Origin of the sequence: Streptomyces sp. NBC_00414 (assembly GCF_036038375.1) — a bacterium.
Classification (GTDB): Bacteria; Actinomycetota; Actinomycetes; order Streptomycetales; family Streptomycetaceae; genus Streptomyces.
On the sequence record NZ_CP107935.1, the window covers coordinates 9114254 to 9171194 of the forward strand.

At 71.6% G+C, this 56941-nt stretch carries 52 protein-coding genes (2 of these 52 cut by a window edge); 18 read left to right on the forward strand and 34 right to left on the reverse strand.

The features are described from left to right. From OHS59_RS39115 to epsC, 11 genes are all read right to left on the reverse strand, one after another. Positions 1-987: the 5' portion of a hypothetical protein gene (locus OHS59_RS39115; protein WP_328498057.1), read on the reverse strand. Its footprint begins 438 nt before the window's first position; the window shows 987 of its 1425 coding nt (coding positions 1-987); the start codon lies at positions 985-987; the stop codon falls past the left edge of the window. Between the two features lie 195 nt (positions 988-1182). Then, positions 1183-1740 carry a flavin reductase family protein gene (locus OHS59_RS39120; protein WP_328498058.1) on the reverse strand — a complete coding sequence of 186 codons (558 nt, stop codon included), beginning with the start codon at positions 1738-1740 and terminating at the stop codon, positions 1183-1185. Continuing rightward, complete coding sequence (locus OHS59_RS39125; RefSeq protein WP_443061571.1) at positions 1737-3188, reverse strand: dihydroorotase; 1452 nt, start codon at positions 3186-3188, stop codon at positions 1737-1739. Before OHS59_RS39125 ends, OHS59_RS39120 begins: the two co-directional genes overlap by 4 nt. Further along, on the reverse strand, positions 3176-4363 hold the full coding sequence (locus tag OHS59_RS39130; protein ID WP_328498059.1) for an acyl-CoA dehydrogenase family protein: 1188 nt from the start codon (positions 4361-4363) through the stop codon (positions 3176-3178). The genes OHS59_RS39125 and OHS59_RS39130 overlap by 13 nt, the downstream gene beginning before the upstream one ends. Then, the gene (locus tag OHS59_RS39135) at positions 4342-5406 is read right to left on the reverse strand and encodes a PrpF domain-containing protein (protein WP_328498060.1); all 1065 of its coding nucleotides are present in this window, start codon (positions 5404-5406) and stop codon (positions 4342-4344) included. The genes OHS59_RS39130 and OHS59_RS39135 overlap by 22 nt, the downstream gene beginning before the upstream one ends. Next, positions 5403-7265, reverse strand: coding sequence for an asparagine synthase (glutamine-hydrolyzing) (gene asnB, locus OHS59_RS39140; RefSeq protein WP_328498061.1), 1863 nt, complete (start codon positions 7263-7265; stop codon positions 5403-5405). The genes OHS59_RS39135 and asnB overlap by 4 nt, the downstream gene beginning before the upstream one ends. 7 nt (positions 7266-7272) lie before the next feature. Continuing rightward, positions 7273-8103 carry a cupin domain-containing protein gene (locus OHS59_RS39145; RefSeq protein WP_328498062.1) on the reverse strand — a complete coding sequence of 277 codons (831 nt, stop codon included), beginning with the start codon at positions 8101-8103 and terminating at the stop codon, positions 7273-7275. A gap of 600 nt (positions 8104-8703) precedes the next feature. After that, on the reverse strand, positions 8704-9702 hold the full coding sequence (locus OHS59_RS39150; protein ID WP_328498063.1) for a DMT family transporter: 999 nt from the start codon (positions 9700-9702) through the stop codon (positions 8704-8706). A gap of 68 nt (positions 9703-9770) precedes the next feature. After that, positions 9771-10238 carry a cupin domain-containing protein gene (locus OHS59_RS39155; protein ID WP_328498064.1) on the reverse strand — a complete coding sequence of 156 codons (468 nt, stop codon included), beginning with the start codon at positions 10236-10238 and terminating at the stop codon, positions 9771-9773. Beyond that, a complete protein-coding gene (locus OHS59_RS39160) occupies positions 10235-11212 on the reverse strand; it encodes a PLP-dependent cysteine synthase family protein (RefSeq protein WP_328498065.1) in 978 nt (325 codons plus the stop codon). Before OHS59_RS39160 ends, OHS59_RS39155 begins: the two co-directional genes overlap by 4 nt. Before the next feature lie 137 nt (positions 11213-11349). Then, positions 11350-11931: a serine O-acetyltransferase EpsC gene (gene epsC / locus OHS59_RS39165; protein ID WP_443061673.1), complete on the reverse strand. Its 582-nt coding sequence runs from the start codon at positions 11929-11931 to the stop codon at positions 11350-11352. Between the two features lie 585 nt (positions 11932-12516). On the opposite strand from epsC, the gene OHS59_RS39170 reads away from it, so the two are divergent. Then, positions 12517-13719 (forward strand): hypothetical protein, encoded by a 1203-nt coding sequence (locus OHS59_RS39170; protein WP_328498066.1) that lies wholly within the window; start codon positions 12517-12519, stop codon positions 13717-13719. A gap of 241 nt (positions 13720-13960) precedes the next feature. Beyond that, positions 13961-14467 (forward strand): hypothetical protein, encoded by a 507-nt coding sequence (locus OHS59_RS39175; protein ID WP_328498067.1) that lies wholly within the window; start codon positions 13961-13963, stop codon positions 14465-14467. A gap of 138 nt (positions 14468-14605) precedes the next feature. On the opposite strand, the gene OHS59_RS39180 is transcribed toward OHS59_RS39175, so the two are convergent. The 6 genes from OHS59_RS39180 to OHS59_RS39205 all read right to left on the reverse strand — a co-directional run bounded on the left by OHS59_RS39180 (position 14606) and on the right by OHS59_RS39205 (position 22144). Then, positions 14606-17638 (reverse strand): AfsR/SARP family transcriptional regulator, encoded by a 3033-nt coding sequence (locus OHS59_RS39180; protein WP_328498068.1) that lies wholly within the window; start codon positions 17636-17638, stop codon positions 14606-14608. A 611-nt stretch (positions 17639-18249) separates the two neighbouring features. Further along, a complete protein-coding gene (locus tag OHS59_RS39185) occupies positions 18250-18501 on the reverse strand; it encodes a tautomerase family protein (RefSeq protein ID WP_328498069.1) in 252 nt (83 codons plus the stop codon). A 10-nt stretch (positions 18502-18511) separates the two neighbouring features. After that, on the reverse strand, positions 18512-18979 hold the full coding sequence (locus OHS59_RS39190; protein ID WP_328498070.1) for a cupin domain-containing protein: 468 nt from the start codon (positions 18977-18979) through the stop codon (positions 18512-18514). Then, a complete protein-coding gene (locus tag OHS59_RS39195; RefSeq protein WP_328498071.1) occupies positions 18976-20460 on the reverse strand; it encodes an MFS transporter in 1485 nt (494 codons plus the stop codon). The genes OHS59_RS39190 and OHS59_RS39195 overlap by 4 nt, the downstream gene beginning before the upstream one ends. After that, positions 20457-21209 carry an HAD family hydrolase gene (locus tag OHS59_RS39200; protein ID WP_328498072.1) on the reverse strand — a complete coding sequence of 251 codons (753 nt, stop codon included), beginning with the start codon at positions 21207-21209 and terminating at the stop codon, positions 20457-20459. The genes OHS59_RS39195 and OHS59_RS39200 overlap by 4 nt, the downstream gene beginning before the upstream one ends. Continuing rightward, positions 21206-22144 (reverse strand): pseudouridine-5'-phosphate glycosidase, encoded by a 939-nt coding sequence (locus OHS59_RS39205; RefSeq protein ID WP_328498073.1) that lies wholly within the window; start codon positions 22142-22144, stop codon positions 21206-21208. The genes OHS59_RS39200 and OHS59_RS39205 overlap by 4 nt, the downstream gene beginning before the upstream one ends. A 231-nt stretch (positions 22145-22375) precedes the next feature. Here OHS59_RS39205 and OHS59_RS39210 point away from each other — a divergent pair, with 231 nt between their 5' ends. Further along, the gene (locus OHS59_RS39210; RefSeq protein WP_328498074.1) at positions 22376-23914 is read left to right on the forward strand and encodes a hypothetical protein; all 1539 of its coding nucleotides are present in this window, start codon (positions 22376-22378) and stop codon (positions 23912-23914) included. On the opposite strand, the gene OHS59_RS39215 is transcribed toward OHS59_RS39210, so the two are convergent. The 4 genes from OHS59_RS39215 to OHS59_RS39230 all read right to left on the reverse strand — a co-directional run bounded on the left by OHS59_RS39215 (position 23829) and on the right by OHS59_RS39230 (position 28670). Further along, positions 23829-25082 carry an HTTM domain-containing protein gene (locus tag OHS59_RS39215; protein ID WP_328498075.1) on the reverse strand — a complete coding sequence of 418 codons (1254 nt, stop codon included), beginning with the start codon at positions 25080-25082 and terminating at the stop codon, positions 23829-23831. The genes OHS59_RS39210 and OHS59_RS39215 overlap by 86 nt on opposite strands. Beyond that, entirely contained in the window at positions 25072-25644 is a 573-nt protein-coding gene (locus tag OHS59_RS39220; RefSeq protein WP_328498076.1) for a DUF5819 family protein, read from the reverse strand. The genes OHS59_RS39215 and OHS59_RS39220 overlap by 11 nt, the downstream gene beginning before the upstream one ends. Positions 25645-25932: 288 nt before the next feature. Beyond that, positions 25933-27252 carry an ice-binding family protein gene (locus OHS59_RS39225; RefSeq protein ID WP_328498077.1) on the reverse strand — a complete coding sequence of 440 codons (1320 nt, stop codon included), beginning with the start codon at positions 27250-27252 and terminating at the stop codon, positions 25933-25935. Positions 27253-27725: 473 nt separating this feature from the next. Continuing rightward, on the reverse strand, positions 27726-28670 hold the full coding sequence (locus OHS59_RS39230) for a hypothetical protein (protein WP_328498078.1): 945 nt from the start codon (positions 28668-28670) through the stop codon (positions 27726-27728). Between the two features lie 654 nt (positions 28671-29324). Between OHS59_RS39230 and OHS59_RS39235 the strand changes: the two genes are divergently transcribed. Both OHS59_RS39235 and OHS59_RS39240 read left to right on the forward strand, forming a co-directional pair. After that, complete coding sequence (locus OHS59_RS39235; RefSeq protein ID WP_328498079.1) at positions 29325-30161, forward strand: alpha/beta fold hydrolase; 837 nt, start codon at positions 29325-29327, stop codon at positions 30159-30161. A 22-nt stretch (positions 30162-30183) separates the two neighbouring features. Further along, positions 30184-30735, forward strand: a complete 552-nt coding sequence (locus OHS59_RS39240; RefSeq protein ID WP_328499526.1) for a TetR/AcrR family transcriptional regulator — start codon at positions 30184-30186, stop codon at positions 30733-30735. Between the two features lie 63 nt (positions 30736-30798). Here the strand turns inward: OHS59_RS39240 and nhaA are convergent, their stop codons facing one another. The 5 genes from nhaA to OHS59_RS39265 all read right to left on the reverse strand — a co-directional run bounded on the left by nhaA (position 30799) and on the right by OHS59_RS39265 (position 37467). Further along, a complete protein-coding gene (gene nhaA / locus OHS59_RS39245; protein ID WP_443061572.1) occupies positions 30799-32715 on the reverse strand; it encodes a Na+/H+ antiporter NhaA in 1917 nt (638 codons plus the stop codon). Positions 32716-32859: 144 nt separating this feature from the next. Beyond that, positions 32860-34194 (reverse strand): GDSL-type esterase/lipase family protein, encoded by a 1335-nt coding sequence (locus OHS59_RS39250; protein WP_328498080.1) that lies wholly within the window; start codon positions 34192-34194, stop codon positions 32860-32862. A gap of 208 nt (positions 34195-34402) precedes the next feature. Then, positions 34403-35191 (reverse strand): SAM-dependent methyltransferase, encoded by a 789-nt coding sequence (locus OHS59_RS39255; protein WP_328498081.1) that lies wholly within the window; start codon positions 35189-35191, stop codon positions 34403-34405. A 195-nt stretch (positions 35192-35386) separates the two neighbouring features. Next, positions 35387-36559, reverse strand: a complete 1173-nt coding sequence (locus OHS59_RS39260) for a 4-hydroxybenzoate 3-monooxygenase (protein WP_328498082.1) — start codon at positions 36557-36559, stop codon at positions 35387-35389. 122 nt (positions 36560-36681) lie between these two features. After that, entirely contained in the window at positions 36682-37467 is a 786-nt protein-coding gene (locus OHS59_RS39265) for a helix-turn-helix domain-containing protein (protein WP_328498083.1), read from the reverse strand. A 54-nt stretch (positions 37468-37521) separates the two neighbouring features. Between OHS59_RS39265 and OHS59_RS39270 the strand changes: the two genes are divergently transcribed. Then, positions 37522-38436, forward strand: coding sequence for a siderophore-interacting protein (locus tag OHS59_RS39270; protein ID WP_328498084.1), 915 nt, complete (start codon positions 37522-37524; stop codon positions 38434-38436). Between the two features lie 37 nt (positions 38437-38473). Here the strand turns inward: OHS59_RS39270 and OHS59_RS39275 are convergent, their stop codons facing one another. The 3 genes from OHS59_RS39275 to OHS59_RS39285 form a co-directional block, all read right to left on the reverse strand. Beyond that, positions 38474-39163, reverse strand: coding sequence for a phosphatase PAP2 family protein (locus OHS59_RS39275; RefSeq protein WP_328498085.1), 690 nt, complete (start codon positions 39161-39163; stop codon positions 38474-38476). A gap of 100 nt (positions 39164-39263) precedes the next feature. Beyond that, positions 39264-40196 (reverse strand): M56 family metallopeptidase, encoded by a 933-nt coding sequence (locus OHS59_RS39280; RefSeq protein WP_328498086.1) that lies wholly within the window; start codon positions 40194-40196, stop codon positions 39264-39266. 90 nt (positions 40197-40286) lie between these two features. Further along, positions 40287-40826: a DUF5134 domain-containing protein gene (locus OHS59_RS39285; RefSeq protein WP_328498087.1), complete on the reverse strand. Its 540-nt coding sequence runs from the start codon at positions 40824-40826 to the stop codon at positions 40287-40289. 196 nt (positions 40827-41022) lie between these two features. Here OHS59_RS39285 and OHS59_RS39290 point away from each other — a divergent pair, with 196 nt between their 5' ends. From OHS59_RS39290 to OHS59_RS39300, 3 genes are all read left to right on the forward strand, one after another. Next, positions 41023-42723 carry an FUSC family protein gene (locus OHS59_RS39290; protein WP_328498088.1) on the forward strand — a complete coding sequence of 567 codons (1701 nt, stop codon included), beginning with the start codon at positions 41023-41025 and terminating at the stop codon, positions 42721-42723. Beyond that, positions 42720-43346, forward strand: a complete 627-nt coding sequence (locus tag OHS59_RS39295; RefSeq protein WP_328498089.1) for a MarR family winged helix-turn-helix transcriptional regulator — start codon at positions 42720-42722, stop codon at positions 43344-43346. The genes OHS59_RS39290 and OHS59_RS39295 overlap by 4 nt, the downstream gene beginning before the upstream one ends. Before the next feature lie 180 nt (positions 43347-43526). Further along, on the forward strand, positions 43527-44438 hold the full coding sequence (locus OHS59_RS39300) for an N-acetyltransferase (protein ID WP_328498090.1): 912 nt from the start codon (positions 43527-43529) through the stop codon (positions 44436-44438). Positions 44439-44499: 61 nt separating this feature from the next. On the opposite strand, the gene OHS59_RS39305 is transcribed toward OHS59_RS39300, so the two are convergent. Then, positions 44500-45546 (reverse strand): LacI family DNA-binding transcriptional regulator, encoded by a 1047-nt coding sequence (locus OHS59_RS39305; RefSeq protein WP_443061573.1) that lies wholly within the window; start codon positions 45544-45546, stop codon positions 44500-44502. A gap of 123 nt (positions 45547-45669) precedes the next feature. Here OHS59_RS39305 and OHS59_RS39310 point away from each other — a divergent pair, with 123 nt between their 5' ends. Continuing rightward, positions 45670-47094, forward strand: coding sequence for an endo-1,4-beta-xylanase (locus OHS59_RS39310; RefSeq protein WP_328498092.1), 1425 nt, complete (start codon positions 45670-45672; stop codon positions 47092-47094). A gap of 15 nt (positions 47095-47109) precedes the next feature. On the opposite strand, the gene OHS59_RS39315 is transcribed toward OHS59_RS39310, so the two are convergent. Next, positions 47110-48171: a Ppx/GppA phosphatase family protein gene (locus OHS59_RS39315; RefSeq protein ID WP_328498093.1), complete on the reverse strand. Its 1062-nt coding sequence runs from the start codon at positions 48169-48171 to the stop codon at positions 47110-47112. A 93-nt stretch (positions 48172-48264) separates the two neighbouring features. On the opposite strand from OHS59_RS39315, the gene OHS59_RS39320 reads away from it, so the two are divergent. The 3 genes from OHS59_RS39320 (at position 48265) to OHS59_RS39330 (ending at position 50086) form a co-directional block, all read left to right on the forward strand. Beyond that, positions 48265-48648: a DUF6479 family protein gene (locus OHS59_RS39320; protein WP_328498094.1), complete on the forward strand. Its 384-nt coding sequence runs from the start codon at positions 48265-48267 to the stop codon at positions 48646-48648. Positions 48649-48737: 89 nt separating this feature from the next. After that, a complete protein-coding gene (locus OHS59_RS39325) occupies positions 48738-49682 on the forward strand; it encodes an LLM class F420-dependent oxidoreductase (protein WP_328499528.1) in 945 nt (314 codons plus the stop codon). Between the two features lie 32 nt (positions 49683-49714). Beyond that, on the forward strand, positions 49715-50086 hold the full coding sequence (locus tag OHS59_RS39330) for a VOC family protein (RefSeq protein ID WP_328498095.1): 372 nt from the start codon (positions 49715-49717) through the stop codon (positions 50084-50086). A gap of 54 nt (positions 50087-50140) precedes the next feature. On the opposite strand, the gene OHS59_RS39335 is transcribed toward OHS59_RS39330, so the two are convergent. Next, positions 50141-50527 carry a VOC family protein gene (locus tag OHS59_RS39335; protein WP_328498096.1) on the reverse strand — a complete coding sequence of 129 codons (387 nt, stop codon included), beginning with the start codon at positions 50525-50527 and terminating at the stop codon, positions 50141-50143. A 71-nt stretch (positions 50528-50598) separates the two neighbouring features. Here OHS59_RS39335 and OHS59_RS39340 point away from each other — a divergent pair, with 71 nt between their 5' ends. Next, positions 50599-51138 carry a GNAT family N-acetyltransferase gene (locus OHS59_RS39340; protein WP_328498097.1) on the forward strand — a complete coding sequence of 180 codons (540 nt, stop codon included), beginning with the start codon at positions 50599-50601 and terminating at the stop codon, positions 51136-51138. Positions 51139-51171: 33 nt separating this feature from the next. On the opposite strand, the gene OHS59_RS39345 is transcribed toward OHS59_RS39340, so the two are convergent. After that, complete coding sequence (locus OHS59_RS39345; RefSeq protein WP_328498098.1) at positions 51172-51855, reverse strand: glycerophosphodiester phosphodiesterase; 684 nt, start codon at positions 51853-51855, stop codon at positions 51172-51174. A 413-nt stretch (positions 51856-52268) separates the two neighbouring features. Here OHS59_RS39345 and OHS59_RS39350 point away from each other — a divergent pair, with 413 nt between their 5' ends. From OHS59_RS39350 to OHS59_RS39365, 4 genes are all read left to right on the forward strand, one after another. Then, positions 52269-53666, forward strand: coding sequence for a DUF6421 family protein (locus tag OHS59_RS39350; RefSeq protein WP_328498099.1), 1398 nt, complete (start codon positions 52269-52271; stop codon positions 53664-53666). A 38-nt stretch (positions 53667-53704) separates the two neighbouring features. Continuing rightward, positions 53705-54469: an SDR family NAD(P)-dependent oxidoreductase gene (locus OHS59_RS39355; protein WP_328498100.1), complete on the forward strand. Its 765-nt coding sequence runs from the start codon at positions 53705-53707 to the stop codon at positions 54467-54469. 38 nt (positions 54470-54507) lie between these two features. Beyond that, positions 54508-55578: a threonine aldolase family protein gene (locus tag OHS59_RS39360; RefSeq protein WP_328499529.1), complete on the forward strand. Its 1071-nt coding sequence runs from the start codon at positions 54508-54510 to the stop codon at positions 55576-55578. Between the two features lie 87 nt (positions 55579-55665). Beyond that, the gene (locus OHS59_RS39365) at positions 55666-56238 is read left to right on the forward strand and encodes a transglutaminase family protein (RefSeq protein ID WP_328498101.1); all 573 of its coding nucleotides are present in this window, start codon (positions 55666-55668) and stop codon (positions 56236-56238) included. 123 nt (positions 56239-56361) lie between these two features. On the opposite strand, the gene OHS59_RS39370 is transcribed toward OHS59_RS39365, so the two are convergent. Continuing rightward, positions 56362-56941 carry the 3' portion of a lysophospholipid acyltransferase family protein gene (locus tag OHS59_RS39370; protein ID WP_328498102.1) on the reverse strand. Its footprint extends 149 nt past the window's final position, so 580 of the gene's 729 nt are visible here — the last part of the coding sequence; the start codon falls outside the window, past its right edge; the stop codon is at positions 56362-56364.

The following is a 56941-nucleotide window of genomic DNA, read 5'->3' on the forward strand; positions in this document are numbered from 1 at the left end:
GACGGCCGTCAGCACCCCGTCCCGCAGCGCGATCCGGTGGCTCGCGCCACGGCAGTCCACTTGGTGCGGATCGCCGGGCTCGGGCACGGGACCGCCCACCGGCGCCGACCCGAACCCCGCCAGTGCGGCGGCGACGAGCGGATGCAGCCGCTCGGCCGGGACGAGCCCCGCCCGCAGCAGTTCCAGATCCGGCAGCACCCGGGCCGCCGCCTCCGGCAGCACCGGAAGCGCGGCGATCTCCTGCGAGGGCAACACGCCCTCGCGCAGTGGCCGGTACGTCGGGACATGGCTGTCGTCGGGGGCGACGAGTTCGAGTACGGCACGGCTGCGCGCGCCGAGCCGGACGGTGAAAGCCCCACGAGGGAGCCCCTCTGCCCGCAACAACAGCTCCGCTTCGGAGGCCCAACTCCCCACGGCCCAGGACGAGTCCTCGGGCGGCGCTCCTCCTGCCCCACAGCGCGCCGTCAGTTCGGCGCTGCGCCCGGCGTCCCAGAGATGCCGGTGCAGGTCGAGCCGGAAACGCCGCTCGGGATGCGGATGGGGGTGGTGTCCGGGGACGCCGTTCCCCGGTCCCTCCCACAGCGCGAGGGACATGCGCTGTCCGCCGTCCGCCCGGGCCGGTGGCGTCCGCACCACCAGGTGCAACGGTGTGGCGCCGTAACTCCGGTAACGAGCCAGGGAGATGGTGAGTCCGGGGCGGAGCCGTCCGTCCGGGGCGATGCGGGGCATGTGCCAGCGGAGCAGATCCGGCGCCAGCCGGCGCAGATCGTCACGGAGCCGGGTGAAGACATGGGTGCCGTGGCGATGGCGCACGGCGCGCAGATCGAGATCGACGTGGATACGGGCGGCGGCGCAGGCCCCCGCCCAGTCGCCGACCGCACGTCGTGCGGTCGCCTTCTCGATCATGGACGGTGGGACGGCGTACTCACGTACGCGCCGCCACATCGACAGGTGGGCAGGAATCTCGTTCGCGAAGTGATGTGCCATCAGCACTCACCTTGCGCGAATGATTCCCCCAATCCGGAAAGGGTGAAGTTCTTCATCGCCCGCATCGTAACCATGCCGATGACGATCTGTCTGCTCTCTTTTTCTCTTCCTCGATCGACTTCGACTTGTTCGATCAACGCGCCGGATCCCGGACGGGGGCCGCCGACCACGTGGTGGTGGCGGCCCCCGTCCGGGTCATGGGCGTCGCGCGTGCGCGAAGCCGCGGCGGTGCCAGAGCAGGCCGCCCGAGTGCGTGGGCTCGCCGCCCACACCGGTCACCCGTCCCACGAGAATCGTGTGGTCGCCTCCTTCCAGGACGTCGTGGCGGACACAGCGCAGGGTCAGCGAGGCGTCCCTGATGACAGGGGCCAGATGGGAATCCGCCGCCAGCGGGACGCCGTCGAAGCGGTGCTCGGCCGGCCGCATGAAGCGTTTGACGAGGTGTTCCTCGCCCGGTCCCAGGAGGTGTACGGCGAAGTCCTCGGCGCCGGTCAGCGTCTCGTGCGTACGGGAGTTGCGGTCGAGGCAGACCAGGAACAGCGGCGGGGTCAACGACAGCGAGCTGACCGCGCTGGCTGTCAGGCCGCGCGGCCTGCCCCGGTCGTCGTAGCAGGTGACGATGGTGACGGGGGCGGCCAGGGCGGACATCGCGGCGCGGAAGGCGTCGGCCAGTTCCTGGGACGCTCCTTCCGGGGCAGGGGACTGGCGCTGAGACTGGGGCTGGGGCTGGGATTCGAGCAGTGTCGACGTCATCGGGCCACCTCCAGAGGCCGGGCCGAGCCCTGCAGCCAGCGGCCCTCGGGGCGGCCGGAGAATCCGTCCCGGATGTCCCACACGACGTGGCCGCCCTTCACCGTGGTGGTGAAGCGTCCGGTGAAGGTCCAGCCCTCGTACGCGGACCAGCCGCAGAGCGCCTGTACGTCGTGCGCGGAGAACTGCCAGCGTTCGGACGGGTTCAGCAGGGTCAGGTCCGCGTCCGCGCCGGCTTCGAGGCGGCCCTTGCCGGGCAGGTCGAAGAGCCGGGCGGGCCCCGCGCCCATGAGCCGGGCCAGGTGTGCGGCCGCCTCGTCCGGGGCGATGTCCCGGGTCCGCAGACCGGTCCAGACAGCCGTGGCAAGTTCCTGGACACCGGGGAGGCCGGGCGGCGCGTCGGCCGGCGGCCGGTTCTTCTCCTCCACGGTGTGCGGGGCGTGGTCGCTGCCGAGCGTGGCGACCTCACCGTGCAGCACGGCGTGCCACAGACGCTTCTGGTCACGGCACTCGCGGATGGCGGGGGAGAGGCGTGTACGCGGACCACGCCGGGTGGTGTCGTCATGGGTGAACGAGAGGTGATGCCCCGTCACCTCGTAGGTGAGCGGCAGACCTTCGGCCGCCGCGGCCGACAGCAGATCGGCCTCCTCGGCCGACGACACATGGAGGATGTGCGTCTTCGTGCCGAACTCGCGCACCAGCCGGACGACGTTGGCGACAGCGACTATCCCCCCGGACCGCGGCCGGTGCGGCTCGTATCCGCCGTACGAGTCCGGGGCGCCCGCACTCGCGTCGAGCAGGTCGAAGACGTGCTGGTCCTCGGCGTGCAGGACGAGCCGGACACCACCTCGGGCGGCGGCGGCGAAGGCCCGCCGCAACTGCTCGCCGTCGCGGAACACGACCGGGGCCGTGTGGTGGCCGGCCATGAACACCTTCGCCGAACTCGCTATTCGGGGGTCGAGTTCGGCCAGCAGCTCGGGATTGTCGGGGTCGGCACCCATGTGGAAGCGGTAGTCGATCCACGAAGTGCCCTGGATCACCGCGGCCTTGGCGAGCATGCTGGACTCGTCCAGGGACGGCGGGCGGGTGTTGGGCATGTCGAGCACGGTCGTCACACCGCCGACCAGGGCTGCCCGGCTGCCGTGCTCCCAGTCCTCCTTGTACTCCAGACCGGGTGTGCGGAAGTGGACGTGGGAGTCGATCAGGCCCGGCAGTACGTAACGGCCGGAGGCGTCGAGGCGCGGGCCCGGCGGCAGCGGATCGCCCGGCGCGTGCAGGGCGGCGACCCGGCCGTCACGGACGACCACCGTTCCGTCGCGGACACCGTCGGGGGTGACGAGGCGGCCCCCTTCGACGATCAGATCGGCGGGAAGGCCGGCGGACGAGAGCGTGGGCAGGTCGGCGGACGAGAGGGCGGGAAGGTCGGCGGATTCGGGATTCAGCGGTTCCACGGCAGACTCACCAGTTCCTTGCAGAGGTCGTTGGTCGGTCCCATCAGGGCGACGGCTCGTGCGTCGCGTCCGTAGCGGTTGATCTCGTTCGAGGCGACATAGCCGGCCGAGCCGAGCAGCCGCTCGACGGCGTTGATGACGCGCTCGGCGGCCGAGGAGGCGATGAGCTTGGAGTGGAGCGTGGCGATCCCGGGGTCGTCGGCGGTCCGCCGTCCGGCCCGCTCGACGATCGCCCGTGCGGCCTCGACCTCGCCCGCGATGTCCACCAGCCGGTGCCGGACGGCCTGTTGGGCCAGCAGCCCGCGCCGCTCGGCGTGCCGGTGGGCGAGATCCAGGGCGGCCTGGGCCAGGCCGACGGACACGGCCCCGAGCGTGGCGCCGCTGTCCCGGACCCCGGCGATGATCGAGGCGGCGGTGCCGATCGGGCCGAGCCGCGCGGTGTCGGGCACATGGCAGTCGTGCACGGAGACGAAACCGGTCGCCGAACCGCGCATGCCGGTCAGCCGCAGCGAGGTGTCGGGTTCGAGGCCGGGAGTGTCCGCCGGTATGAGGAAGAAGGTCTGGCCGGCGGAGCCGTAGCCGGTGTCCGGGGCGGAGTCCGCCGCGGGTTCCTCGGTCTGGGCCAGTACCAGGTAGATGTCGGCCAGACCGGCGCTGGTGGTGAAGGACTTGGCGCCGTTGAGGACCCAGCCCCCGTCGGAGGTCCGACGGGCGACGGTCGACAGGTGCTTCTTGTTCGCGCCCGCGCCCGTCTCGCTCCAGGCGGAGGCGGCGAGCCAGTCACCGCGGGCGAGTTGCGGCAGCAGGCGACGCCGTAGAGCCGGACTGCCGTGTTCGAGGATGCGCCTGCTGACCGCGTAGTGCTGGAAGAGCATGATCGAGGCGGAGGCGTTGACCTGTGCCACCTGCGCGACCGCCGAGTTGAGGCCGTGCGCGTCGGCACCCGTGCCGCCGTACTCGTAGGGCAGTGCCAGCCCGAGCAGTCCGCTCTCGCGCAGCAGGGCCAGCGCCGGCCGGTCGGGTTCGCCGCTCGCGTCGGCGTCCCGGGCGCAGGCGGCAAGGCGCTCACGCGTCGCCGCGGACAGACCGGTGGCCGGGCCGGCGGCCGGGGCGGGGAGGGGCACGTCGGCCAGTACCGGCGCGTCGGGCACGGTCAGGCTGTCAGCGGAAGCCATGACAACTCCTCGGAGGCGGAGGCGGAGGCGGATACGGGGACGGAGGCGGAGGCGGGCAGGAAGGAGCCGCGGTAGTCGACCTGTTTCTCCGCGACGGAGATCCAGGCGAGCCGGCGGTCGCCGGGACCGCCCGTGATGCGGGCCGAGGCGCGGACCGTGGCGCCCGGGGTGCGCAGGGCGAGCATGTCGTTGTCCGGCTGCTCCGAGACACCGGACAGCAGGTAGGGGATCGTGCCCTCCACGGCGGCGCCCGCGGCGAGGCAGGTGGCTCCGGTGAGTGCCACCGTGGGGTGCCAGGACGGTACGGAGATGGCGCGGACCGCGAGGGAACCCGGACCGTCGGGAAGCAGCGCGGCCACCTTGGGGAAGGCGCCGGTGGTGTCCCAGCCCTGTGCCCGGCAGACCGCGAGGCGCAGCCTCTTCATCCGGTCGAACAGCACGAGGTCGTCGGCGAAGAGGCCGTCGACCGTGTGGACACCCAGCTCGGCGGCGTGCACGAAGAGGTACGGATTGCCCATGGAGACAAGGGAGACGGGGACCGTACGCCCCTCGAAGGGGATGCCGGTGACGGGCTCACCGGTGATCAGGAGGTCGTTCACCGGGCGCGGTGGCGAGCAGAGGAAGTGGGCCGTGAAACGGGTGCCCCCGTCGTCGGTCTCCTCCGCCTCGCACACCACGTTGTCCCCGTTGTTGAGGACGTTGACCCGGACCCGGCAGCCGGCCACGAGGGGCTGGATCATGCCCACACGGGCCGCCGCCTCGACCGCCGCCAGGATGGAGTGGCCGCAGGATCCGCGCAGGTCGAAGCTGTCGAGACTGTCCGGCATCGACTGGACGAAACGGTAGTCCAGGTCGAACAGGGGATGCCGGGAGGGCTGGACGAGAGCGTTCTTCAGGACGTCCGCGGCGCCGTGGTCGGCCAGGGCCGCCCGTACTTCGGTGAGCCGGGCCAGTAGTTCGGGTTCCGAGGCGGGCATGGTGCGCGCGTCCATCACGGCGGTGGGGCAGGGGGTGCCGTGGGCGCGGGCGAGGCTGACGGTCATGCCGCCTCCTGCAGAACACGCGCCGGGGTGTGGAGGGTGAGCGGCGTGCCGGCCGCCGCGAAGAACTCCTGCCGCCAGAGCTGGTGGGACATCAGGGACCACAGGGCGAGGGAGACGGTGTCGCTGGGCCGGGTGGCCTGCTCGTGGAACAGCGCGTTGACCCGCTCGGGACGGATCCGGCCGTCGGCGCGCAGCGTCTGGGGCGACAGGACGTCCCGGGCGAGGGTCCACAGCCGCTGGCCGGGCGTGAGCATCGCGGTGATCGGGAGGGTGAAGGGCTGCTTGGGCCGTTCCAGCACACTGCGCGGGATCAGCCCCTGAGCGGCCTGGTACAGGGCCCGCTTCACGCCCAGCCCCGGTACGAGCCGCTGCTCGTCGGTGAGGGTGGAGGCGAAGCGCACGACGGACGGCTGGGTGAACGGCAGCCGTACCTCGATCGAGCTGGCCATCGACAGGTGGTCGACGCGACGCAGGTGGTAGGCGGGCAGCCGGTAACGCTGCTCGACCGCGCCGATGCGCTGCAGCCGGGTGCCGGGACTGCTGTGCAGGATCCGCCGGATGCCGGGCGGCAGGGCGGGGCCGACCGCGTTCACGGCGAAGGCGTACTCGTCGGTGTAAAGGCTCTTGCGCAGGGCCCGGGGGACGGCGGCGAGGTGGTCGAGGTAGCCGTCGATCCAGTTCGAGCCGTGGTGCGCGGCGACCGCCTGGGTCATCCGGGAGTAGCCGCTGAAGAGCTCGTCGGCCGCGTCACCGGTGAGGGCGACCTTGAAGCCGGCGTCGCGGACCGCGCGGAAGAGGGAGAACGTGGACAGCGTGATGGGGTCGGCGTTGGGCTGCCCCAAGTGCCGTACCACGTCGGTCATGAGGTCCGGGAAGGTGGCGGGATCGACCTCGACCTGGTGATGGGTGGTGCCGGCGGCGCGGGCGACCTCGGCGGCGTATCCGCGTTCGTCGCTGGGCCAGGTGCCGGTGTAGGCGATGTTGAAGGTGTGCAGGCTTCCGGTGCCGCCGCCGTCGCGCAGCGCCTGGGCGGCGAGTGCCGTGACGAGGCTGGAGTCGAGCCCGCCGGAGGTGACGGCCGCGACGGGGGCGTCCGCGATCAGGAGCCGCGACACCTCCTCGGACAGCAGGGCGCGCAGCTGGTCCCCGGCCTCTTCCAGGGTGCGGTCCTTGTCGGGGCGAAGGCCCTGCTCGTGGGCCATCGGACGCCGCTTGATCCGCAGTCCGTCCCGGTGGTTGAGGAGGGCGGTGGCGGCCGGCGGCAGCACCTGCACCCCGCGGAACATGGTGCGGTTGCCGAACGGCGTCTTGGAGGTCAGGTAGGCGTCGAGACCCGCCTCGTCCTCCTCCGCCTTCACCCCGGCGAAGCCGAGCAGCGCGGGCAGTTCGGAGGCGAAGTGGAAGCGGCCCGCGGCACGGTCCCAGTGGTAGTAGAGCGGCTTCATGCCCGAGTCGTCGGTGGCCAGCACCATACGGGGGGTCTCCCGCAGGTCCATGACCGCCACCGAGTACATGCCGTCCAGGTGCTCGGCGAACCGGTCGCCGTAGGTGACGTACAGCGCGGGCAGGATGGAGCCGTCGCACAGGTCGTCGAAGTGGAAGCCGAGGCCGCTCAGACGGGCACGCAGCTCGCGGTGGTTGTAGATCTCGCCGTTGAAGACCACGGTGACCCGGCCGAGATGGTAGGGCTGGGCGCCCCCCTCGGGGTCCATGATCGACAGGCGGTTGTTGCCCAGTGCCCAGTCGGGCCGGTGGGCGACACCCTGGGCGTCAGGGCCGCCGTGGTGCATCAGGTCGGCGACGCGGCGCAGTTCGGCCTGGTCGGAATGGACGTTGAAGGTTCCGTATATGCGGCACACGCTGCGTTCACCTGACCTGTGAGGAGTAGCCGGCGGCCGAATAGAGCGCCGGGTCGAAGGGGCTGGGCCCGCCGCACGTCACGAAGCGGCGCGCGGTGGGACCGGTGTGCGGGTTGCGGGCGCCGTGCAGCACTCCGGGTGACGCGTACAGGACGTCGCCCGCGCTCACGTCGATCCACCTGTCGCGCAGGTACATCTGGCCGACGCCCTCGAAGGCGATGAACGCCTCGTCGCTGTCGGGGTGGAGATGGACGTTGAAGGTCTCGCCCGGCTGCTGGATGCCGCAGTGCAGGCACAGACGGCTGCTGCCGTTGCCGGGCCAGAAGACGAAGTTCATGGTGGCCCGGCGTTCCGCGGCGTCGATCTGGCCGGTCCCGCCGAAGCCGCGCAGCTGGGTGGTCTCGTCCCAGAGGGAGGAGTGCAGGACCGGCTCGCTCCCGACGGGGGCACCCGCGAGGGGCGTGCGCCACACGTAGGCGGTCATCCCCCTGCCGTCGCCGTCCGCGGTCAGGGTGAGGGCGTGGCCGGTGGGCGCGTAGGCGGCGGATCCGCGCTCTACGGGGTGGACCGAGTCGCCGACGGCCGCCGTGCCGGTGCCCGAGAAGACCACGACGGTGTTCTCCTCGGCCGCACTGCTCTCGGGGGTGTACGACTCGCCGGCGGCGATCCGGACCACGTGGAGGGTGACATGAGTGGCGCCCGCGGCCGGGCTGACGGGAGTGGCGATCGTGGTGCGGGCGCCGGAGTCCGCGCCGGCGACGGGGTGGAACGCGAACTCGGCCGCGGTGATGATCCGGGCGTCGCCGAGGGCGGGTGCGGGTGCGGTGGATGGGGGCATTCCGGTGGCTGCTTCCTGTGTACGAAGGCCGGTGCGGTGGCGTGGGCCTTCTGGTGCCGTGGGGAAGATGCGCGAGATGCGGGAGTCGGGGGGAGATGGGGGAGAGGGGGCCCAGTGGCCGGAGAGGCTGCTGGGCCCCTTTTCTCTTCCTGTTGCAGGTTCGCGCGGCGGGTTCCCGGTCGTGTCCCGCGTCGCTCCCGGAGGGCGGAGCGGACGCGGGAACCGGGTGGGTGCGCGCCGGGCCGTGGGCACAGGGAGGTGCGGGTTTTCGGCTGCGGGTCCGGTGGGGGCCGGTCGCGCCGTTCCCCGCGCCCCCCAGGACGGGGCTGCGCCCCGTAAGGGCCCGGGGAACGGCGCAGTCTTTTGCCTTCAGGGGCGCGGGGAACGGCGCGGTACGCCCCCACGTACCCGGCGCCAGCTGGTGGGCACAGGGCGCTGGCGCCGGCCCTCGGGGCCGGGATACGCGGGCAGCGGGCAGCCGGGCACACGCGAACGCCGCACGGCGCGCCCCCTGATCAGGGGGCGCGCCGTGCGGCGTTCGCGTGTGCCCGGAGTTGCCTGGAGAGGCCGGCCGGTCCGGGTGGGCCCGAACGGACCGGGTCAGCAGGCCTCGCGGGCGACCACGGGCCGGGCCCGGTCGGCCCGGTCGGTCGGCTCGGTCGGGTCGGCGACGGGCGGTGCCGGAACGGCGGCAGCCGGTGCCTCGGCGGCACGGCGCGCGGGCAGCGGCAGCCTCCCCTCGGCGAGGGCGAGCGCGGCGATGACCACCGCGCCGCCCACCGGCACGTTCCAGGTGACGGACTCGCCGAGGGCCGCCGCTCCGACGATCACGGAGAACACCGGGACCAGGTAGTTGACGCCGGAAGCCGTGGTCGGGCCGGCGTCCGCGATGAGCCGGTTCATGAGGACGAAGGCGATGCCGGTGGAGGCGCCGCCGAGTACCAGGAGGGACAGCAGCGGGCCGGCCGTCAGCTCGCCGGGCAGGTTCCAGCCGATGCTGAAGGTGGTGATGAGACCGGTGATGACCATGGCGGAGGTGAGCTGCGCCGCGGTCACGGCGAGCGCCGGGATCTTGTACGGGGAGATGAAGCGGCGGAGGTAGACGAAGCTGATCGCGTAGCTGACCGCCGCCCCGACACAGGCCAGTTGGCCGCCGATGGAACCGAAACCGTGGGTGCGCCACGGCCCGACGACGACGATCAGCCCGACGAATCCGATGACGAGACCGCTCACCTTGCGGGCCGTGGGCTTCTCCGTGCGGATGGCCAGGGCGGCGAGACCCAGGGTGACCAGGGGTGTGGCGCCCTGGATGACACCGGCGATGGTGGCGGTGGTGTGCTGCTCGCCGACGGCGAAGAGGGTGAACGGCACGACGTTGCCGAACACCGAGGCGACGGCGATGTGTCCCCAGACCTTGCGCTGCGGGAAGGAGCCCTTGGTCACGGCGAGGATCAGGGTGACGACGAGGGCGCCCACGAGGAGCCGCCCGAAGGCGAGTTGGAGGGGCGCGAAGGCGTCCAGCGACACCTTGATGAAGGCGAAGCTGCACCCCCACAGGGCGGCGAGCAGCCCGAAGCGGGCCCAGTTGACGGGATGCATGATGACTCCTGAGAGTTGTCGAACGGAACGGGGGAGGGGGCGCACGGGGGACGGAGGTGTACGAGGTGTCAGGGCTCGTCGATCTCGAACTGGTCGTACTTCTCCATGAGCGCGACCATCTCGGCCCGGGACGGTGTGTTCCCGTTGGCCAGGAGCTCCGCCAGACCCGTGAAGTAGGCCTCGCGGTTCTCCGCGGGCGTGAAGATGATCAGCATCTCGGCCGGTGCGTCGCTGTCGTTGCGGAAGCCGTGCACGGCGTTCTCGGGTACGTGGAGGAAGTCGCCGGCGTGGGCCTTGTGCCAGCCGGTGCCGTCGTGGACGGTGACCTCGCCCGAGATGACGTAGAAGGACTCGGAGATGCGGGTGTGGTAGTGCGGGGCCGCTCCGGCGGCGCCCGGCAGCATGTGGTGGTGGAAGAGGCCGAGTCGGCCGTCGGTGGTCTCGGCGAGCGCGATGTACCGGGTGGTGGTCGTCTCCCCGATCCGGACCTTGACGGCGTCCCCGAACCTCTTCAGGGTCGAGACCAGCAGCGTCATGACGGGTCCTCCCACATGCTCAGGTACCGCTCACCCGTGTCGGGCAGCACGGTGACGACGGTCTTGTCGCGGTACTCGGGGCGGGCCGCCACCAGTTGCGCGGCGTGCACCGCGGCACCGGAGGAGACACCGACGAACAGGCCCTGCCCGGCCGCGAGTCGGCGGGCGGTGTGCAGCGCGTCCGTGTCGCTGACCGCGATCACCTCGTCGATCAGGGAGACGTCGGTCGTCGGGGCGATGAAACCGCCGTTCAGGCCGGGGATACGGTGCCGCCCGGCCTGTCCGCCCGACAGCAGCGGGGATCCCTGCGGCTCGACCGCGACGATCCGTACCCCGGAGTCGTACTCCCGCAGGTGACGGGCGATTCCGGTGAGGGTCCCGCCGGTGCCCACCGCGCAGACGAGGGTGTCGACGCGGCGTCCGGTCGAGGCGAGCGCGGCGGTGATCTCGGGGCCGGTGGTGGCGTAGTGGGCCTCGACGTTGTCCGCGTTCTCGTGCTGGCAGGGGAACCAGGACCCCGGGGTGAGGGCGTGGATCTCCTCGGCCTTCTCGATCGCTCCCGGGTAGCCGCGGTCGGCGGGGGTCTGGACGACCTCCGCGCCGAGCGCCGCCAGCAGCCGTACCCGCTCGGTCGTCGCGTTGTCGGGCAGCACGATGACGCAGCGGTAGCCACGGGCCGCGGCCAGGGCGGCGAGCGAGATACCGGTGTTGCCCGAGGTGGCTTCGACGATCGTGCCGCCCGGCGCCAGATCGCCGCGCGCCTCGGCCGCCCTGAGCATGTACAGGGCCGCCCGGTCCTTGCTGCTGGACATCGGGTTGGCCGCTTCCAACTTGGCCAGTATCTCGGCGCCCGGCGCCAGTCCGTCGAGCCTCAGCCGGATCAGCGGGGTGGCGCCCACCAGGTCGTCGATGCCGTCGGCGACGGCCGGCCGGACCAGGGACGGTTGGGAGGTGTGCGGTGCGAGGGTGCGCATGGTGTGATTCCTTGTCAGATCTGGGCCTGCGGGCGGAAGGACCGGGCGGGCGGAAAGACCGGAGGGAGGGGGCCGGTGGCGGAGGGCGACCGGTGGCGCAGCGGGCGGGGGGAGCGAAGACGGAGGCGGGGGAGCGGCTACCAGGAACCGGCCGAGGCGATGCTCGCGATGGTGTCCTCGGACGGGCGGCCCGGCGTGCGCCCGGAAGCGGTGGCGGCCAGCATGCGCATCCCCTCCGGCACGTCCTTGTTGACCAGGGCCTGCGCGCCGATGACCGCGTCGTCGCCGACGGTCACCGGGCCGAGCACGGTGGCGTTGGTGCCGAGAACGACGTTGCGGCCCACCACCGGATGCCGGCGGTCGCCCTCCGGCCGCTTGTTGTCGCTCCACCAGCCGACCGCGCCGAGCGTCACCTGGTGGTAGATCGTCACGTCGTCGCCGACCGTGCACGTCTCGCCGATGACGACGGCGGCTCCGTGGTCGATGAACACCCGGCGGCCCAGCACCGCTCCGGGGTGGATCTCGACGGCGGTCAGCCGACGGGCCCAGCGGGCCAGCAGACGGGCCGTCATCCGGTGTCCACCGGTGTGCAGCCGGTGTGCGATCCGGTGCGCCCACAGAGCGGTCAGCGCGGGGTGCAGCGCGGCTTCGACCCGGCCCCGGACGGAGGGGTCGCGCTCGACGACGACCCGCAGGTCCTCCCGCATCAGACGCAGCAGACCGGTACCGGTGAGGTCGGGAGGGGTGGCCGTCGGTAAGGCCCGGGTGCCGGCCGCTTCGGTCCGCCGGAAGGGCAGGACAGCGGCCGGCTCCTTGTCGGTGGGCTCCTTGCCAGTGGCGCTCATGGGGGCTCCAGTCGGTGAGGGAAGGCGGCCGTGGACGGGTCAGGGACGGTGTGTGCGGGACGGTGCGTGGGGCACGGTCCGCTCCCGGCGAAGGGGGGAGCCCGACGGCCGCCGCTGTGGTCGAGGTCCCGAGAAGACCGTGACCCATCCCGTTCCCGCTCCCTTCCCGCCCCGTTCCCCCCGGCCACCGGTGCGCGAGCGCGATGCCGCGGCCCGGCCGGGAACGTACGGGGAGGGATCCGGGAACGGCCGCAGGGACACTCCCGTCGAGCGCCGCTCCGCGCGGGGACGTGCGGGCATGACCGGAGCAGTCGGTCCGGCGCACTTACGCACGAGGAAGCATCCAGACATGTACGAACCATCAGTTGTCCGGCCGTTGGTTGGCCGGGGCACGTGGGACCCGGGCGAGCGAGACGACCGCCGGATCCCGCCCGCCGTCGAGGAGACGAGGAGCCAGCCATGAGCGCGACGGCCGACCGCTACCGAGAGCCTCACCCCCCGGACAGCGCTCCGCAGCGACTGCTGCTGCTCTGTCCCTCGACCCGCCTCGTCCGCGAGGCCGTCGCGGCGGGATTCGCCGTACGGGTGCTCGCCGACGCGTCCCTTCCCCCGCATCCCCCGGACGACGACGTTCCCGCCGGGATACCGGTGGACCTCGTCGACCTCGCGGACGAGGCCGCGCTGTCCGAGGCGATCGAGGTCTCGGTCCGTGCCCACGGGACACAGCGGCTGCTGGCCTTCGCGGGCACGGCAGCCCTGCCCGCGGTCGCCACGACCGCGGCCCGCCTGGGCGTGACCCCCAACCCGGTCGACGCGGCCCGGCTGCTGGGCGAGCCCGCGGCCATGCGGGCACTGCTCAACGGCAGCCGGCACTCGTACGTGCCCGCGGCCCGGGCCCGTACGGCCCAGGAACTGCCCGCCGCCGTCGAGGAGATCGGCGCGCCGGTCACCGTACGCACCCTGCCGCCCTCCGCCGAGATCTCCGCCCTCTGCGACGAGCCGCCCGGTGAACGTTCCTATCTTGTGGAGCAGTACCTGGAGGGCCCCGAGTACGGGGTCGTGACCCTCACGGTCGACGGCATGCACCGGGTCGTCGGGGTCGTGGCACTGCACGGCGCCTGGCATCCGAGCAGTCACCTCTTCCCGGCGCCCCTGGGGGAGCGGGACGAGGCGGAGGCCCGCGCGATCGCGACCGAGCTGCTCGACCTCGCCGGGTACGAGTTCGGCTACGCCTACACCGTGGTCGTGCTGACGGCCGACGGCCCCCGTGTGGTGCGTTCCCGGGCCGACTATCCGGACGAGCCACTGGCCTCCCTGATCGAGCTCGCCACCGGCTTCGGCGCCGAAGCGGAACTCGTACAGGCGCTGTCCGGGAAACCCGTGAACGTGCCGACGGCCGACGGGTACGCCGCCGTCGCGTCCTACCGGCTGCCGGTGGGGCGTCTGTTGTCGGTGTCCGGCCTGGAAGCGGTGTCCGAGCTGCCCGGTGTCCATCGGGTGCACTTCCCGTACGCGTCCGGGGACGACATCCCCGGCCACGGCGGCGGCGCGGAGGGCTACGTGCTGCTGAGCGCGGAGTCCACGCAGGAGGCCGCGGAGACGGTCGCGTCGGCGGGACGGCTGCTGCGCGCGGAGGTGAGCCGGCGGCCCGACCACATCTGAGGCCCGGCACGCGGCAGTCGTACGCCGCTGTCGTAGGCCGTCGCAGTACGCCGCCCGCACGGCCCGCGAGGGGTCGTGCGGGCGGTCGTCGTTGGCGTGCGCGGGCAGTACCGACGGGGTTCCCGGGTGCTTCCCCGCCGCACCCGCAGGGCCGGTAACGGAAGCGGAACGGGCCGGGAGCGCCCGGCGCGACCTTTCTTTCTGTCAGCACCGCAGATCGCGACGACAGAAGGCGGACATCATGATCCTCAAGGGCTTCGCAACCTCGGCCGGTCTCTTCGCTTCCGCGGCGGTCACCCTGGCTCTCGGAGCCGGCATCGCCGCCGGGACGGCCGCCGCGAGCCCCGCCTCGGACGAGGGCCCGAACTTCGTCTCCAGCTTCTCCCTCGCCTGGGACACCGCCTCGGACAAGGGCCCGAACGCCATCACGACCGGCATCGAGGGCGACGAGGGCCCGAACGCCGTGACGGCCGGTGTGGAGGGTGATGAGGGTCCGAACGTGGTCGCGGTCGGTGCTGACGGCGACGAGGGCCCGAACGTCGTCACGACCGGCATCGAGGGCGATGAGGGTCCCAACGCCGTGACGGCCGGTGTGGAGGGTGATGAGGGCCCCAACGTGGTCGCGGTCGGCGCTGACGGCGACGAAGGCCCGAATGCCGTCACCGCCGGTGTGGAGGGCGACGAGGGCCCCAACGCCGTCACCGCCGGTGTGAACGGTGACGAGGGCCCCAACTTCCTTGCCGTCTGAGCCGTCTGAGCCGCTTGAAGGCTCGGTCCCCGGACGTCGCGTCCGCTCCGCTCCGCCCGCTGAACCTCGCTCCACATGCCGATGCCCGCCGTGACGAACGGCGGGCATCGGCATGTGGAGCTTCACTCGGCGGGCGAGTCAGTCCGCCCGGCGGAAGCGCCCAGGGATCCCCATCGCACGGAAGGCCTCCTCGGCGGCAGCCCCCCGCTCGGCCGCCCCCTCGGCGTCACCCAGCGCCGCCAGGGCCCGGGCGATGCCGTCCAGGGCGTAGGCCTCCTCCACCCGGTGGCCCAGCCGGGCCGCGGAGGCGTGGGCCTGCCGGTGCAGCCCCAGCGCCCGCTCGTCGTCGCCGTCCCGGTGGAAGAACCGCCCCGCGGTGTTCCACACGGTGACCTCCCGTACGGGCGCGTCCTCCAGCCCCTTGGTGGCGAGGGCCTCCTCCACCCAGGGCAGCACCAGTTGCCGCCGCCCGAGCCGGCCCTCGGCCTCCGCGGAGAGGACGAGCTGCAGCGCCCGGTCGGCCGGAGCCAGCGAACCGGGGGCCCGCTCGCGGGCGGCCGCGAGCGTGCGGGCCGCAGTCTCCACGTCACCCATGGCCAACTGGACCTGCGCCAGATCGCTCAGCCCCACGAGTTCCTTCTCCGACGCCCCCAGTTTGCGGGCGAGTTCGATGGAGCGGGTCGCCGCGCTCACGGCTTCCTCGAAGCATCCGCGTTCCATGTAGACGCCGCTGACGTTCGACAGGGACTCCGACTCGGCCCGTTCGGCGCCGAGTTCACGCTTGAGGGCGATCGACTGCTCAAGGCGGGGAAGTGCCTCGTCGAAGCGGCCGGTGGTGGCCAGCAGCAGGCCCAGCACGCCGGTGTCCTTGGCCTGGCCGCGCCGGTCGCCCAGTTCCACCGCGAGTTGATGCGCCTCGACCGCCGCCGCTATGCCGTCCTCGAACCTGCCGCGCTTCCAGCAGGCGACCGCCAGGTTGGACAGACTCAGCCGCAGGAGGTCGGCCTCGTCCAGACGGCGGGCCGCGGCGAGCGCGGTGCGGCACAGCGCCAGGAAGTCGTCGAGCCGGCCCCGGAGATCGAGGTGGAAGACGACGTTCGCCGCGAGCAGGGCGACCTCGCGGTCCAGGCCCCGGCGGAAGGCCAGGGTGATCGCCGCGAGAAGACTGTCCTGTTCGCGCTCGAACCAGTCGCGGGCGGCCTCCGGCGTGCTCAGCGGGGCCAGTTCGGGCTGGAACGAGGGCGTCGGGCGGGCCATCCGCACCCTGCCGGGGAAGAGCAGGTCACAGGCGGCGTCCGAGGCGGTGAGCGAGAACTCCAGCAGTCGGCGTACCGCGCCCGCGGCCTCCTCGGAGAACTCGCCGGTGCCGCCGGTACTGCGGGTCCGCGACAGCATGAGGGCGAAGCTGCGCACCAGGTCGTGGAACGCGTAGCGGCCCGGCTCGTGCTGCTGCACGAGGTGCATGTCGAGGAGGTACTCCAGGACGTCCTCGGCGTCCCTGACGCCCAGGTCGAGCAGGGCCGCCGCCGTGTAGACGTCGAGATCGGCGCCCGGGTACTGGCCGAGCAGCCGGAAGGACTTGCGGTAGTCGGCGGCCAGTCCCTCGTACGACAGCCGCAGGGTGACCTCCACGCTGCGCTCGCCCGCGCTGAGTTCGGCGAGGCGGTGGGTGTCGTCGCGGAGCCGGTCCACGAGGTAGCGCACGGTCCAGCGGGGTCGTTTGCGTAACCGTGCCGCGGCGATGCGCAGGGCGAGCGGCAGGTGTCCGGCGAGGTCGGCCAGGTCGGCGACGGCCTCGGCCTCGGCCTCCGCCCGGCGCTCTCCGATGATGCCGACGATCAGGGCGACACTGTCCGGCGGAGCCATCGTGCCCAGGGACACGGAGTGCGCCGCGTCCAGGTCCACGAGCAGGGCGCGGCTGGTGATCAGGACGACGGTGCCGGTGGGCGAGGCGAGCAGCGGCTTCACCTGAGCCTCGTCGACTACGTTGTCGAGCAACAGGATCATCCTGTGCTTGGTCATGGTGGAGCGCCACAGGGTGATGCGGCCCTGCGGGTCGTCGGGGATGCGCTCGCCCGGGACGCCGAGCATGCGCAGGAGGGCCTCGGCCGCCGCGGCCGGGGCGAGGGGTTCCTCGCCCGGGGTGTAGCCGCGCAGGTCGAGGTGGAGCTGCGCGTCGGGATACTGCTCGGCGAGACGGTGTGCGGCGCGCACGGCGAGGGAGGTCTTGCCGCTGCCTCCCATGCCGTCGATGGCGATGATGAGGGGGCCGGAGCCGGTGGCGCCCTCGACGAAGCCGAGCAGCTTGTGCAGTTCCTCCTCGCGGCCGGTGAAGTCCCGCAGGTCGTAGGGCAGGGTGGAGCGGCTGCCGGTCACGGTCGGGGCCGCGGTCGGTGAGGGCGCGGCGGCGACGGTCAGCGAGGGTTCGTTGCGCAGGATGGCCTGGTGCAGCTCGCGCAGGGCGTCACCCGGCTGGATGCCGAGTTCCTCGTCGAGCAGGGCGCGGATGTTCCCGTACTCCTCCAGCGCCTCGGCCTGGCGGCCCGAGCGGTACAGGGCGAGCATGAGTTGACCGCGGAGGGTCTCGCGCAGCGGGTTGCCGCCGATGGCCTCGCGGATCCCGGCGACCAGTTCGGCGCCCTCCCCGGCCTCCAGTCTGAGGTCGAAGAGCTGCTCCACCGCGGTCATACGGCGTTCCTCCAGCGAAGCGGAGGCCGCGTCGACGACCGCGCCGCCGTTGCCGGACAGCACCGGCCCGCGCCACAGGGCGACGGCTTCGCGCAGCAGTGCCGTCGCCTCCGGGGCGAGGCCGGCGGAAGCGTGGTCGCGGGCCCGCCGCAGGGCGTCGGTGAACTGCAGCAGGTCCAGCTGTTCGGGTGTGACCGCCGCACGGTATCCGGGGCCGTCCGTCGCGATGAGGTCGCGTCCGCCGGGGATGCGCTGGCGCAGTTCGGCGACGGCCTTGCGTACCTGGTGTGCCGCGGTGGCGGGCGCGTCCTCGTCCCAGACGGCTTCGACGAGCCGGTGCACCGGCAGGACGCGCTGGGGTTCGAGGAGCAGCGTCACCAGGACCCGTTCGCTGACGGGACCTCCGACATGGACACGCTCGTCCCCGTCCCAACATTCCAGAGATCCGAGGATGCGAAAGCGTACGGGCGGTGTCTGGCGCATGGCGCGTGCCCTCTCCTCGGTCCGGGGTCGGCCGCCACCCTGCTGCTCACCTGCGGGAAGGCCCTGCTGGCAGGACCGAAGACCGTTGCCAGTTCCTCGATGTTCCGCAGGGAACCGCGCTGGGCGGCCGTCGTTGTCCTGTACATCCTGACTCAAGATGTGCACCGACCGTTGCGGCTTCATATGTCTCGTGTTGGCGGCGAGGGGCGCGCTGGTGGATATCGGACAAGTTTTTGTAGGGGTTTAGGCTTTGCGCAGGTCGTTGGCGCGTGGCCGGGCCGTACGCAACAGGCGGACCGCAGCCGGGTGTTGCCGGTGGGGCGTCGCTGCCGCGAAGGGCGCCCGCCCGGGGCGCGGGAACGGGACGGCGGGAAGCATCGTTTCTGCAGCGGCCGTGTCGCAGAGCGTAGTTCCCGTCCGCCTCCCGCCGGGCCGAATGGCAGGGGCGCGGCCCGGCTTTTCTGGGGCACGGGGAACCGCGCGACAGGCCCCCACTGGCCCGCGGGCGAAGTCCCCGGCCCGTCCGGCGTTCGAGAACGAGGGCGCGAACGCACACGGCCGGTGGCCGACAGCGGGAACTGTCGGCCACCGGCCGTGTGCGTCGGTTGTTGTCAAGGGCGCCTCGACAGCGCGGGTTCGGCGTCCGGCGGCACCGGCGCGGGGTCCGCCGGCTCCTCGGCCGGGGTGTCGGCCAGGACACCGCCGCGGCCCCAGTGATCCTGCTCGACATCCCGCACCAGCACGGTCACGACGTCTCTGGGGCATCCCGCGATCCGGGCCACGGTCGTGGTCAACTCGTCCACGAGATCGGCTCGTTTCTGTCGGTCGTTGCCCTTCCACCAGTCCACGGTCACCACAGGCATGGTTCTCTCCTCAGTTGTCGGGGGATTCGCTCGCCGGGAACTGGTCGAATCTGCGGGCCAGTTCCGCCATCATCTCGGGGGTCGGTTCGGGCGAGGAGTTCAGCAGTTCGCCCAGTTCGCGGAAGTACTTCTCCCGGCCGCCGTCCGGGGTGAACATCACCAGCAGGGTGGCGGGGTCGGTGCCGGGGTTGCCGAACGCGTGGGTGGTCCCGGGCGGCACCATCATGAACGTGCCGGGACCCGCGATGCGCCGCTCCCCGCCCAGCGTGAGCAGGACCTCGCCGCTCGCCACGTAGAACATCTCGGTCAGCTCGTTGTGGAAGTGCAGGGGAGCGCCCGGCGCCCGGGGCGGAAGCCGGTGTTCGGTGAGGCCGAAGCGGCCTGCCGTGTCGTCCCCGGTGACGAGGAAGGAGACCGGGGTGCCGCCGACGACGGTGGTGGGACCGGTGCCGGGATCGATCACCCGTGGCAGCGTCACCGCCCGCCCCCGGCATCCGTCCGGGCATCGGCCGTCCGGGGCGACAGCGTCCGCAGTGCCACTGCGGCGGCCACCAGGGCGAGGACGGCGGTCAGCGCGTAGGCCCGGCCGAACGCCCCGCCGGCCGGCGCGTCACCGAGTACGAGGACCAGTACGGCCAGCCCCATCGCGCCGCCCGTGTACTGAGTCGTCGTCAGCACCGCGGACGCCGTGCCCTGCTCGCTGTCCGGCACGTCCTTGGTGCCCGCGATGTACATCCCCGCGAAGGCCATGCCCTGCCCGAGCCCGCTGACGAGCAGGCCCGGCAGTACGGCGGTCCAGTAGTCCGAGCCGCCCGTACCGAGACCGAGCAGGGCCAGCCCCACCGCGCCGAGCGCGAATCCGGAGGCGAGGGTGGGGCGGATTCCCCAGGACCCGGCGAGCTGCCCGGTGACGAGGTTGCCCGCCACCACGCTCAACGCCAGCGGCAGGAAGGCGATACCGGCGCCGAGCGGACCGTAGCCCCACACGTCCTGGAGGAAGAGTGTGATCAGGAAGAACTCGGCGCCGACGCTCGCCATGTAGAGCGCCGACATCGCGCTCGCACCGGCCAGCGAGCGCACCCGCAGCAGGGCCGGCGGGATGAGCGGGGTCGCGGCCGGACGCCGGTCGTACGCCGACCAGGCCGTGCCCAGTGCGCCGGCCGCCGCCAGGCAGCCTAGGCAGGACGCGGAGGCCCAGCCGTCGACGGCGGCCTGGGTGAGCGCCGCCACCAGGAAGAGCACGGCGCCGGTGAACAGGGCGGCGCCGGGAATGTTCAGGTGTCTGACCGAGGCCTTGGTGCGCGCGCCCGCCGGGAGCACCCGCAGTGCGAGGGCGACCGTGACCAGGATGAGCGGCACGTTCACGAAGAACACCCACCGCCAGGAGAGCACCGCGGTCAGCACACCGCCGACGAGCACACCGGCCGCGAGCCCCACCGCGCCGATCGCGCCCCAGATCGCGAGCGCCCGGGAACGGACGGGACCGGCCGGGAACGCGGCACCGATCAGGGCCAGCATGGCCGGGGTCAGTGCGGCGGCGCCGATGCCCTGGGCGGCCCGGGAGGCGACCAGCAGCCACTGGTCACCGGCCAGTCCGGCCGCGAGCGAGCCGGCGCCGAACAGTGCCAGCGCGCCGAGGAAGAGCCTGCGCGGACCGGTCAGGTCGGCGGCCCGGCCTCCCACGACGAGGAAACTTGCGAAGAAGACGGCGTAGGCGGACACGACCCACTGGAGTCGCTCCGGGGCCAGGCCCAGCCCTGATCCGATGCTGGGCAGCGCCACGTAGATGATCGAGTAGTCGAGTGCCACCAGGAACTGGGCGATGGACAGGGCCAGCAGCGCGGCCACCATGCGGCCGCTGAACCGGGTGGTCGTGGGGGCGGCGGTCTCGGGGGAGGTCTTGGGAGAGGTCTCAGGGGAGGCGGGCGGGGAGGCTTGGGGGGTCTGCGCGGTGGTCATGACAGGGCTCCGGTCGGTTCCGGGCTGGTCCCGGTGAGGGCTCGGGTGGTGATTCGGGGCGTGACTCGGGTGTTGACCCGGGTGGTGCGCGGGGCGCCGTGCAGGAGGATGTCGATCACCGCGGGGAAGTCGGCGACTACATGGCCGGCGCCGGCGGCGGCGAGCGCCTCGGCGGAGTCGACGCCGTAGGACACGGCCACGGTCCGCAGACCGGCGGCACGCGCCATCGCCATGTCGGTGACGGTGTCGCCCACGTACCAGGACCGCGACGCCTGCGCGCCGAGGTCGGCCAGGGCCCGCAGCGCCATGTCGGGGTGGGGCTTGCCGCGTTCGACCATGTTGTGGCAGACGACGGTGTCGAACCTGTTGAGGATGCCGGTGGCGTCCAGGAGCGCGTGGGCACTGGCGTAGATCTTGGAGGTGGCGATCCCGAGCGGACGCCCCGCCGACCGAAGCCGGTCCAGTCCTTCGGTCACGCCCGGCAGCAGGAGCGCGGGTCCCCGGCTGAGGACGTCCGTGGTGAAGCGGCGGCGGTAGCGGGCGGCGGCCTCGGCGGTCACGGTGTCGTGTACGCACGTGCCCAACAGCCCCGCGAGAGACGCCTCCAGAGGCTTGCCGACCGTCGCGAGCACCTCCGCGTGGCCGGGACGGGCGCCGAGGTCGCGCACCACGGAGCCGATCAACTCGGCGATGGCGTTCGGGGTGTCGGCGAGGGTGCCGTCGATGTCGAAGACGAACGCGGAGGTCATGCCGCGGCCCGCCCGTCCGGTTCGGCGGTGGCCGCGTAGGCGACGGCGAGGTGTCCGGCGAGCCGGGCGGTGCTGATGAGCACCTCGCGGTTGGCGGCGGCCGAACGGCCCTCCGTGGCCCGCGAGACGGCCTTCATCAGGTACGGGGTCGCGGCGGGACCGCGTACCCCGTCGTCCTCGGCGGCGCGCAGCGCTCCCTGGATCACACCCTCCATGAGGTCGCTGTCCAGGGCGTGTTCCTCGTCGATGGGCGCGGTGATCAGGGCACCGCCCGGCAGACCGGCCGCCCAGTGCATCCGCACGGCACGCGCGATGTCGCCCGGGTCGTCGATCCGCTGGGGTACGCGCAGGCCGCTGGAACGGCAGTAGAAGGCGGGGAAGTGGTCGAAGCGGTAGCCGATCACCGGCACACCGAGCGTCTCCAGGTACTCCAGTGTCAGCCCCAGGTCCAGGATGCTCTTGGCGCCGGCACAGACGACGGCCACCTTGCTCCGCGTGAACTGCACGAGGTCGGCGGAGATGTCGAAGCTCTCGCCCGCACCGCGGTGGACACCACCGATGCCCGCCGTGGAGAAGAACGGGATGCCCGCGAGATCCGCGGCGACGAGCGACGAGGCCACGGTGGTGGCACCCAGGCCGCCACCGGCCAGTACGACCCCGACATCCCGGCTGGACACCTTGGGCACATCGGGCCCGACCGCGAAGCGCTCCATGTCGTCGGGCGACATCCCCACGGTGAACCGGCCGCCGTCCAGCCCGACGGTCGCCGGTACGGCGCCCGACTCCCGGACCGCCTTCTCGATGGCGAGCGCGGTCTCCACGTTGCCCGGATAGGGCAGCCCGTGCGCGATCACCGTCGACTCCAGGGCGACAACGGGCCGGTTCTCGGCCAGCGCGTCACCAACTTCCTCACCTGTACGCAGCAATGGGTGCACGAGGGGTCTCCTGAACAGTCGCTGGGAACGAGGGCGGTTGAGCGGACCCGGGCGGCACCGGAGCGCACCGCCGTCCGAGTCACCCGGACTGTCCCGAACCCCGTTCCCGTTCCGTTCCCACCCGAGATCGACCCGCCTCCTCCGACCCCTTGCGGCCCCTTGCGGCCCCTTGCGGCCCCTTCCGGGCTCAAGACGCCCCGCGTTGTCGGTCCCGGGCGCTTGAATGGCGGCATGAACCTCCACGACGTCGCCCTGCGGCTGCCGGGCACCGCCGAACTCCTCGACCGCTGCGGCTCATTGGCGGTGCTGCACGCGCTCCTCGAACCGGATCCCGCCCGTCGGGGCTGTACGTGCACCGTTTCGGAGAACGGATCGCAGACGGCGCGACTACGGCACCCGGACGGCAGATGGCTGCGCGTCGGCTTCTGCGAGGCAGGGGCGATGCTGCACTGGCACCAGGAGCCGGGCCAGGGGCGGCCCGGAGTGCTGGACGACGTACCCAAGACGCTGTGGCGGATCCTGGAGGACGCCTCGTGCGCCTGCTTCGACGATCCGCGGCTGATGGCCGCCGCCATCTGGCGGGAGGCGGGCGACGACAACTGGCGGGCGACCGACGACTCGGCCCCGGGGGCCGCCCCGTCCCTGCTCCGCTGTCTGACCGACCGTTCCCCGGAGCGGGCCCGCCGGTTCGCCTTCAAGCACTACGGCACGCGCGCGGGCCGGGAGGCGGTCCGCCGCCTGACGGACCTCGGGCCGGTGACCGACACACGGGCCACGTCGACGGGCACGCGAGTCGCAGCGGCCGACCCCCGGGCTGCGTCGGCCGGCACGCGGGTCCCCGGGTTCGATCCCGCGGGCCACCCCGTCGCAGGACCCTTGCGTTCGCCGGTCGGGCCCCGGCGCAGCCGCGAGTTGTTCCGCCGCCGTGACGCCTCCGGGCTGATGACCACCGCGGCCTTCCGGCACCGGGCCGACCACGACCAGCAGCACTGCACCGACCTTGCCGCCGAGGTCGACAGCGACATGGTGGCGATCGGTGGCGGCGCCACCGCCGTCAACTCACCGCACGGCGCGCTGCTCACCGCCTCCTACCCGGCGGACGACGGCTCGGCCTGGCTGGCGTCGTCCAAGGACCACAACATCCCCCAGCCGCACCGGCTGACGGCCTTCGCCATCGGAATGAAGATCGACGGAGTCAGCCGTGAACGGCTGGCCGGGGAACTGCTGACCGTCGTCCGCACCCGAAGCGCGCACGCGGCGCACCCTTTCGCGTCCGCGCGGGTCCCGGCGGGCCACACGCTGATCGGCGGGGGCTTTCGCGTCAACTGGCGTGACACCAGGGGCGGCAGGGCCGAGGGCAACCTGGCCACCGCCTCCTTCCCCCGGGCGGGCGGTGCCTGGACCGTGCGCTCCAAGGACCACGAGGTCTCCAGCCCCTGCACCGTCGACGCCTTCGCGGTGTGCCTGAAGTCCTCTTTCACGGTGGACGGCGCCGAGTACACCGTCGAGGCCTGGACGGACTTCGCCGACAGCGACAGCGGCCCGGTGCCGCATCCGTCCGCGGCCCTGTCGCTGCCCGCGAGCGGACACGTTCTGACGGGCATCGGTGCCGAGGCACTCCCCACCGAACCGGGCTCCCTGCTGTGGCAGTTGGAACCGACCGTGGACGGCACGAACCCCGGGGTCAGGTCGGGCTCGAAGGACCATGGGGTGTCGTCGCCCGACACGATGTGCGCGTGGGCGCTGGGTATCCGCCTGATACGGAGCTGACCGTGGCGGGCTGCTGCCGCGGTACGAGCGCCGTCGTGCCGCCGGTCGAAGCCTCCGCCCGCCGGATACGGGTCCGCCGGACGACGTGCCGCACGGACCGTCCAAGACGCAGGTAGAAGCGGTCCGGCAGGAACACGGCGTCCGCCACGATCATCGCGCCGGAGAAGAGCGGGAGTCCCATGAGCACCGCGATGCCCAGGTGCATGCCCAACAGCATCGTCAGTACCGGGTACTTGAGCCGGCCGAACAGGACGAAGGGGAACGCGACCTGCAACAGCACGGTCAGGTAGCAGGCGACGGCGATCAGTACGTCGTGCTCGTCCGCCAGGAGCGACAGTTCGGGCCAGGGCCTGAACAGGCCGAGGTTGAGGACGTAGTGGAGGGCGGTCCCGTTGCCCCAGGAGCCGCCCTGCACCTTGTAGAGCCCGGCGGATCCGTAGAGGAAACAGACCTGGGCCGCGATGACGAACATGCCGCAGTTGTGGAGCACTGCCGTCAACCTCGTGCGGGACGCGCCCAGTTGATACCGGAGGCGGCCCGTGTCCAGGACCGCCGGCCCGGTCCTCGCCCCGCCCGGGGAAGTTCGCGGCCGGGCCCGGCGGGCGTCCAGGGACCAGCGGCGGCCGCACGCGGTGAAGACCAGGTACAACGCCATGAGGAGGATGAGATTGTCTCCTCCGTCGGTCATGAAGATGGCTCTGGCGTGGAAGGACGCGACCACGACCGCGAAGAGCACGGACACCGCTCTGGTGCGCCAGCCCAGCATGAACAGTGCGGATGTGACGAGGGCTGCCGCGTAACAGGCCTCGAAGTACGGTCGGCTGTCGGACAGGGTGAGGATGCTCGCCCACCCTGTCTGGTCGAACAGCTGCCTGGCCAGCTCGGGGGTCCACGGTGACCCGGGGCCCCAGATCTCGTCGCGGTTCGGGAACTCCCGCGACAGGAAGACCAGGTAGAGAAATCCGTAGCCGATACGCAGCACCGCGGCGGCGTACAGGCCGACCGGCCGCTCGGTCAGGACACCGAGAAGCACACCGAGCCGCTCCGGAGCCCGGCGCGGCTCGTCCCCGTGCGCCCCTCCGGCTCCTCCGGGTCCTCCGGGACCGTCGAGCCCGACGGGTCCTTCGGGCACACGCCGGTTCGGTGCGACCGACTGCTCAGTTTCCATGGGAGTCGACCTTCCACCAGGGCAGATATCGCGTATCGGCAGGCTTTGGAGCAGCGATGGGCGAGCCGGGGCCGTCAGCCGGTGCGATCGGCACCGTGATCACCCGCAGCTGGACGGACTCGAAGGCGCCGCCGCGGTGGGCGGTGAGGCGGTCCGCCGCGATGTTGGTCAGGTAGCGCTGCATCATCAACGCCCTTTGCGAGCGCGGCCGGTCGTCGCCCCCGTGCGTCTCCAGGTACGAACTCCAGGCCCTGCGCAGCATGTTCTGGGCCGTGTGGCTCGGGAACGGCTGGTGTCTCACCGCGGAGTTGTCGACGGCGGTCAGGTCGGACCAGCCGCTCACCCGCACACTGCCGTCCGGCGCGGTGTGCATGGTCCGTGCGGCGATCTGGTGGTTGACCGACTCGGGATCCGGCGCGAAGAGCCGCCAGTTCTGTTCGAACAGTGGGAAGACCCATGCGTCGACCTGCCGGTTGTACTCCCGGGAGAGGGGGTTGGGAGGCGCCACGTGCAAAAACACCAGGAGCACGTGGATCAGCGCCGTCGCCAGGCAAAGGACCACGCCTGCTCCCGAGCCCGCCTTCAGGACACGTACGGGCCATGACGTGGGCTGTGGGGACACCCTGGGCGCTCGGCGTGCGGGAGGTCTCCCGCTCGCAGGGGGAACCGGTTCGACCGCCGTCCGGTCCGCTTCGTCCGCCTCCACCGTTTCGACGCCGCCTCGCACGGCCCCACCCGGCTCTTCCATCCCGGCTTCTCCGATTCTCCTGAGCCTCCACGGACGGCGCGTGACGGAATCGAAGACGATCCGATCCGCCGCGCGCCGTCCGCCCTCCTCGCTCACATCGAGCTAGGCGGCCTTCTCGTGGCGACCTTTGTGATCGTCGCCGTATCCGTCCTCGTGGCCGGGCTTGCCGCCGTGGCCGTCGTGGCCACCGTGATCGTCCGGCTTGCCGTGGCCGTGGCCGTGGTCGCCGGGCTTGCCGTCGTGACCGCCGTGGTGGTCATGACCGGGCTTGCCGGGCTTCTGCCCGTGATGGTCATGGCCGTTTCCACCGCTGGAGCCGCCATGGCCGCCACCCGTGGAGCCGCCATGGCCGCCACCCGTGGAGCCGCCGTGACCGCCACCCGTGGAGCCGCCGGGGGCACCGCCCGTGGAGCCGCCGGGAGCACCAGCCGTTGCGCCGCCGCTGGTGGCGCCCGCGATGAGGCCGCCGAGGACGCCGCCGGTGGTGCCACCGCTCGTCAGGACGCCGCCGAGCAGCCCGCCGGTGGTACCACCGGTTCCGCCACCGGTCGGCACACCGCCGATGACCCCGACCGTGGTGTTGCCCGTGGTGCCCGCCGTGGTGCCACCGGTCGTGGCGCCGGCGATCAGACCACCCGAGACGAGACCTCCGGTGGCTCCGCCGGTGGTCCCGCCGGTGCCCGCGGTGCAGGTGCCCCGGTTGATCACGTTGGTGTCCAGGGTCACGGCGCCGTTACGGGCCAGTGCCCGGCCGTCGATGCTCGCTCCCGTGGTGACGCTGATCGAGGTCAGGGCCAGGATGGTGCCCACAAAGGTGGAGTCGGTGCCGAGCGTGGCCGAACTGCCGACCTTCCAGTACACGTTGCACGGCGAAGCGCCGTTGACGAGGAGCACCCGGCTGGCGGACGCCGTCGTCAGACCGGAGCCGACCTGGAACACCCAGACGGCGTTCGGGTCGCCCTGGGCGTCGAGCGTGAGGGTGCCGGTGAGCCCGAGGGTGGAGGAAGCGGTGTAGACACCCGGTACCAGCGTCAGGCCACCGGCGTCCGGGGGAAGGGCGGCATCCGTGGCCTGCCCGGCAGCGTCGTTGTAGGCCGCGACCAAGTCGCTCTTCGCCTGGGCCGCCACGGCGTCCGCGGAATGCTGGGTCCCCAGGACGATTCCTGGCGGGAATCCCGTGATCGCTGTGCCGGGGTGCACTCCGAGATCCCCGGTGATCTGCGAGGGCCCGGTATTGGTGACCTCGGCACCGGCCAGAACGGCAAAGCTTCCCGCCGTACCGAGAGGAACCGGGGTGGCAATGGCATCGGCGCGTGTCGTCGTCATCGCGAGAACGGCAGCGGCGAGCACCACGGCCGTTACCGCCGCGATCCAAGCCGACATGGTGCGCCGCATTGGTGCGTCAGGAATATTCAGCGTCATCGAGGGGCCAACTCCTGTGAGGGGATGGGGCCTGCCCGGCGGTTCTCGGCCGCACGGAATCGCCTGTTTCTGTCGCTGGAATATTACGCAGATGATGAATCTGGCGACGTTCAATTCGAGCTGAATTGTTTGAATCGGCCAGAGAGATGCGAAATGCATAGGTATACTTAAAGGGCCGGATGCCGCCAATTTCCTGCGGCTGGGCCCGCCGTGAAATTCATTCCCGCCATGGTCATGCCGCTTTGAAAAAGTGTGTGGTGTGTGTAGATCCCGGATGAGTGCGGATCGGCAGGGCGCGTGAGAATTGCCGAGCCGCACTGACAGTAGGAATATCGAAAATGGGTCGATTCACTCCTACGTGCAGGCGACCGAAAGGGTAACTCGGGCGTGTGCGCGTCGATGTCGGCGTCGGCCTCGGTCCTTCGGTACTCGGCGTACTCGGCATTCGATACCGAAGCCGTCAGGAGACGCGATCACTTTCCGAACAGGCCCGAGACCGCGTCGGCCAGTCCGTCGAGGAGGCCGGACGCGGGTGTGCCGGTCGGGGAGGGTTCCGTCGAGGAGTCCGGGGGAGTGGGGTCGGCCGAACTCGGAGCAGTGGTCGGCTCCTGGATCACGTCGGGGGACGCCGCCCCGCTCGGCTGCCCGGCGACCGCTTCCGTACCGCCGGCGGGTGGTGACGCCGCGTCGCTGGCCCTGGTGGACGGGCTGGAGTCGGACGACTGGCCCGGTGCGGCGTTCGAGCCCTTCTTGCCCGTCGGTGAGCCGGTCGTCACGTCCGTGTCCGTGGGCCCGGTCCCCTTCCTGGTCGGGGCCCCCGCGGCGGTGGACGAGGGGTTGTCGGCGGCCGGTGCGCCGGATCCCTGCTGTTCCGGCCGCTGCGCCTCGTCCACGCTTCGGTTCTGGCCGGCGCCACCGAGCATGCCGGGTATCTGGAGCCAGGGTGCGGTGGAGTTGCCGCCGGTGACCGCGAGGCCCAGGGTGGCGGCCGAGCACACGCACCCGACCGCCACGAGCCAGCCCATCCGGCGCAGCCCGTTGGCCCGCCGGCCGCTGGGATCGACGAACACGGGCCCACCGCCCGCCGGCGGTACGGAAGCGGTCGCCGGGCCGAAGCCGTCCGTGGCGTGTCCGGTGGAGTCGGCGCCGCCCGGAGCGTCGTCGTCGACGGTGCCGGCTTGAGCCGTCACGGCCGTTACGGCGTCCGCGTCACGGGACTCTGCTGTGCGAGCCGTGTCACGGGACTCTGCTGTGCGAGCCGTGTCACGGGACTCTGCTGTGTGAGCCGTGTCGGCCAGGTCCGACTGTCGCGCGGCGCCCTCAAGGTCCGGCTCCCGAACATCGTGCTCGACACGGTCCATGACGTCCGTACCGTGCTTCGGGCGTATGTGCCCTTCCTCGCCCGCCTTGCCTGTCATGCAACTGCCCTTTCGCTGAAGTTCTGTTGTCCCGGCACCGCGGCCGGAGCCTCGTCCGGCAGCCGGGGGTGACGCCCTGCGACCGGGGGCCGCCCGCGCGTCGTGAGTCTGCGCAAGTGATCCGTTGCCACTGGTGTGCACGGATTGGTCCGCGGAGGAAAAGTTTTGCCGCGGTCGCACTACCGGTCGCAGTCGCAACTCACGCCCCGGAAACGGGATCTGGAACCGGAGTCCGGTACCGCGATCCGGAAGGGCGGCCCGGCGTTCGCGTCGGCCGGTCGCCTCGTGTGACGCACCGGTGGCCTCGAACAGCCGTGGTCGGAGCGGCTGGTGGCGTCGTCGGCACCCCAATTGTGCCTTGCTTCCGAAGCGGACGTGACCGCGGGGCCGACCGTCGCCGTCGGAGAGGCGACGGTTCCGTCCGTTTCGAGGCCGCGCCGTTCGAGTCGTTCCACCTCGAATCCCCGGCTTCTGCCTGGTGCCGGGCGCGGTCCGCGAGCGCCACGAGGGCCGGGACGTCTCCGGTGGCAACCGCAACTTCGGCCGGCTGCTCCACCGCGACGAGGGTTCGACGGCGCGGTCGCCGTTGACAGGATCGGCTAATGGGATTAGCTTTTGGCTAACAACATTAGCCAATACGACCTGGGAGATGCCATGACCGAGTACCTTGCCGTCGACGGCGGCACCATCGCTTACGAGGTGGCGGGGTCCGGCCCGCTGATCGTCCTCGCGCACGGCATGGGCGACAGCCGTGCCGCGTACCGTGCGCTGATCCCGTCGCTGGTGGCGGCGGGCCACCGGGTCGCCGCCGTCGATCTGCGCGGCTGCGGCGAATCCAGCGCCGTCTGGCCGGCCTGGAGCCGCACCGCGATCGCCGGCGACCTGCTCGCCCTGATCCGTCACCTGGGCGGCCCGGCCGTACTCGTCGGCCACTCGATCTCCGGCGGCGCCGCGACCATCGCCGCGGCGCAGGAGCCCTCACTGATCACCGCGGTCGTCGAGTTGGCGCCGTTCACCCGCAAGCAGTCGGTCAGCCTCGGTGACCTGCGCCTCAAGCGCTACCGGCAGGGCATGCTGCGACTGCTCGGCGCCGGTGTGTTCGGCAGCGTGGGGCAGTGGCGCTCGTACCTCGACGTGGCCTACCCCGGCGTGAAGCCGGCCCACTGGGCCGAGCGGCTCGGCCGTATCGACTCCCTGATGCGCGAGCCGGGCCGGATGAAGGCCATGCAGGGCATGGGCCGCAGCGCCCCGACCGACGCGGGCGCGCAGCTCGGCAACGTCCGCTGCCCGGTCCTGGTCGTGATGGGCACCCTCGACCCCGACTGGGCCGACCCGCACGCCGAGGGGGCGGCGATCGTCGACGACCTGCCGTCCGGCCTCGGTCGCCTTGAGATGATCGAGGGCGCCGGACACTATCCGCACGACCAGTTCCCCGACGAGGTGCTTTCGCTCATGCTCGACTTCCTGCGGTCGGACGCCGCCCGTGCCTAGGGCCGGCCTGGACCCGGCGGCCGTGGTCGCGGCCGGGGCCGCCCTCGCCGACGAGGTGGGCTTCGCCCGCCTGACGATGGGCCTGCTGGCCGGGCGGCTGGGCGTGCGCACGCCGTCCCTGTACAAACACGTGGACGGCCAGGAGGACCTCAACCGGCGCATCGCGGCCCTGGCGATGAGCGAGGCGGCCGACGCCGTCGGCGGCGCGGTCCAGGGTTACGCGGGCCGCGATGCCCTGGCGGCCGCCGCGCGCGCCTTCCGCGCCTTCGTCCTGGAGCATCCCGGCCGGTACGCCGCGACGATCGGCGTGGAACCGACCGACCGGGACGATCCGATGGCCGTCGCGGGCCGGCGGCTGCTCGGAGCGTTCACGGCGGTTCTGCGCGGCTACGAGATCCCGGAGTCCGACGTGGACCACGCCCTGCGCATGCTCCGCAGCCTCTGCCACGGGTTCGCCACGCTGCAGGCGGCCGACGGCTTCCAGTGGAGCGCCGACATCGACGAGAGCTTCGAGTGGCTGATCACCTTCGCCGACCGGGGCCTGCGCGCGGTGAACACTACGAACCCGCAGTGAACCTGCGCGCGCGTTGAACACATGAACCCGCGGTGAACCCGCGCGCACGGTGAACCCGCGACGTCAGTCCTTGCGCCCCGCTCCCGCGAGCGAGGCCCGCTGCCGTGCGGCTTTCACCGCCGCGGACAGGGCGTCGATGTCGTAGGCGCCGTGATGGCGGCGGCCGTTGACGAAGAACGTGGGGGTGCCCGACACCCCGCTGAGATCCGCGGACTCCACATCCGCGGCGACCCTCGCGGCACCCGTACCGGCTCGGAGGTCGGCGAGGAAGCGGTCGGTGTCGAGACCGATCTCCTCGGCGTAGCGGAGCAGGTCCTTCGGCAGCAGATCCCCTTGATGCCCCATCATCTGCTCGTGCATCTCCCAGTAGCGGCCCTGCCGGTCGGCGGCCTCGGCGGCCTCCGCGGCGAGCTGGGCACCCGGGTGCACGTCCGGGAGCGGCAGATGCCGCCATACGTAGCGCACGTCGCCGAAGTCGGCGAGCAGCTCGCGCACGACCGGCTCGGCCAGTCCGCAGTAGGGGCACTCGAAGTCCCCGTACTCCAGGAGGGTCACGGGAGCGTCCCGGGGGCCCCGCACATGGTCGCGGTCCATGTCGACGGGGTCGCTGAGGTCGACGATGGTCTGCCCCGTACCCAGCAGGGCGCGGGCCCGGGACGGCGCGGAGAGGGCACCGATCACCCCGGTGACGAGCCAGGAGAGCAGGAACGAGCAGAGTACGGCGCCGAGGATGCCGACCTTCGCCTGCTCCAGCCGGTCGCCGTCGAAGGCGAGGGTGGCGATCAGCAGGGACACGGTGAAGCCCACGCCGGCCAGGGTGCCGCCCGCGGTGATGGCGCCCCAGCCGACCGGCGGGTGCAGGCGCCCTTTGCTGACCCGCGTCGTGAGCCAGGTCGCGCCGATGATGCCGAGCGGCTTGCCGAGCACGTAACCGAGAAGGATGCCGAGGGTGACCGGTGAGGTGAACGCGCTGGTCAGCTGGTCGGTGCTGAGTGTGATGCCGGCGTTGGCGAGGGCGAACAGCGGCACGATCACATAGCTCGTCCACGGGTGGAGCATGCGCTGGAGGCGGTCGTTGGGGGAGAGGGTCGAGGCGATCTGGCGTCTTACGTTGCGTTCGAGTTCGGGGGTGGGCTGCTCGCGGAAACGCCGGAACTGCCTGCTGGCCTGTTCCAGGTCGCCGCGCTCCGCCGGGCGGGCGTAGGTCAGCAGCCCCATCGCAAGGCCGGTCACCACCGGGTCCACCCCCGACGTCAGGAGCGCCACCCAGATGGCCACGCCCAGCACCGCGTACGCGGAGGGGACGCGCATGCCGAGGGTGCGGCGTACCAGCAGGACGACGGCGAACAGGCCGAGCGCGGTCAGCAGCGCGGGCAGGGAGATGGCCCCGCTGTAGGCGAAGGCGATCACGGCCAGGGCCAGGAAGTCGTCGACGACGGCGACGGTGAGGATGAAGACCCGGAGGCTGCCGGGCAGCCGTTTCCCGAACACGGCGAGCATGCCCAGCGCGAAGGCCGTGTCCGTGGACATGGCGGCACCCCAGCCGTGGACGGAGTCCTCGCCCGCGTTGACGGCCAGATAGATCGCGACGGGCACGAGCATCCCGCTGAGCCCGGCGAGCAGCGGCAGGGTGATCCGCCGGCGCTCCCGCAGCTCGCCCATGTCGAACTCGCGGCGCGCCTCCAGGCCGACGACGAAGAAGAACAGCGTCATCAGCCCGCTGTTCAGCCACTCCCGCAGCTCCAGGTCCACTCCGCCCGAGCCGATGCGGACCGACAACTCGGTTCCCCACAGCGTCTCGTACGAGCCTGCGGAGACGTTGGCCCAGACGAGGGCGGCGAGCGCGCCGGCCAGCAGGACCGCGGCACTGCCGGTCTCCGTCTGCAGGAAGGCGCGCAGGGGGCTGCGGGGGGCCTCGCCGCACAGGGTCTGTCCTGACGGCGGCGAGGTCTCGGATGGCACGGCGGATGGCACGGTCACCCCCTGATTCTGACCCCACTCGTGATCCGGCACCCGGCGGGGGCACCCACGACCGCCGCGGCCGGGGTGCCGCGGCGGTCGGGAGTGGCGTCAGCGATGTCAGCGGCATCAGACGCGTCGGCGGTATCGGACGTGCCGGAGGCGTCAGCGGTGCGCGGTCGAGGAGAGGAGCATCGGCAGCGAGAGGAAGTCGGCCAGCGCCTTCTGGCCCGCGATGTTGGCGTGCACCCCGTCGCCGGTGTCGTACGCCGGGTTGATGCCGTTGGGCTTCAGCGGGTCCTTGAGCACCTGGTCGAAGTCCATCACGCCGTCGCACGTTCCGTCGCAGGTGTTCCCCGTCTTTACCTGGGTGCCGACGGCGTGGCGGTCGAGATTGTTCTGGTCGGTGTAGCCCGGGCGAGAGGTGATGGGCGTGACGTAGACCTTGATCCCGGCGGTCCGCAGACGCTCGAAGACCTCGTCGTAGCTGCGGAGGATCCGGTCGGCGTCGCAGCCGTTGGCGAGGTCGTTCGTGCCGTAGTAGTAGAGGACTCCGGTCACCCCGTGCAGGGCGAGGACATCGCGGTCGAGCCGGGCCGCCGCGTCGAGACCGCGTATTCCGGCGGGATTGCGGGGGCAGTCGGCGGAGCTGGTCGTGCCGCCGATGCCCGCGTTGGCGATCGCGAGCTGCCGGGTGCGGGGGAGCTCGGCGGTGATGCGGCGGGCGACCTCGTCCGTCCACCGGTGATCGGTTCCGTCCGGTGTGCAGCCGGGCCCGCAGTCGGTGCTGCCGGTCCCGTCGACCACCGAGCTGCCGAACGCGACGATCGTGCCCTTGAGCGCGGGGTTGTGTACGTCGACGGCGCTGACCAGGTAGGTGGACCCGACCGTCTGCGTGTACGCGTCGCCGCTCGCCTCGGCGGTGTGGTCGCCCGAGCCGGGCGCCGTGAGGTAGTTGGTGCGGAAGGCGCTGGTGTGTCTTCCGGGTGTGACCGTGCCGGACACGGACAGGGAGACCGCGACGTCGTCCTGTGCGCGGGTCTTCAACGCGGCGGCGTCGCTCCACACCTCGCCGCCGGCCGGGACGACGACCTCGGGCCGGCCGTCGAAGGTGAGGGGACGGACGGCGCCGTCGACCGCCGGGCCGTCCCCGCTGCTTCGGCCGACGGTGGCGGCGTCGACGGTGAGCGGGGTGCCGCCGAAGGTGTTCTGGATCCGGACGCGCAGGGCCCCGCCGCCCTGACCGAGATGGGTGATCATGCGAACGGACTGGTCACGCAGGGGAGTCGGGGCGAGTTCCTGCTGGGACTGGGCCCAGGACGTGAACCACGCGCGCCCGGCCGGGGCGGCCGAGTGCCGGTCGCCCGAGGCGGACGCGGTGGTGGCGGTTGCGGTGGCGGCCGTGGTGGCGGAGACCGCCGACCCGGACGCCATGAGTGTGAGAGCGAGGGCGAAGGTCGGCGCGACGCGGCGCAGCGAGGGCGTACGGAAAGGGTGCACGGGGGTCCCTTCGGTGTCGTACGGTCCCGGCGCGGGCGGAACTGCCGAAACCGCAGCGGCTCAGTCCCGTAAGGCCTGCCCTTGGGGCTCCTGCGTCAGACGTGACAGCCGGTGCCAATCGGCAAGACGTGCCCTTGCTGCTTCGGGACGACCCGCTTCACGAGCGCCTCGGGACGATCCGGTCACCGGAACTCGGGGACGACCCGGTTCACGAAATGCGGGCGACTCCCGTGTAGATGCCGCTGCCGTCGGCCGTCCGCACCTTGCCCGAGGCGTCCCACTCCGTCGCCGTCACCAGGCCGGGCGGAACGAGATCGAGGCCGTCGAAGAAGCGCTCCACCTCCGCGCGGGTGCGGAAACCGAGCTGGATGCCGCCCTTGGCGTACTCGGCGGTGACCTGTGCGGCGAGTTCCGGATACAGGTCGGAGGCGGCGTGCGACAGCACCAGGTAACTGCCCGACGGCAGCGTGGCGACCAGGTCGCGGACGATGGCGTGGGCGTCCTGCTCGTCGGGGATGAAGTGCATCAGCGCGATGAGCGACAGCGCGATCGGACGGCTGAAGTCCAGGACGCGCCGGGCGTGTTCGACGATCGCCTCCGGCTGCCGCACATCGGCCTCGATGTAGTCGGTGACGCCACCAGGACGGCTGACCAACAGCGCCTCGGCGTGCCGCAGCACGATCGGGTCGTTGTCGGTGTAGACGATCTTCGCCGTCGGCACGATGTCCTGGACGATCTGGTGCAGGTTGGGCTCCGTGGGGATACCCGTGCCGATGTCCAGGAACTGGTCGATGCCCTGGGTGGCGAGCCAGCCGGCCGCCCGGTGCATGAACTGCCGGTTCTGCCGGGCCGCGTCCTTGGCCTCGGGCGGCAGTTTCTCTCCCACCGCCTCGTCGACCGGATAGTTGTCCTTGCCGCCCAGCAGCCAGTCATAGACACGCGCGGGATGCGCCTTGTCGGTCACGATCTGTGAGAACCGCTGTGGGCCGGTCGGCATGGCAGGCAACTCCATCGCGCCAGTGAAGGGGTCGGATCAACTATTCGATCACGTCAGTGGAGTACATCATGTGCCCGGTGCGAGAGGGAAGCGTCGATCCGCACCTGGGCGGATCCACACCCGGCCGATCCGTACCTGGGCCGATCCGCACCTGGTCGGATCAGGACACGGACGACGCCCCCTGGTCCACCCCGGCTACGCCACCCCGGCGGTGAACTCGCTGAACAGGCGGTTCGCCGTGGGGGAGCTGAACTGGCGTTCCAGTTCGGCTCGGGCGATCCGCTTGCGGAACTCCCCCTCGTACGAGGCGTCACCGGCGTTGTGCATGAGCTCGGTGATCCAGGTCGCGAATGCCTGGTAGTTCCAGATGTGGCGCAGGCACGTCTCGGAGTAACCGTCGAGCAGACTCGAATCCTCTTTCCGGATCCGGTGGGTGACGGCACGGGCGAACACCTCGGCGTCGTGGAGGGCGAGATGTATTCCTTTCGCGCTCATCGGCGGAACGATGTGTGCCGCGTCCCCGAGCAGATACAGGGCGCCGTGGCTCATGGGGCTGTACACCACGCTTCGCAGGGGCACGAGTTGCTTGTCGATGATCCGGCCGGTCGACACGGGGGTGCCGAAACGAGCTTCCAGTTCGCTCCAGACGCGTTCGTCCGGCCACTGCGAAAGAGTGTCGTCGACCGGGCACTGGAGATAGGCGCGACTGGCGTTCGCGCCGCGGGGGATCAGCCCGGCGAGGCCGCGGGAATGTATCGCCATTCCCGAGGGGCTGGTCGGCACCTCGGCCAGGACGCTCAGCCACGAATATCCGTACTCGTGGGAGTGGCGGGTAAGGGCGTCGGCGGGGATGCTCGCCCTGCTGACGCCGCGGTCGCCGTCGCAGCCGGCGATGAAGTCGCAGGTGACGACCCTTGTCGCACCTGCGGTGTCCCGGTAGCGAACGAGCGGGTGCGGGCCTTCGATGTCTTCCGGGGAGATGTCGACGGCCTCGAAGCGAAGGTCTCCGCCTTCGCGCAGGAACACATCCGTGAGATTCCGGACGAGGACCTGCTGGGGACAGAACATACTGTCGTTGTCGTCGTCGTCCATCTCGATCGGCATCTCCTGGCCGTCGATGAAGAAGCCGCCCTCGGACTCCTGGACGGAGTCACCCTCCAGTACCTCTTCGAGCCCCCATTCGCGGAACATGCGCACCCCGAAGGCGTCGATGGTTCCGGCTCGTTGCCGCCGCTCGACGTACGCGCGGCTGTGCTTTTCCAGGATGACGCAACCGATTCCGTTGCGCAGCAGGAAACTGCCGAGCGCGAGCCCGGAGACTCCGGCCCCGATGATGGCCACGGTGGTGGTCGTGCCTGTGTCAGTCATGTCTTTTCCAGTTCGGTCGGCGCCTCGTACTGATCACCACTCTGGATCCGACGGTGATTTCCGCCAACCGGTAAATGGACAGCCGGTACGGGAAAGCCGCCAACCTGTGGTGCCGAGTGCGGCTACGCCGATCCGTCGAGCAGATCCGCCTGATAGCGGCCGGGGGTCTGGCCGACGACGGCCGTGAACGCCTCGATGAAACTTGAGGGGTTGGACCAGCCGCATTCCATCGCGGTGTCGGTGACGGACCTGCCGTCGGTGAGATGGACCAGGGCGTGGTGGATGCGCAGGATCGTGCGCCAGCGGTGGAAGCTCATGCTGAGTTCGGTGTGGAACAGGCGGCTCAGGGTGCGCTCGCTCGCTCCCACGGTCCGTCCCAGTTCGGCCAGGGTCACGCTCCGGCCGGGATCGGCCTGCAGGAGACCGGTGACCGCGCGCAGTCGCCCGTCGCGCGGTTCGGGCAGGTGCAGGGACCGCTCTGGGGTCTCGGTCAGTTCGTCGACCACCACCGTGAGCAGCCGTTCGCGGGCGCCGGGGCGGAACATCGGCCGATCGGTGAGCGCCAGGATGGCCTCGCGCAGCAAGGGGCCCACCTCGAAGACGCTGGGATGAGCCACGAGTTCGCCGCACAGCGCGACCGGGATGCTGAGCAGCCGCGCGTCGGTCCTGCCGTAGAAGCGATGGGAATGGTCGAATCCCGGTGGCGTCCACGTCACCCTGTTGAACGGCGCGACCCAGGTACCGCGCTCGGTCGTGGTGGCCAGCGCGCCGGCGGCCGCGTACACCAACTGGCCCTGCGGGTGCGAGTGGGCGTCGAGGTGGTAGCCGTGCGGGAGCCAGCCTCCGCCGCTGGGTGTCGTCCCACTGAGCGCGGAGGGCAGTTGCGAAGGTTGGCGGGTTTCCGGCATCAGGCGTCAGTATACCGGTGGTGCGACAGGTGCGGCCAGGCCAAGGATTGCCTCATGAGCATCGACATGAACCCTGACGAGTCGGCGTCCGAACCGGTCCACCGGCGTGACACCGTGAGGGGCCCCGGGTCGTCAGGGGCGCCGACCGGACAGCAACGCCCGCGTCGGCGGCGGATGTTGACGCTGACGGTCCAGGGCCGTGAGCGGATCGGCCGTCACTTCGCGCGCCTCACCCTGGGCGGCGGCGACTTCCGGCATCTGGAGCGGATCGGCTACGACCAGTCGGGCCGCCTCTTCTTCGCGGGCCCCGGCCGGACCGAGGTCGTGCTCCCGACCAGCGAGCGGTGGATGCTCCGGTACACCCTCCAGCCGAGCGCGCAGCGCCCCCGCGTCAGGACGTACACGATCCGGCGCTTCAGGCCGGAGACGTCCGCGTTCGACATCGAGGTGTCCCTCCACGGGGAGCACGCCCACGGCGAACAGACCTCGGACGGGCCCGCCGCCCCCGGTACCGCCTGGGCACTGACGGCCGAGCCCGGCGACAAGGTCGCCTTTCTCGACGAGGGCTGCCGCTACGCGCCCACCCCCGGCGCCGCCTGGCAGCTTCTCGTCGGCGACGAGAGCGCGTTGCCTGCGATCCTCGCGATCCTGGAGCGCACCACCGACGCGCTGCCTGCCGAGGTCTTCCTCGAAATCCCGACCCGCGACGACATCCGCCGCGAGGTCGTCGCGCCCGCGGCCACAACGATCCACTGGCTGCCCCGCGACGACCCCTCCATGCGGCCGGGCACGCTCGCGCTGCGGGTCGTACGGGACGCCCGTCTCCGTCCGGGCCCCTTCTACACCTGGACCGCGGGCGAGTCCTCGCTGGCCACCGGCATCCGCAGGCACCTGGTCGGTGAACGCGACGTCCCCAGGTCCGACATCGCCTTCCGCGGCTACTGGAGATCAGGCAGAGCGAGCTTCTGACCTCGCGGCCTCGCCGGCCTCGTGACGCCGCTGAGTCCTACTGGCCGCGCTCTTCGCCGGCGCCCCGGAACCGCGCGTACGTGGCCATCGCGAGTGCCACCGCCAACGCGCCCAGGAGCCAGCCGCCGAGCACGTCCGTCGACCAGTGCACGCCCAGCCAGATCCTGGTGAGTCCCACACCGACGACGGACACCACCGACACGGTCAGCGCGACACGCCACAGGACGCGCCCGGCACCGTACAGGCGCAGGACCCACAGCAGCAGGCCGCACACCACCGTGGCCGTCATGGCGTGCCCGGAGGGGAAGGCCGCGAAGTGGGCGGAGTCCACGGGGTCGGGCCAGACGGGGCGTTCACGGTCGATCGCGGCCTTGAGTCCCTGCTGGAGCAGTGTGCCGAGGACGCAGGTGGCCGTCAGCCACAGGGCGAGCCACCACGCGCCGTGGTGCAGCACCAGCCAGAGCACGGCGACGGTGACGAGGGCCCGCATCGCCCAGGGGTCCCACACCCAGTCGGTCAGGATGCGGAACGCCTGGGTCAGGTCCGGGTCGTCGACCGCCCAGCGGTGCGTGGTGCGGGCGATGTCGCCGTCGAGGGCCATGAGCGGGTCCCAGGAGACCGTGACCAGGACGAGCAACAGCACGGTGGGGAGAGCGAGACCCGTGGCAACGCGCAGGGCGATCCCGGGGCCGGTCGCGTGGGGCGGCGAGTCGACGGGAGAGTGCATACGCCGATCCTCGCCGACCGGAGGGGTCCGAGGCGAACCCGGGGGGCCTCCTCGCGCGCGGTGAACGGCCCGGAGGGCTCCCCGCGCAGGGGAAATCCGGTTACCCGAGCGCCCGCAGCCCCGGTCCGAAAGCGACCAGGACCGGGATCACCGGCACCAGCAGCGCGGCCGCGGTGAGCTTCAGCCGACGGGTGGGCGGGAGGCGGTCCGGGGGAGTGAGCAGGCGGTGGACCCGCTGCGGGACATGGGCCCGAGGCGTCGGGCAGGGGCCGAACACGCCGCGGTCCTCGTTGAGTTCCACCAGTGCGAGGGCGGTCGTCAGCCGGCCGAACCGGCGGGACGCCATGTCGTCGGCGGCGAGTTCGACCAGCCGGTGCATCTCGTCGCGGAACGCCGCGAACACCGGAACCTGGGGAAAGCCGCCCGCCAGCGCCGCCGAGGAGTGCAGCAGCCAGTCGTGCCGGGCGCGCGCGTGCCCCTGCTCATGGGCGAGCACGGCGTCCAGCTGCTGCCCCTTGAGGCGGCGCAACGCGGCCGTGGTGATGACGAGTTGAGGCGCCGCCCCGGGCAGCCACCAGGCATCGGGACGCTCCCCCTCCAGGACGACCAGCCGCTCACTGCCCGGCTCCTCACCGGGCAACAGCGGTGCGCGTACGAGGAGTTCGGTGCGCCGGTGGCGGCGCCGGGTCCTGGCCCGGCTGATCTCGCGGGCCAGCATGGCCGCGCTCCACACACCGCCGAGTGCCAGCGTCACGGCCGTCGCCTCGGCCCAGGGGCCGCCGGCGAGAGCGTAGGCCTCGACCACGGCGTGCGGGGCGGGGGCGAAGACATGGCCGCGCACCGCCTGCCAGGCGGCGGCCGCGCTGAGTGTCATCGACAGCGCGCAGCAGAGCAGTACGGCCACCACCACGCACTGCCACACCCACAGGGCGACCACCGGTTCGCGGTCCTGCCAGTCCGTCCGGGCGAGCAGCCGCGGAGCGAGGACGGCGGCCAGGGCGCCGAGCAGCAGCAGTGCCGCGGGGACCATCATGGATGCACCCTATGAGCGCGGCGGCGCCGCCGGATACGGCCGGTCGCGGCAAGTGACGCAGACCACGGTTGCGTACAGTCGTGAATCCCCTCAGAGGGTGAGAAGCATCGCCAGCATTCCGATGCCCATGGAGAGCCGACACGCCCGCGCCAGTTCCAGCCGGTCGCCCCAGCCGGGCGCGCCGAGATCGCCCGCCGGTCCGGTGGCCGCGACCGGAACGAGCCGGGTCCCGGTCCACAGCACGTAGACCGTGAAGTACAGCAGCAGTACCCCCGTCAGGACGGGTATCCCCGCGTGCGTCCCGCTCGCCATCATCGCGGCCATGTAGACCATGGCGAACGCGCCCACCAGGTGGTGCAGATGGTGTGCGCTGCTCCGTGCCGCCCACAGGGCACGCAACGCGGCCGCCCCGAACACGGCCGCGTAGACGGCCCAGGCCCACCGCGGTGGCGCCAGAACCGCCGCGGGCACGGCCATCGCGGCCATGCCGAATCCCATCAGCGCCTCGCCGCCCGCGGTGCGGCGCTGCTCCTCGATCCTGCTGCGCATGCGCAGCAGGCAGTAGGCCCCGGTCGCCGCGCACAGCGCGACGAGCAGCCAGCCCGACGACCCTGATCCCGGTCCGTGCACCGCGCACCTCCCCGCTCGACGGTGTCGGACAGTCCGGTCGAAGAGATGCCCCGCCGGGGCGGAGCACAAGCGGGCGCAAGCAAGCGCAAGGGGGTACGCGGGGAGCGTGCGGGAGTGCGTCGCAGACAGGCGCTCCGACCGGTGGTCCTCGTCCGATACATCTTTTACGAGTAAAATACCTGCTAATCTTCTTTTCATGAGCAGTGCCCGCCCGCGCCACCGTGCCACCCCCGTCCGCCGACTCCCCCTCGCAGGCGTCCTGCGCCTCAACCGACCCTCCGACATCTGGTTCAAGCCCGCGCTGAGCGTGGTCGTCGCCGTCGGAGTGCCGAACCTGACGCTGCTGGCGCTCGGCAGGCTGGACCTCGCCCTGTACTCCATGGCCGGATCGCTCTGCGCGCTCTACGCCCACAACCTCCCGTACGCGGCCCGCGGCCGTGCCCTCACCTGGGTCGTCCTCGGCATGCTCGCCTCGGTCGCGCTCGCACTGGTCACGGCGTCCCTCACGTCCTCCGCGGTGGTCCTGGTCGCCGTCGGCGCACTGCTCGCCGCCGCGCACAAGGCGGTGAGCGACCTGACACGCATCGGCCCGCCCGGACCGGTGATCCTCACCTTCATCAGCTCCGCCTCGCTCTTCGCCCCCCAGACCCTCGGCCAGGTCCCCGGCCACCTCGCTTTCGCCGCCGCGGCGGGCGCCTGGGCCTGGCTCGTCTGCATGGCGCCGGGCCTCCTGCGCCCGCACGGCCCCGAACGCCGGGCCACGGCCCGCGCGCTGAACGCCGCCGCCGCGTACGTGGACGCGTACGAAGCGGAGTCCACCACCGGCGTACGCGGTCGGACAGACCCCGGCCACGAACGGGCCCGGGCGGGCGCGGCCGCCGCCGTGCACGCCGCCTGGCAGTCGCTCCTCGCCGCCGGCGCACGTCCGGAGCCCCGCCGCGCTCTCGAACGGCTCGTCGTACGGGCCGAGGTGGCACTCGCCGCTCCCGCCGACTCGGACCCCGCCCGGCTGCGTTCCTGGGCCCGCGAACTGCGCGGCACGCACCCCGTACCGCGCGTGGCACCCGGACAGGACGCCGACGAACTGCTCGGCGTGGAGGTCGAACTGGCGGAGGCCGGAACGGCCGCGGGGAAGCGGCGCCGGACCGGCAGGCTGCGCCCCCTCCTCCCGCTCGCCCTGCGCACCGCGCTCGGCTGCGCCCTCGCCGGTTACGTGTCACTCGCGCTCGGCGTCGGCCGCCCCTACTGGGCCCTGGTCACCGCGGCCTCGCTCTACCAGGCGAACCTCACGCTGACCTGGAGCCGAGGGGTCCAGCGGGTCGTCGGCAACCTCGTCGGCGTCCTCCTCTTCGCGGCCGTCGCCCCGCTCGCCCACCTCGGCCCCGCCGCCCTGGTCCTTTGCTGCCTCGCCTTCAACTTCGGCGCGGAAGCCCTGATCACCCGCAACTACTGGCTCGGCAGCATCTGTGTGACCCCGATGGCACTGCTGATCACCGAGTTCACGGGCTTCCAGGAGCCCGGCGGACTGATGACGGACCGGATCGTGGACACGCTGGTCGGCGCGATCGTCGGCTTCGTGGCCGCGGTCGCCGTCACCAACCGGCGCGCCGGAGACCGTATCGAGGACGCTCTCGACACCGTGGAGCACGCCCGCGAGCACGCGGCACGGCTGATCGCCGCGGAGCGTCCCGGCCCCGGCGCCCTGGAGTCCGCCCGCCGGCGCCTGGCCGCCGCGCTCGTCGAGCTGCGCGCCACGGCCGACGCGGCGGCCGGCGAATGGTGGCAGCGCGCCTTGCCGGAGGAGCGGGTGATGCTGGCCGAGCAGACCGGACACCGTACGCTCGCGGCGACGGTACGACGGCAGGGACCGCACGTTCTGGAGGACGTAGAGGCATGACGGCAGCGAACGGTCCGAGGGCGGTCGGAGCCGACACCGCCGGTGGCGAGGCGCACGGGGACCACGAGGGCCACAAAGGCCACGGAGGCCATGGGGGCGCCGAGGCGGTGCGGCCGGGCGCGGGCGACACGGTCGCCGCGGTGGTCCGGCAGTGGCAGACGGTCCATCCGGACCTCGACACCGGACCCATGGAGGTCATCGGCCGGATCAACCGCTGTGCCGCGCTCCTCCAGCAGGCCGAGGACGCGCCGCTGCGGCACGCCGGACTCACCCGGCCCGAGTTCGACCTCCTCGGCGCACTGCGCCGCACGGGCCTCGAACTGACACCCGGCGAACTGGCCCGTGAGACCTTCTCCTCCGGCGCCGCCGTCACCAAGCGGCTCAAGCAGCTGACCGAGCGCGGTCTCGTCGAGCGGCGCGGCGACACCCGCGACCGCCGCGTCGCCCACGTCCGCCTCACGGACGACGGACGCGCCCTCGTCGACGGCATCCTCCCCGAGCAGCTCTCGTACGAGACGACGGTCCTGTCCGGACTCGACGGCACCGGGCAGCGCGAACTCGCCGCCCTGCTCGGCGACCTGCTGGTCCAGCTGGAGGGGCGGCTGAGCGCCCCGCGCGTCTGAGCCGACCGGACCCGGGCGCCTGCCCGGGAACGTGCCTGTGCGTCTGCTCGGGTGTCCTCCCGGATGTCTGCCCGGGGTCCGCCGAAAACCCCGTGGCGGCACACGGCGGTGAGGCGTAGCCTCGCCCGCGTACCGCACCTCATGGCGGCCTCCTCGTCCGGCCCGACCCGGAGGTCCCGTATGTCCGCGCCGCAGGTGCGCCCCTTCCACCGCGACGACCGCGACCAGCTCACCGAGCTGGTGAACACCCATGTCGCGGCGGTCGTCCCCGGCCTGTCCCTGTCCGTGAACACCGTGCTCAGCGCCATGACGCGGCAGCCGGACGAGTTCATCACCGACGCGTGGGTGGCCGAGCGGGCGACGCTCGTCGCCGAACAGCACGGCCACGTGGTGGCCGCCGCGCATCTGCTGCGCCACCGGGCCGACCCGGAGGTCGGCGAGGCCTACCGGAACGCCGGAAGCATCGACTGGTTCGTCTGCCACCCGCCCGCCTCCTTCCGGCCGGACACCGGACAGGCCGCCGACCTGCTCATGGCGGCCTGCCTGGCCCGGCTCGCCCGCTGGGACGTCCGCGTCCGGTACGCCGACGGGTCCCTGCCCGCCCCGGCGGTGTACGGCCTGCCGCGGCCCTGGCCGCACATCCGCGCGGCGTACGAACGCGCCGGCTTCCGGCACACCGGCGACACGGAGGTCCTGCTGATCGCCGAGGTGGCGGACCTGCCGCCGGCCGCACCGCTGCCCGGCGTCCGTGCCGACCGCACGGTGGGGGAGTGCGGCACCCGGTTCACCGCCCGCTCCGACACCCGTGTCCTCGGCTTCATCGAGATCGACACCACCCTGGACCGCCCCGAGCGCCACGCCCGCGGCGGCGGCCTCGCCGACATCGGCAACCTCCACCTCGCGCACCCCGTGGCCGGCCTGGAGACCTGGCTCCTCGCGCGGGCCGCCCACTGGCTGCGGCTCTCCGGCGTACGAACCCTGCTCGCGTACGAATCCTCCGACGCCACCGAGGCGATCCGGCGGCTGACCTCGGCGGGATTCCACGAGCTGACCCGCACGGACCGTGGCTGGGAGCACCGGCCGGCAGGCTGAACGCCACCGTGCGGCAGGGGAGTCGGACGGCGACGCGGTCATGCTCCGGAGGCCGGCGCCGTCAGACCCGCGCCGGTGCCGTGCTGGACCGTACGACCAGTTCCGTGGCCAACTCCACCCGTGGCGAGTCGAGTTCCTCGCCCCGGGTCAGCCTCAGGACCGTACGGACCGCGAGTTTGCCCATCTCCGCGAGGGGCTGACGGACCGTCGTGAGCGGCGGAGCCGACCAGCGGACCTCCGGCAGGTCGTCGAAACCCACCACGCTCATGTCCTCCGGGACCCGCAGTCCGCGCCGCCGCAGCGCCTCGACGGCCCCCATCGCCATCTGGTCGCTCGCGGCGAAGAGGGCCGTGGGCGGCCGGTCGAGGTCCAGGAGGGCGGAGCAGCCGGTGAACCCGGACTCGTGGTAGAAGTCACCGGGCACGATCAGCGACTCGTCCACGGCGATCCCCGCCCGGTCCAGGGCCGCGCGGTATCCGTCCAGGCGGGCCCGTGAGCAGAGCAGCCGGGGCGGGCCCGCGACGAACCCGATCCTGCGGTGGCCGAGCCGCACCAGATGCTCGGTGGCGGCCATCCCGCCGGCCCAGTTGGTGACACCGACCGTGGGCGCGTCCAGCGCGGGGGAGCCCGCCGGATCGACCACCACGAGCGGGACACCGAGACGGCGCAACTCCTCGTGCAGGACGGGCTCCAGGACCGACGTGACCAGGATGACGCCGTCGGAGGCCCGCGCCCGCAGATTCGTCATCCACTGTCGGGCGTCCCCCGAACGCCCGTGGATCGCGGAGACGACCGTCCCGATGCCCGCCGCGTGCGCCACCTCCTCCACACCCCGGATGATCTCCACCGCCCAGGGGCTGTCGAGGTCGTCGAAGACCAGATCGATCAGCGCGGCCCGCACCCGCGACCCGGGCGGCCGTCTGCGGTAGCCGTGCAGATGCAACAGGTCCTCCACCCGGGCACGCGTACCCGGAGCCACGTCCGACCGCCCGTTGACCACCCGCGACACGGTCGGTACGGAGACCCCGGCCTCCCGGGCGATCTCCGTGATCGTGACCTTGCCCCGGCCCTCCCGCGCCCCGCTGTCCCCGGCGTCCCTTTCGGTCAACTGCCCCACCTCCGTTGACGGTTGTCACGTACGCCTCTACCGTTCCGGACGCACTCTCGAAACTTTGCAGAGGTCTTCCGGAAATTCCGGGAGTGACGTGAAGCCATCATGAGAGGGACGTCCATGAAGCCCCGCACCTTACGCAGAACCGCGTCCGCGATCCTGGCCGCGGCCTCGCTCGTGATCGGGGGAGCCTCCTCCGTCCACGCGGCCGCCGGCCAGGAGCAGGCCGAGGCCGGTACGGGCCGACAGGCCGCCGCAGCGCCCGTGCTGCGGGACCTCGCCGCCGCCAAGGGCATCTACTACGGGACGGCCGTCACGGCCTCCAAGCTCAACGGCACCTACGGCACGATCACCGGTGAGCAGTTCGACTCCGTCACGCCGGGCAACGAGATGAAGTGGGGCTCGGTCGAAGCGACCCGCGGCACCTTCAACTGGTCCGGCGCCGACGCCGTGGTCGATTTCGCCGAGGCGCACGGCCAGAAGGTCCGCGGTCACACCCTGGTCTGGCACAGCCAACTGCCCAACTGGGTCAGCAACGGCAGCTGGACCGCCGACACCCTGCGGACCGTGATGACCGACCACATCGCCACCGAGGCCGGCCGCTACCAGGGCCGCATCGACCACTGGGACGTCGTCAACGAGCCGTTCAACGAGGACGGTACGCGCCGCCAGTCGGTCTTCCAGATGGCGATCGGCGACTCGTACATCGCCGACGCGCTGCGGGCCGCCCGCGCCGCGGACCCGGCGGCGAAGCTGTACGTCAACGACTACAACGTCGAGGGTGTCAACGCGAAGAGCACCGCGCTCTACAACCTCGTGAAATCCCTCAAGGAACAGGGCGTCCCGATCGACGGCGTGGGACTGCAGGCCCATCTGATCCTCGGTCAGGTGCCGTCCACGATGCAGGCCAACATCCAGCGTTTCGCCGACCTCGGTGTGGACGTCGCGATCACCGAACTCGACATCCGTATGACGGTGCCGCCCACCACCGGCCAACTCGCCCAGCAGAAGGCCGAGTACAAGGCGGTCACCGCCGCCTGTGTGGCCGTGGCGCGCTGCGAGGGCGTCACCGTCTGGGGCTTCACGGACTCCGACTCATGGATCCCGGACGTGTTCACCGGGTACGGCGCGGCGACCCCGTACGACGAGAACTTCCAGCCCAAGCCCGCCTATTACGGCATCGCCGAGGCACTCGGCTGGGTCGACGACGGTACGCCCGGACCGGTGGGCGCCTGCGCGGTCACCTACGCCGTGCAGAGTCAGTGGAACACCGGCTTCACCGCGCAGGTGACGGTCAGGAACACGAGCACCTCCGCTGTCGACGGCTGGCAGCTGGCGTGGAGTTGGCCCGCCGGGCAGAGCGTGACGCAGGCCTGGAACGCGACCGTCACCCAGTCCGGCTCCGCCGTCACCGCCTCGAACGCGAGCTACAACGCGGCCATCGCACCGGGCGCGACGGTCACCTTCGGCTTCAACGGCTCCTGGTCCGGAGGCAACACCGCACCCACGGCGTTCGCCCTCAACGGGACGGCCTGCACCACATAGCGCGACGGCCGGCCGTCAGCCCGGGCGCCGGGCCGAGGACTCGGGGGCCTGCGCGGGCGTCGCCTCGGGCCCGCGCAGGGGGCGCAGCTGCAGCGGCGTCGCGGTCGGCGCCGCGCTCCCCTGGGCGTCCAGGCCGTACGCGTCCCACCATTCGGAGTTGCCGTCCTCGATGCAGCGCAGCAGCACGCCCTCACGCAGTGCCCAGGGGCAGACGGCCACCTCGTCGATGCCCATCAGCTTCATCGTGGTGTGCGCGACGATCGCTCCGGCCAGGGACTGCCCGGAACGCGCGAGGGAGATGCCCGGCAGGAGGGCGCGCTCGGCGGACGGCAGCGCCGCCAGCTGTTTCACGGCCCTGCCCAGGTCGGATCGGGTCATGCTGCGGGGCGTGAAGGGCCCGGACCGGCCGGGCGCGGCCCCGCAGAGCCGCCCCAGCTGCTGGAACGTCCGCGAGGTGACGACCGCCGTCCGCGGTGCCTCCCACCGGATACGGGCCGCGACATCGCGCAGCTGGTGGCGTACGTGCCGGCGCAGCAGCTTGGTCCGGTGCGGTGACGGCGGGTCCTGGCCGCGGAAGAACTCACGGGTCAGCCGGTTGGCGCCCAGCGGCAGCGCGATGGCGAAGTCGGGCAGCCTGCTCCGGCCGAAGGCCACCTCGAAGGAACCGCCCCCGATGTCCAGCAGGGCCAGCGGCCCGGCGCGCCAGCCCATCCAGCGCCGGGCGGCCAGGAAGGTCAGCTCGGCCTCCACCTCGCCGGGCAGCACATGCAGCGGCACCCCCGACTCCGCGGCGATCCGCGCAAGGACCTCGTCGCGGTTCGGGGCGTCCCGCACGATCGCGGTGGCGAAGGCGAAGGGCTGGGCCACCCCCCAGCGCCTGCCCTCTTCCCGGGTGTCCCGCACGGCCTCGACCAGCCGGTCCACCTGCTCCGCCGGCAGATGGCCGCCCCGCTCCACATGGGCGGAGAGCCGCAACTGACGCTTGGCGGTGTGCACCGGAAGCGGAACCGCTCCGTCCGTCTCCGCGATCACCAGCCGTACCGTGTTCGAGCCGACGTCGAGTACACCCATTCGCATCCCTTCCCCGTACCCCCGGCAGCCCCCGGCACACCGCGCGCCGCCTACCGGCGGAGCCCTGTTTGGGTTGTTCTGCGGGGGTACTCGCCCCTCATGGAGAGCTTCGGCAGGGACGCAGCGATCCCGCACGAGGTCTTGGCCGGTTCGGCGCCCTTCGTCGTGGGACCCCTGGTGGTGGGACTTCTGGTCACGGCCATGCTGGTCGTCGCGGTGTGGTGGGGCATGCGCGTACGCGACCGGGAGCCGGGTCCACCGCGGCCCGAGGACCAGCCCCGGCTGCCGGAGACCGGCGCGGTCCATGAGATCTCGGAGATGCGCGAGCCCGACGAGATGCCCCACGACGGCAGCGTCCTCACCCCGCACGAGCTGCGGTCCTCGGGCAACATGTCCACGCGGCGCGCCAGGAATCAGAAGCGGCGCCAGTGGAGCCGCAACAGCAGCGGCGGATTCGGCAGCGGCGGCCTCGGCAGCCACTAGAGCCGACAGACGCGTCAGGGGAGACCTTTCGGGTACTCCCGATACTCCCGACCGGCTACCAGGGATGCACAGTGCACATCGGATACACGATGATGACCGAACAGGCCGGCCCCCGTGAGCTCGTACAGCACGTGGTGGCCGCCGAAGAGGCGGGCTTCGACTTCTCGGTCACGTCCGACCACTATTTCCCCTGGCTGGCGGAGCAGGGACACGCGCCGTACGCGTGGAGCGTCCTCGGCGCCGCGGCGCAGGCCACCTCCACGATCCCCCTCATGACGTACGTGACCTGTCCGACGACCCGCTACCACCCGGCGGTCGTCGCGCAGAAGGCCGCCACCACGCAGCTGCTCGCCGAGGGTCGTTTCCGGCTCGGGCTCGGTTCCGGGGAGAACCTCAACGAGCATGTGGTGGGCGCGGGCTGGCCCGCCGCGCACGTACGCCTCGACATGCTGGAAGAGGCCATCGAGATCATCCGCGCGCTGTTCGAGGGCAAGAACGTGAACCACCACGGCGCGCACTTCGACGTGGAGAACGCCCGGCTCTTCGACCTGCCGGACGAGCCGACCCCCATCGGGGTCGCCGTCTCCGGTGAGCGTTCCTGCGCCCTCGCCGGCCGGCTGGCCGACCTGGTGATCGCCACCGAGCCGAGGGCCGAACTGATCGAGTCCTTCGACCGGCACGGCGGCAGCGGCAAGCCCCGGGTGGGCCAGTTGCCCGTCTGCTTCGACACCGACAAGGACGCCGCGGTGGCACGGGCCCACGAGCAGTTCCGCTGGTCGCTCGGCGGCTGGCCCGTGAACTCCGAACTCCCCGGCCCGGCGAGCTTCGACACGGCCACCCGGTACGTCCGCCCCGAGGACATCGCCGGAAGCATCCCGTGCGGCGACGACGTGGACGCCTTCGTCGAGGCCGTCCGCCCCTACGCCGACGCGGGCTTCACCGAGGTCGCGCTCGTCCAGATCGGCGGCGACCACCAGTTCCCCTTCGTGGACTGGGCCGAGAAGAAGCTGCTGCCGGCACTGAAGAACCTGTGAGCTCCGGAACGAAGGGCACCGAAGGGAACGACATGGCCATCGCCACGTACAGCCTCGTAGCACTCGACTGCCCGGACCCGGCCGCCCTGGCGGAGTTCTACGCGGGCGTCCTGGGCGGCGAGGTCAAGCGCCACGACGACGACTGGTACGACCTGTACGCGCCCGGCGGCCACCGCATCTCCTTCCAGCGGGCCCCGGACCACCGCCCGCCCGACTGGCCGAGCGCCGACGGCGGCTCCCAACAGCTGCACCTGGACTTCGACGTGCCGGACATCGACGCGGCCGAGCCCCAGGTACTGGCCCTCGGGGCAACCCCGCTCGACCTGGACGACCAGGGTGGCAGCCGCGGGTTCCGGGTGTACGCGGATCCGGCGGGCCACCCGTTCTGCCTCTGCCGGGAGTGACGACCGGCCGGCCGGGGGAGAAGGCGCGAACCCACGGGCGGGGTGTGCCCCCGCTCAGGGTCGGTACCGCAGCGGATGGTCCGACGGGACCTCCACCACCGCGATCTGCGTGCCGTCAGGATCCGTGAGCCACATCTCGACGAGTCCCCACGGCTCCGTCACCGGTGGCCGGACCACCTCGACGCCGGCCGCCACGAGTTCCTCGTACGCCGCCCTCACGTCGGCCACCTGGAGCCACAGTTCGACGGCGGGGGAGGGCGGTTCCGTGGAGCGGCCCGAGACCTCCAGGAAGCCGCCGCCCAGGAAGTACACGGTGCCGCGCTCGGGGCCCGTGCCGAACTCCCGGTAGACGGGCAGCCCCAGCTTGTCGCCGTAGAAGGCGCGGGAACGCTCGGGGTCGGCGGGGCGGAGCAAGGTCCGGCTGCTCAGTACATGCACCATGCGTCCCGAGCGTAGTGCGGGCGTTACCCTCGTCCATGCCCGAGCCGCGCCCGAGATCGGAGAACCGCTCCATGCACACCGTTCCCGACGGACTGACCTTCAGAGACGCCGTCGACTCCGATGTGGACGCTCTCGTCGCACTGATCGAGTCGGCCTACCGGGGGGACTCCAGCCGGGCCGGCTGGACCACCGAGGCGGACATCCTGGAAGGGCAGCGGACGGACCCGGAAGGTGTCCTCGCGGTCATCAAGTCGCCCGAAAGCCGTCTGCTGACCGTCGAGCGCGACGGCGTGGTGGTCGCCTGCTGCCAGCTCGAACACCGCGGTACGCACGCCTACTTCGGCATGTTCGCGGTCAGTCCCGCACTCCAGGGCGCGGGCCTCGGCAAGGTCATCATCGCCGAGGCGGAGCGGCTGGCGAAGGAGACCTGGGGCGCCACCGAGATGCACATGACCGTGATCTCCGTACGCGACGACCTCATCGCCTGGTACGAGCGGCGCGGCTATCGCCGTACGGGAAAGATGACTCCCTTCCCGTACGGCGACGAGCGGTTCGGCGTCCCGCAACGTGACGACCTGCAGTTCGAGCTCCTGGCGAAGCCGCTCGCATAATCGTTACACCGCCGGTCGCCGAGCCGCCGGCGCTCACGCCGTGAAGCGACCGGTGCGTTTGATCTCCGGGTAGTCGGTGGTCGCGCCGTCCAGCTCCAGGGCGCGGACCAGCCGCAGATGGTCCTGGGTGTTCACGACCCAGCCGATGATCCGCAGATCGGCCTTGCGCGCGCGCTCGACGACCTCCAGGGTGAGCCGCCGGATGTTCAGCACCAGGGTGGTGGCGCCGACCGCGGTCGCCCGCTCGACGACATCGATGCCATAGCGGCTGGCGACCAGCGCCGTACGGACGCCGGGCACGAGCCGCGCGATCTCGGCGACCGCCTCGTCGTGGAAGGACAGGACCTCCACCCGGCCGACGAGGTCGCGCCGGTTCATGACCTCGGCGAGTGCCCGGGCCGCGGCCACGTCCTTGATCTCGGCCTGGAGCGGGGCTGTGACGGCGTCCAGGACCTCCTCGAACACCGGCACGCGCTCACCGCGTCCCGCGTCCAGCGCGCGCAGTTCGGCAAGGGTCTTCTCGGCGATCGGACCCGAACCGTCGGTCGTACGGTCCACGTCGGCGTCGTGCATGACGACGAGTGCGCCGTCCTTGCTCAGATGCAGATCCAGCTCGATCAGGTCGAGGCCCGCCTGCTGGGCGGCGGTGAAGGAACGAAGGGTGTTCTCCGGTTCGACACCCATGATTCCGCGATGACCGATGGTGAGGAAGTTCAAGGGTTGGCTCCGCTTCCGTCGACGGCGGCTCGGCTGCCGCGTGCGGCGGTCCCGTGCCCACGCGGCAAGGCCGCAGCCTAATGGCCCCGACGGACCTTGTACCCGCTCCGGTGGCCGGGAATGAGGCCTGCCGACCGGGATTACGGGCCCTGCCGCCCCCTTTCCGGGTCACCCCCGCGTGGGCGAGTCCCCGGTGGGTTGACCCGGACTTCGGCCGGACGTCGGCAGCGGGTCGCCCGAACTCCGGCGGGTACCCGGCCGACGGCGGAAGTAGTCGCCCTTACGGTGTCCCGCAGGAAAAATAGCGGTGAAGTTGTGAGGGGGCAGGATAATCTCCCGAAACTCCACTTGTCTCGGAGAGTCCCACACGCATACGGTGTCCATACGCGAGGTTCTCCCGTGGAAGGTGGGTCATGACGGAAATTCTTGTGCAGGTCAGTGCGGAGGAGCGGATTCCTCCCCGGAGCAGGGTGGTGAGCCACCCGGCCTGGCCCGTGCTCAAGGATGCCGTGGAGCGGATCCGGCCATGGCAGTCCAAGGACGGGTCGATCGACTTCGACGCCGAGAGCGCCCCCGATCCGGCGGACGCCGACCTGGCGGTGCGCCGGGTCATGGACGCCGTACAGGAGCTGTCCCCGCTCGTCGCGCACGACGCCGCGTACCACGAGGCGCTCGTCAAGGACCTGCGCCGGTGGGCCGACGGCGGCTTCAAGGTGCCCGACTTCCTCGACTCGCTACTGGCCTTCCAGCCCGCGGCGCACCGCGAGGACGGCCTCGAACACCTGGTCCTCTTCCCCATGTACACGCAGAACGGGAATCCGGACCGCAACTTCGAAGCGGTCGTCCTGCGCATGGTCTGGCCCGACTGGCTGGCCGATCTTGAGCGCACCCGCTACGACAACCCGCTGTTCTGCGGCATCACCTTCGAGGACTTCACGGCCGGTTACGACACCAACTCGGCCGTCCTCTTCCCGGAGACCATCGCCGTGCGCGAGGCCCCGGAGCGGTTCAGCTGGGGCGGCATCTTCTGCGACCGCGAGGCCGCCCGCTTCCGCAAGGTCACGGAGGCCGCCGTCGACACGCTCGGCCTCGAACTGCCCGACGACATCCGCGAGTTGGTAGGCGACCAGGCGCGCTGCGAGCAGGCCTTCGTCCTGTGGGACATGGTCCACGACCGCACCCACAGCCATGGCGACCTGCCCTTCGACCCCTTCATGATCAAGCAGCGCCAGCCGTTCTGGATGTACGGCCTGGAGGAGCTGCGCTGCGACCTCACCGCCTTCCGGGAGGCCGTGCAGCTGGAGGCCGACGGCTTCCCGCAGGGCCGCGACGTGCAGTACGCGGTGCTGTTCGACCGGATGTTCCGCTTCCCCGTGACCGGCGACCGCGTCCGCAACTACGACGGCCTCGGCGGGCAGCTGCTCTTCTCCTACCTTCACAAGCACGATGTCGTCCGCTGGACCGACAACAAGCTGTTCATCGACTGGCAGCGCGCCCCGCAGGTCACCAACCAGCTGTGCGCCGAGATCGAGAAGCTGTACCGCGACGGCATCGACCGTCCGAAACTGGTCCACTGGTTCGCCGCGTACGACCTGGTGTCCCAGTACCTCGCCCCGCACCCCGGTTCCCGCTGGGCCAAGGGCCCCGACGCCCTCGACGTGACGCTGCCGCCGCGAAAACTGGTGGACGAGGTGCTTCCGGACGAGTTTCCCCTGAGCATGTTCTATGAGGCACTCTCCAAGAAGCTGAAGAACGTGATCGCCAGTACCCGGGGCATCACCGGTGCGAGTGCCGAGCGGGTGGCCGCGTGAGCGACCGTGTCCGGAACACTGCTCAGGAGGCGAAGACCATGGGGAACGGCAATGGCGGGGCACTGAGCGGCGCTGTGATCGCGGTGGCGGGCGCGGGCGGTCCGGTGGGCCGGGCGACCCTGCTGCGGCTCGCCGAGGCCGGGGCCGTGGTCGTCGGGTCCGACAACGATCCGGAGCGACTGGCCGAGGCCGTGGACGCGGCCCGCTACGCCCACGGCGGCGCCACCGTCGTCGGCGACACGGTCGACCTGCTCGACCGGGACTCGGCCAAGGAGTGGGCCGCGCGCACCGAGAAGGAGTTCGGGCGCGTCGACGGCCTGGTCCACCTCGTCGGCGGCTGGCGCGGCAGCGAGACCTTCACCAAGACCAGCCTCGACGACTGGGACCTGCTGGAGCTGCTGCTCATCCGCACCGTGCAGCACACGTCCCTCGCCTTCCACGAGGCCCTGCAGCGCAGCGACCGCGGCCGGTACGTCCTGATCAGCGCCGCCGGCGCCGGCAAGCCCACCGCGGGCAACGCCGCGTACGCCGCCGCCAAGGCCGCCGCCGAGGCGTGGACACTGGCCATGGCCGACTACTTCCGCAAGGCGGGGATCTCCGAGGGCGCCGAAGGACCGACGTCCGCGGCGGCCATCCTCGTGGTGAAGGCACTGGTGCACGACGCGATGCGCGCCGAGCGCCCGAACGCGAAGTTCGCGGGATTCACGGACGTCAAGGATCTGGCCGAGGCCATCACCGGTGTCTGGGACAAGCCCGCCCCCGAAGTGAACGGAAAGCGTCTGTGGCTGACCGACAAGCCGTGAACTGCGGCAGTGATGCCGTGAACCCTCACCGCGAGGCGGTGAACCCGCCGAAGACGGATGCCCGGCGGCGCCACGACCCGCAGGTGCGCGGCTTCGCCAGTGACAACTACGCGGGGGCCCACCCCGAGGTGCTCGCCGCGCTGGCCCTGGCCAACGGCGGGCACCAGATCGCGTACGGCGAGGACGACTACACCGGCCACCTCCAGCAGGTGATCCGCGGCCACTTCGGCGCGGGTGCCGAGGCGTTCCCCGTCTTCAACGGCACGGGCGCCAACGTCGTGGCACTGCAGGCGCTCACCGACCGCTGGGGGGCGGTGATCTGCGCGGAGAGCGCGCACATCAACGTCGACGAGGGCGGCGCCCCCGAGCGCATGGGCGGGCTCAAGCTGCTCACGGTGGCCACGCCCGACGGCAAACTCACTCCCGAGCTGATCGACCGTCAGGCGTACGGCTGGGACGACGAGCACCGGGCGATGCCGCAGGTGGTGTCGATCACCCAGAACACCGAACTGGGCACCGTCTACACGCCCGACGAGGTCCGCGCGATCTGTGACCACGCCCACCGGCACGGTATGAAGGTGCACCTCGACGGTGCACGGATAGCCAACGCGGCCGCCTCCCTCGACGTACCGATGCGGGCGTTCACCAACGCGGTCGGCGTGGACGTCCTGTCCTTCGGCGGCACCAAGAACGGCGCGCTGTTCGGCGAGGCGGTCGTCGTCCTGAACCGGGACGCGGTCAGCCACATGAAGCATCTGCGCAAGCTGTCGATGCAGCTCGCCTCCAAGATGCGCTTCGTGTCGGTGCAGTTGGAGGCCCTGCTCGCCAAGGACCTGTGGCTGCGCAACGCCCGCCGCGCCAACGAGATGGCCCAGCGCCTCGCCGAGGGCGTGCGCGCGGTGCACGGTGTCGAGATCCTGCACCCGGTGCAGGCCAACGCGGTCTTCGCCCGGCTGCCCCACGACGTGAGCAAGCGCCTGCAGAAGCGCTACCGCTTCTACTTCTGGGACGAGGCCGCGGGAGACGTCCGCTGGATGTGCGCCTTCGACACGACCGAGGACGACGTCGACGGTTTCTTGGCGGCGCTCAAGGAGGAGATGGCGGGCTAGCGCCACATCGGGGCTTGATGCATAGATATACGATCTCCCGGAAAAATAGTTGACCTCCGGGTGATCGTATTCTTATGCTCTGCAGGCATGGAGCTGATCCAGAACAACCCCGACCTGTCCGCCTACCTGGCCGCCGACGAGGTCATCGACCATCATCACCCGGCGGTCCGTGAGGTGGCCGCACGGCTGGCCGGCCAGGTCGCCGACTCGTATACCTATGCGCAGGCCGCCTTCGAGTTCGTGCGCGACACCATCCCGCACTCGCAGGACTCCGGCGATCTCCGCGTCACCTGGCGCGCCTCGGACGTCCTGGAACAGGGCACCGGCATCTGCTTCGCCAAGGCCCATGCCCTGGCCGCCCTGCTGAGAGCCGAGGACATCCCGACGGCGTTCTGCTACCAGAAGTTCGACGTGGTGCACGGGCTCGTCGCGGTCCGGTTCAACGGCGCCTGGCATCGGCAGGACCCCCGGGGCAACAAACCGGGCGTGGACGCCCGGTTCTCCCTCGACGGCGAGCGCCTGGCCTTCACGCCCGACCCGGAGTCCGGAGAACTGGACTACCCGACGCTGTACGCCGAACCGCACCCGACCGTCCTGGACGCCCTCAGGGCCGCCCCCGACCGCCCACACCTGTGGAAGTCACTTCCGACAGCACTCTGACTCGGCGAGTCGGCGAGTCGGCAAGTCGGTGAGGCTGTGCGGGCGAGCCGCCGTGCCGCGAGGGCGCGACCGGGCCGCAGTGGACGGCGGACAGGACACCTGCCCGCCAGCGGAGCGCTCGGCTCAGCGGGCCTCGGAGGCCTTCACCTCTTCGGGGGTCGGTGCCGTGCCGCCGAGATGGGCCGGCATCCACCAGGTGTCGTCCGGGCCCTTGGGGCGTACGGGATAGGCGCGCTGCGCAGCTTCCAGGAGCTCCTGTACGCGCTCGCGCAGCTGCCGGGTGATCGCGCCCGCGTACTTGTCGCGGGAGGCCTCGATCGCCTCGCCGACGCGGATGTTGATCGGGATGTGGCTGCGCCTGAAGTTGCGCGGGTGGCCCTTGGTCCACAGTCGCTGCGTACCCCACACGGCCATCGGGATCAGCGGGACGCCCGCCTCCTGCGCCATGCGCGCGGCACCCGACTTGAAGCTCTTCAGCGTGAACGACTGGGAGATCGTGGCCTCGGGGAAGACGCCGACGATCTCACCGGAGCGCAGCGAGTCGAGCGCGTGCGCGTACGCCGTCTCGCCCTGCTTGCGGTCCACGGGGATGTGCTTCATGTTGCGCATCAGCGGGCCGGAGATCTTGTGACGGAACACCGACTCCTTGGCCATGAAGCGGACCAGGCGCTTCTGCGGCAGGGCGGCGAGACCGTCGAAGATG

Coding starts and splice junctions, on each gene's coding strand:
- OHS59_RS39120 (WP_328498058.1), bottom strand. CDS start 1,740: ATGACGTCGACACTGCTCGAATCCCAGCCCCAGCCCCAGTCTCAGCGC.
- OHS59_RS39130 (WP_328498059.1), bottom strand. CDS start 4,363: ATGGCTTCCGCTGACAGCCTGACCGTGCCCGACGCGCCGGTACTGGCC.
- OHS59_RS39135 (WP_328498060.1), bottom strand. CDS start 5,406: ATGACCGTCAGCCTCGCCCGCGCCCACGGCACCCCCTGCCCCACCGCC.
- OHS59_RS39145 (WP_328498062.1), bottom strand. CDS start 8,103: ATGCCCCCATCCACCGCACCCGCACCCGCCCTCGGCGACGCCCGGATC.
- OHS59_RS39150 (WP_328498063.1), bottom strand. CDS start 9,702: ATGCATCCCGTCAACTGGGCCCGCTTCGGGCTGCTCGCCGCCCTGTGG.
- OHS59_RS39155 (WP_328498064.1), bottom strand. CDS start 10,238: ATGACGCTGCTGGTCTCGACCCTGAAGAGGTTCGGGGACGCCGTCAAG.
- OHS59_RS39160 (WP_328498065.1), bottom strand. CDS start 11,212: ATGCGCACCCTCGCACCGCACACCTCCCAACCGTCCCTGGTCCGGCCG.
- OHS59_RS39170 (WP_328498066.1), top strand. CDS start 12,517: ATGAGCGCGACGGCCGACCGCTACCGAGAGCCTCACCCCCCGGACAGC.
- OHS59_RS39175 (WP_328498067.1), top strand. CDS start 13,961: ATGATCCTCAAGGGCTTCGCAACCTCGGCCGGTCTCTTCGCTTCCGCG.
- OHS59_RS39180 (WP_328498068.1), bottom strand. CDS start 17,638: ATGCGCCAGACACCGCCCGTACGCTTTCGCATCCTCGGATCTCTGGAA.
- OHS59_RS39185 (WP_328498069.1), bottom strand. CDS start 18,501: ATGCCTGTGGTGACCGTGGACTGGTGGAAGGGCAACGACCGACAGAAA.
- OHS59_RS39195 (WP_328498071.1), bottom strand. CDS start 20,460: ATGACCACCGCGCAGACCCCCCAAGCCTCCCCGCCCGCCTCCCCTGAG.
- OHS59_RS39200 (WP_328498072.1), bottom strand. CDS start 21,209: ATGACCTCCGCGTTCGTCTTCGACATCGACGGCACCCTCGCCGACACC.
- OHS59_RS39210 (WP_328498074.1), top strand. CDS start 22,376: ATGAACCTCCACGACGTCGCCCTGCGGCTGCCGGGCACCGCCGAACTC.
- OHS59_RS39215 (WP_328498075.1), bottom strand. CDS start 25,082: ATGGAAACTGAGCAGTCGGTCGCACCGAACCGGCGTGTGCCCGAAGGA.
- OHS59_RS39225 (WP_328498077.1), bottom strand. CDS start 27,252: ATGACGCTGAATATTCCTGACGCACCAATGCGGCGCACCATGTCGGCT.
- OHS59_RS39230 (WP_328498078.1), bottom strand. CDS start 28,670: ATGACAGGCAAGGCGGGCGAGGAAGGGCACATACGCCCGAAGCACGGT.
- OHS59_RS39235 (WP_328498079.1), top strand. CDS start 29,325: ATGACCGAGTACCTTGCCGTCGACGGCGGCACCATCGCTTACGAGGTG.
- OHS59_RS39255 (WP_328498081.1), bottom strand. CDS start 35,191: ATGCCGACCGGCCCACAGCGGTTCTCACAGATCGTGACCGACAAGGCG.
- OHS59_RS39260 (WP_328498082.1), bottom strand. CDS start 36,559: ATGACTGACACAGGCACGACCACCACCGTGGCCATCATCGGGGCCGGA.
- OHS59_RS39265 (WP_328498083.1), bottom strand. CDS start 37,467: ATGCCGGAAACCCGCCAACCTTCGCAACTGCCCTCCGCGCTCAGTGGG.
- OHS59_RS39270 (WP_328498084.1), top strand. CDS start 37,522: ATGAGCATCGACATGAACCCTGACGAGTCGGCGTCCGAACCGGTCCAC.
- OHS59_RS39275 (WP_328498085.1), bottom strand. CDS start 39,163: ATGCACTCTCCCGTCGACTCGCCGCCCCACGCGACCGGCCCCGGGATC.
- OHS59_RS39280 (WP_328498086.1), bottom strand. CDS start 40,196: ATGATGGTCCCCGCGGCACTGCTGCTGCTCGGCGCCCTGGCCGCCGTC.
- OHS59_RS39290 (WP_328498088.1), top strand. CDS start 41,023: ATGAGCAGTGCCCGCCCGCGCCACCGTGCCACCCCCGTCCGCCGACTC.
- OHS59_RS39295 (WP_328498089.1), top strand. CDS start 42,720: ATGACGGCAGCGAACGGTCCGAGGGCGGTCGGAGCCGACACCGCCGGT.
- OHS59_RS39300 (WP_328498090.1), top strand. CDS start 43,527: ATGTCCGCGCCGCAGGTGCGCCCCTTCCACCGCGACGACCGCGACCAG.
- OHS59_RS39310 (WP_328498092.1), top strand. CDS start 45,670: ATGAAGCCCCGCACCTTACGCAGAACCGCGTCCGCGATCCTGGCCGCG.
- OHS59_RS39315 (WP_328498093.1), bottom strand. CDS start 48,171: ATGCGAATGGGTGTACTCGACGTCGGCTCGAACACGGTACGGCTGGTG.
- OHS59_RS39320 (WP_328498094.1), top strand. CDS start 48,265: ATGGAGAGCTTCGGCAGGGACGCAGCGATCCCGCACGAGGTCTTGGCC.
- OHS59_RS39325 (WP_328499528.1), top strand. CDS start 48,738: ATGATGACCGAACAGGCCGGCCCCCGTGAGCTCGTACAGCACGTGGTG.
- OHS59_RS39330 (WP_328498095.1), top strand. CDS start 49,715: ATGGCCATCGCCACGTACAGCCTCGTAGCACTCGACTGCCCGGACCCG.
- OHS59_RS39335 (WP_328498096.1), bottom strand. CDS start 50,527: ATGGTGCATGTACTGAGCAGCCGGACCTTGCTCCGCCCCGCCGACCCC.
- OHS59_RS39340 (WP_328498097.1), top strand. CDS start 50,599: ATGCACACCGTTCCCGACGGACTGACCTTCAGAGACGCCGTCGACTCC.
- OHS59_RS39350 (WP_328498099.1), top strand. CDS start 52,269: ATGACGGAAATTCTTGTGCAGGTCAGTGCGGAGGAGCGGATTCCTCCC.
- OHS59_RS39355 (WP_328498100.1), top strand. CDS start 53,705: ATGGGGAACGGCAATGGCGGGGCACTGAGCGGCGCTGTGATCGCGGTG.
- OHS59_RS39365 (WP_328498101.1), top strand. CDS start 55,666: ATGGAGCTGATCCAGAACAACCCCGACCTGTCCGCCTACCTGGCCGCC.